The organism is Variovorax sp. MHTC-1, from assembly GCF_003984645.1.
GTDB lineage: Bacteria > Pseudomonadota > Gammaproteobacteria > Burkholderiales > Burkholderiaceae_C > Variovorax.
In genome coordinates this window covers 273834-328920 of record NZ_RWKI01000003.1, presented here as the reverse complement: position 1 = coordinate 328920, position 55087 = coordinate 273834, and the positions used below count along the sequence as shown (strand labels likewise).

General features: G+C 67.1%; 56 protein-coding genes (2 of these 56 only partly in view). 36 read left to right on the top strand and 20 right to left on the bottom strand.

What is annotated here, in order from left to right; genetic code table 11:
• Nucleotides 1-895, top strand: the 3' portion of a protein-coding gene (locus EJI01_RS07345; RefSeq protein WP_126836452.1) for a LysR family transcriptional regulator. The gene continues 11 nt to the left of window position 1, outside the view; 895 of the gene's 906 nt are visible here — the last part of the coding sequence; its start codon lies beyond the left edge, outside the window; the stop codon is at nucleotides 893-895.
• 9 nt (nucleotides 896-904) lie between these two features.
• Here EJI01_RS07345 and EJI01_RS07340 read toward each other — a convergent pair whose 3' ends face one another.
• The gene (locus EJI01_RS07340) at nucleotides 905-1828 is read right to left on the bottom strand and encodes a LysR family transcriptional regulator (protein ID WP_126836451.1); all 924 of its coding nucleotides are present in this window, start codon (nucleotides 1826-1828) and stop codon (nucleotides 905-907) included.
• A gap of 104 nt (nucleotides 1829-1932) precedes the next feature.
• Between EJI01_RS07340 and EJI01_RS07335 the strand changes: the two genes are divergently transcribed.
• Genes EJI01_RS07335 through EJI01_RS07325 form a run of 3 tightly spaced genes read left to right on the top strand, consistent with a single transcriptional unit; the run spans nucleotide 1933 to nucleotide 4140 of the window.
• On the top strand, nucleotides 1933-2823 hold the full coding sequence (locus EJI01_RS07335) for an MBL fold metallo-hydrolase (protein WP_126836450.1): 891 nt from the start codon (nucleotides 1933-1935) through the stop codon (nucleotides 2821-2823).
• Complete coding sequence (locus EJI01_RS07330) at nucleotides 2820-3476, top strand: DsbA family protein (protein WP_126836449.1); 657 nt, start codon at nucleotides 2820-2822, stop codon at nucleotides 3474-3476. The genes EJI01_RS07335 and EJI01_RS07330 overlap by 4 nt, the downstream gene beginning before the upstream one ends.
• A gap of 43 nt (nucleotides 3477-3519) precedes the next feature.
• Entirely contained in the window at nucleotides 3520-4140 is a 621-nt protein-coding gene (locus tag EJI01_RS07325) for an NAD(P)-dependent oxidoreductase (protein ID WP_126836448.1), read from the top strand.
• 153 nt (nucleotides 4141-4293) lie between these two features.
• On the opposite strand, the gene EJI01_RS07320 is transcribed toward EJI01_RS07325, so the two are convergent.
• From EJI01_RS07320 to EJI01_RS07280, 8 genes are all read right to left on the bottom strand, one after another.
• The gene (locus EJI01_RS07320; RefSeq protein WP_126836447.1) at nucleotides 4294-4998 is read right to left on the bottom strand and encodes an ABC transporter ATP-binding protein; all 705 of its coding nucleotides are present in this window, start codon (nucleotides 4996-4998) and stop codon (nucleotides 4294-4296) included.
• Nucleotides 4991-5749 carry an ABC transporter ATP-binding protein gene (locus EJI01_RS07315; RefSeq protein WP_126836446.1) on the bottom strand — a complete coding sequence of 253 codons (759 nt, stop codon included), beginning with the start codon at nucleotides 5747-5749 and terminating at the stop codon, nucleotides 4991-4993. Before EJI01_RS07315 ends, EJI01_RS07320 begins: the two co-directional genes overlap by 8 nt.
• Nucleotides 5746-6717 (bottom strand): branched-chain amino acid ABC transporter permease, encoded by a 972-nt coding sequence (locus EJI01_RS07310; RefSeq protein WP_126836445.1) that lies wholly within the window; start codon nucleotides 6715-6717, stop codon nucleotides 5746-5748. Before EJI01_RS07310 ends, EJI01_RS07315 begins: the two co-directional genes overlap by 4 nt.
• The gene (locus EJI01_RS07305) at nucleotides 6717-7589 is read right to left on the bottom strand and encodes a branched-chain amino acid ABC transporter permease (protein WP_126836444.1); all 873 of its coding nucleotides are present in this window, start codon (nucleotides 7587-7589) and stop codon (nucleotides 6717-6719) included. The genes EJI01_RS07310 and EJI01_RS07305 overlap by 1 nt, the downstream gene beginning before the upstream one ends.
• A gap of 131 nt (nucleotides 7590-7720) precedes the next feature.
• Nucleotides 7721-8893, bottom strand: a complete 1173-nt coding sequence (locus EJI01_RS07295; RefSeq protein ID WP_126836443.1) for an ABC transporter substrate-binding protein — start codon at nucleotides 8891-8893, stop codon at nucleotides 7721-7723.
• A 155-nt stretch (nucleotides 8894-9048) separates the two neighbouring features.
• Nucleotides 9049-10047, bottom strand: a complete 999-nt coding sequence (locus tag EJI01_RS07290) for a PDR/VanB family oxidoreductase (RefSeq protein ID WP_126836442.1) — start codon at nucleotides 10045-10047, stop codon at nucleotides 9049-9051.
• Nucleotides 10047-10811 (bottom strand): GntR family transcriptional regulator, encoded by a 765-nt coding sequence (locus EJI01_RS07285; protein ID WP_126836441.1) that lies wholly within the window; start codon nucleotides 10809-10811, stop codon nucleotides 10047-10049. The genes EJI01_RS07290 and EJI01_RS07285 overlap by 1 nt, the downstream gene beginning before the upstream one ends.
• Entirely contained in the window at nucleotides 10808-11917 is a 1110-nt protein-coding gene (locus EJI01_RS07280) for an aromatic ring-hydroxylating dioxygenase subunit alpha (RefSeq protein ID WP_126836440.1), read from the bottom strand. Before EJI01_RS07280 ends, EJI01_RS07285 begins: the two co-directional genes overlap by 4 nt.
• Before the next feature lie 147 nt (nucleotides 11918-12064).
• Between EJI01_RS07280 and EJI01_RS07275 the strand changes: the two genes are divergently transcribed.
• The 3 genes from EJI01_RS07275 (at nucleotide 12065) to EJI01_RS07265 (ending at nucleotide 15396) form a co-directional block, all read left to right on the top strand.
• Nucleotides 12065-13183, top strand: coding sequence for a 5-methyltetrahydropteroyltriglutamate--homocysteine S-methyltransferase (locus EJI01_RS07275; protein ID WP_126836439.1), 1119 nt, complete (start codon nucleotides 12065-12067; stop codon nucleotides 13181-13183).
• A 156-nt stretch (nucleotides 13184-13339) separates the two neighbouring features.
• Entirely contained in the window at nucleotides 13340-14020 is a 681-nt protein-coding gene (locus EJI01_RS07270) for a glutathione S-transferase family protein (RefSeq protein WP_126836438.1), read from the top strand.
• A complete protein-coding gene (locus EJI01_RS07265) occupies nucleotides 14017-15396 on the top strand; it encodes a phospholipase D-like domain-containing protein (RefSeq protein WP_260602365.1) in 1380 nt (459 codons plus the stop codon). Before EJI01_RS07270 ends, EJI01_RS07265 begins: the two co-directional genes overlap by 4 nt.
• Here the strand turns inward: EJI01_RS07265 and EJI01_RS07260 are convergent.
• Nucleotides 15393-16463: an ROK family protein gene (locus EJI01_RS07260; protein WP_126836437.1), complete on the bottom strand. Its 1071-nt coding sequence runs from the start codon at nucleotides 16461-16463 to the stop codon at nucleotides 15393-15395. The genes EJI01_RS07265 and EJI01_RS07260 overlap by 4 nt on opposite strands.
• Nucleotides 16464-16485: 22 nt before the next feature.
• The gene (locus tag EJI01_RS07255) at nucleotides 16486-17274 is read right to left on the bottom strand and encodes an alpha/beta fold hydrolase (RefSeq protein ID WP_185878851.1); all 789 of its coding nucleotides are present in this window, start codon (nucleotides 17272-17274) and stop codon (nucleotides 16486-16488) included.
• 95 nt (nucleotides 17275-17369) lie between these two features.
• Between EJI01_RS07255 and EJI01_RS07250 the strand changes: the two genes are divergently transcribed.
• Nucleotides 17370-18905: a glycine betaine ABC transporter substrate-binding protein gene (locus EJI01_RS07250; RefSeq protein WP_126836435.1), complete on the top strand. Its 1536-nt coding sequence runs from the start codon at nucleotides 17370-17372 to the stop codon at nucleotides 18903-18905.
• A 218-nt stretch (nucleotides 18906-19123) separates the two neighbouring features.
• Here the strand turns inward: EJI01_RS07250 and EJI01_RS07245 are convergent, their stop codons facing one another.
• The 4 genes from EJI01_RS07245 to EJI01_RS07230 form a co-directional block, all read right to left on the bottom strand.
• Nucleotides 19124-20560, bottom strand: coding sequence for an aldehyde dehydrogenase family protein (locus EJI01_RS07245; RefSeq protein WP_126836434.1), 1437 nt, complete (start codon nucleotides 20558-20560; stop codon nucleotides 19124-19126).
• Nucleotides 20561-20665: 105 nt separating this feature from the next.
• Nucleotides 20666-21577, bottom strand: a complete 912-nt coding sequence (gene kdgD, locus EJI01_RS07240) for a 5-dehydro-4-deoxyglucarate dehydratase (RefSeq protein WP_126836433.1) — start codon at nucleotides 21575-21577, stop codon at nucleotides 20666-20668.
• Between the two features lie 103 nt (nucleotides 21578-21680).
• On the bottom strand, nucleotides 21681-22655 hold the full coding sequence (locus tag EJI01_RS07235) for a Bug family tripartite tricarboxylate transporter substrate binding protein (RefSeq protein ID WP_126836432.1): 975 nt from the start codon (nucleotides 22653-22655) through the stop codon (nucleotides 21681-21683).
• Nucleotides 22656-22783: 128 nt separating this feature from the next.
• Entirely contained in the window at nucleotides 22784-23608 is an 825-nt protein-coding gene (locus EJI01_RS07230) for a FadR/GntR family transcriptional regulator (RefSeq protein ID WP_126836431.1), read from the bottom strand.
• Nucleotides 23609-23707: 99 nt separating this feature from the next.
• Between EJI01_RS07230 and EJI01_RS07225 the strand changes: the two genes are divergently transcribed.
• The 15 genes from EJI01_RS07225 (at nucleotide 23708) to dnaJ (ending at nucleotide 38545) form a co-directional block, all read left to right on the top strand.
• Nucleotides 23708-24502: an NAD-dependent epimerase/dehydratase family protein gene (locus EJI01_RS07225; RefSeq protein ID WP_409513935.1), complete on the top strand. Its 795-nt coding sequence runs from the start codon at nucleotides 23708-23710 to the stop codon at nucleotides 24500-24502.
• Between the two features lie 5 nt (nucleotides 24503-24507).
• The gene (locus EJI01_RS07220) at nucleotides 24508-25398 is read left to right on the top strand and encodes an SMP-30/gluconolactonase/LRE family protein (protein WP_126836429.1); all 891 of its coding nucleotides are present in this window, start codon (nucleotides 24508-24510) and stop codon (nucleotides 25396-25398) included.
• A gap of 43 nt (nucleotides 25399-25441) precedes the next feature.
• A complete protein-coding gene (locus tag EJI01_RS07215; RefSeq protein WP_126836428.1) occupies nucleotides 25442-26410 on the top strand; it encodes a TRAP transporter substrate-binding protein in 969 nt (322 codons plus the stop codon).
• Entirely contained in the window at nucleotides 26407-26946 is a 540-nt protein-coding gene (locus EJI01_RS07210; RefSeq protein ID WP_409513934.1) for a TRAP transporter small permease, read from the top strand. Before EJI01_RS07215 ends, EJI01_RS07210 begins: the two co-directional genes overlap by 4 nt.
• Nucleotides 26937-28235 (top strand): TRAP transporter large permease, encoded by a 1299-nt coding sequence (locus tag EJI01_RS07205; protein ID WP_126836427.1) that lies wholly within the window; start codon nucleotides 26937-26939, stop codon nucleotides 28233-28235. Before EJI01_RS07210 ends, EJI01_RS07205 begins: the two co-directional genes overlap by 10 nt.
• A complete protein-coding gene (garD, locus tag EJI01_RS07200; RefSeq protein WP_126836426.1) occupies nucleotides 28232-29806 on the top strand; it encodes a galactarate dehydratase in 1575 nt (524 codons plus the stop codon). The genes EJI01_RS07205 and garD overlap by 4 nt, the downstream gene beginning before the upstream one ends.
• Before the next feature lie 13 nt (nucleotides 29807-29819).
• On the top strand, nucleotides 29820-30584 hold the full coding sequence (locus tag EJI01_RS07195) for an SDR family NAD(P)-dependent oxidoreductase (RefSeq protein WP_126836425.1): 765 nt from the start codon (nucleotides 29820-29822) through the stop codon (nucleotides 30582-30584).
• A 27-nt stretch (nucleotides 30585-30611) separates the two neighbouring features.
• Nucleotides 30612-31709, top strand: coding sequence for a lactonase family protein (locus tag EJI01_RS07190; RefSeq protein ID WP_126836424.1), 1098 nt, complete (start codon nucleotides 30612-30614; stop codon nucleotides 31707-31709).
• Between the two features lie 45 nt (nucleotides 31710-31754).
• Entirely contained in the window at nucleotides 31755-32747 is a 993-nt protein-coding gene (locus tag EJI01_RS07185) for a Bug family tripartite tricarboxylate transporter substrate binding protein (protein WP_126836423.1), read from the top strand.
• A gap of 67 nt (nucleotides 32748-32814) precedes the next feature.
• Nucleotides 32815-33666 (top strand): archaetidylserine decarboxylase, encoded by an 852-nt coding sequence (gene asd, locus EJI01_RS07180; RefSeq protein WP_126836422.1) that lies wholly within the window; start codon nucleotides 32815-32817, stop codon nucleotides 33664-33666.
• A gap of 172 nt (nucleotides 33667-33838) precedes the next feature.
• A complete protein-coding gene (locus EJI01_RS07175; protein ID WP_126836421.1) occupies nucleotides 33839-34201 on the top strand; it encodes a winged helix-turn-helix transcriptional regulator in 363 nt (120 codons plus the stop codon).
• A 38-nt stretch (nucleotides 34202-34239) separates the two neighbouring features.
• Nucleotides 34240-34590, top strand: coding sequence for an FKBP-type peptidyl-prolyl cis-trans isomerase (locus EJI01_RS07170; protein ID WP_126836420.1), 351 nt, complete (start codon nucleotides 34240-34242; stop codon nucleotides 34588-34590).
• Between the two features lie 130 nt (nucleotides 34591-34720).
• A complete protein-coding gene (gene grpE / locus EJI01_RS07165; protein ID WP_126836419.1) occupies nucleotides 34721-35290 on the top strand; it encodes a nucleotide exchange factor GrpE in 570 nt (189 codons plus the stop codon).
• Between the two features lie 103 nt (nucleotides 35291-35393).
• Complete coding sequence (gene dnaK, locus EJI01_RS07160) at nucleotides 35394-37328, top strand: molecular chaperone DnaK (protein ID WP_126836418.1); 1935 nt, start codon at nucleotides 35394-35396, stop codon at nucleotides 37326-37328.
• 80 nt (nucleotides 37329-37408) lie between these two features.
• Nucleotides 37409-38545 (top strand): molecular chaperone DnaJ, encoded by a 1137-nt coding sequence (dnaJ, locus tag EJI01_RS07155; RefSeq protein ID WP_126836417.1) that lies wholly within the window; start codon nucleotides 37409-37411, stop codon nucleotides 38543-38545.
• Nucleotides 38546-38709: 164 nt separating this feature from the next.
• Here dnaJ and EJI01_RS07150 read toward each other — a convergent pair whose 3' ends face one another.
• A complete protein-coding gene (locus tag EJI01_RS07150) occupies nucleotides 38710-39381 on the bottom strand; it encodes a FadR/GntR family transcriptional regulator (protein WP_221885649.1) in 672 nt (223 codons plus the stop codon).
• Nucleotides 39382-39502: 121 nt separating this feature from the next.
• On the opposite strand from EJI01_RS07150, the gene EJI01_RS07145 reads away from it, so the two are divergent.
• The 5 genes from EJI01_RS07145 to EJI01_RS07125 all read left to right on the top strand — a co-directional run bounded on the left by EJI01_RS07145 (nucleotide 39503) and on the right by EJI01_RS07125 (nucleotide 46830).
• A complete protein-coding gene (locus tag EJI01_RS07145; protein WP_126836416.1) occupies nucleotides 39503-40372 on the top strand; it encodes a fumarylacetoacetate hydrolase family protein in 870 nt (289 codons plus the stop codon).
• Between the two features lie 32 nt (nucleotides 40373-40404).
• Nucleotides 40405-41391, top strand: a complete 987-nt coding sequence (locus EJI01_RS07140; protein WP_126836415.1) for a tripartite tricarboxylate transporter substrate binding protein — start codon at nucleotides 40405-40407, stop codon at nucleotides 41389-41391.
• A 420-nt stretch (nucleotides 41392-41811) separates the two neighbouring features.
• A complete protein-coding gene (locus EJI01_RS07135) occupies nucleotides 41812-43734 on the top strand; it encodes a PrkA family serine protein kinase (RefSeq protein WP_093103189.1) in 1923 nt (640 codons plus the stop codon).
• Between the two features lie 289 nt (nucleotides 43735-44023).
• Complete coding sequence (locus tag EJI01_RS07130; RefSeq protein WP_126836414.1) at nucleotides 44024-45316, top strand: YeaH/YhbH family protein; 1293 nt, start codon at nucleotides 44024-44026, stop codon at nucleotides 45314-45316.
• Nucleotides 45202-46830, top strand: a complete 1629-nt coding sequence (locus tag EJI01_RS07125) for a SpoVR family protein (protein WP_126836584.1) — start codon at nucleotides 45202-45204, stop codon at nucleotides 46828-46830. Before EJI01_RS07130 ends, EJI01_RS07125 begins: the two co-directional genes overlap by 115 nt.
• A 101-nt stretch (nucleotides 46831-46931) precedes the next feature.
• Here the strand turns inward: EJI01_RS07125 and EJI01_RS07120 are convergent, their stop codons facing one another.
• Nucleotides 46932-47570 (bottom strand): DNA-3-methyladenine glycosylase I, encoded by a 639-nt coding sequence (locus EJI01_RS07120; RefSeq protein WP_126836583.1) that lies wholly within the window; start codon nucleotides 47568-47570, stop codon nucleotides 46932-46934.
• Nucleotides 47571-47747: 177 nt separating this feature from the next.
• Here EJI01_RS07120 and EJI01_RS07115 point away from each other — a divergent pair, with 177 nt between their 5' ends.
• On the top strand, nucleotides 47748-48059 hold the full coding sequence (locus EJI01_RS07115; protein ID WP_185878850.1) for a DUF2845 domain-containing protein: 312 nt from the start codon (nucleotides 47748-47750) through the stop codon (nucleotides 48057-48059).
• Nucleotides 48060-48073: 14 nt separating this feature from the next.
• On the opposite strand, the gene aroQ is transcribed toward EJI01_RS07115, so the two are convergent.
• A complete protein-coding gene (gene aroQ / locus EJI01_RS07110) occupies nucleotides 48074-48529 on the bottom strand; it encodes a type II 3-dehydroquinate dehydratase (RefSeq protein ID WP_126836412.1) in 456 nt (151 codons plus the stop codon).
• 52 nt (nucleotides 48530-48581) lie between these two features.
• On the opposite strand from aroQ, the gene EJI01_RS07105 reads away from it, so the two are divergent.
• Genes EJI01_RS07105 through EJI01_RS07075 form a run of 7 tightly spaced genes read left to right on the top strand, consistent with a single transcriptional unit; the run spans nucleotide 48582 to nucleotide 54288 of the window.
• Entirely contained in the window at nucleotides 48582-49556 is a 975-nt protein-coding gene (locus tag EJI01_RS07105; protein WP_126836411.1) for an aldo/keto reductase, read from the top strand.
• 12 nt (nucleotides 49557-49568) lie between these two features.
• On the top strand, nucleotides 49569-50405 hold the full coding sequence (locus EJI01_RS07100; RefSeq protein ID WP_126836582.1) for an amidohydrolase family protein: 837 nt from the start codon (nucleotides 49569-49571) through the stop codon (nucleotides 50403-50405).
• A gap of 45 nt (nucleotides 50406-50450) precedes the next feature.
• Nucleotides 50451-51560, top strand: a complete 1110-nt coding sequence (locus tag EJI01_RS07095) for an S-(hydroxymethyl)glutathione dehydrogenase/class III alcohol dehydrogenase (RefSeq protein ID WP_126836410.1) — start codon at nucleotides 50451-50453, stop codon at nucleotides 51558-51560.
• Nucleotides 51553-52473, top strand: a complete 921-nt coding sequence (locus tag EJI01_RS07090; protein ID WP_126836409.1) for an alpha/beta fold hydrolase — start codon at nucleotides 51553-51555, stop codon at nucleotides 52471-52473. The genes EJI01_RS07095 and EJI01_RS07090 overlap by 8 nt, the downstream gene beginning before the upstream one ends.
• Nucleotides 52470-53333: an S-formylglutathione hydrolase gene (gene fghA / locus EJI01_RS07085; RefSeq protein WP_126836408.1), complete on the top strand. Its 864-nt coding sequence runs from the start codon at nucleotides 52470-52472 to the stop codon at nucleotides 53331-53333. Before EJI01_RS07090 ends, fghA begins: the two co-directional genes overlap by 4 nt.
• Nucleotides 53330-53680, top strand: a complete 351-nt coding sequence (locus EJI01_RS07080; RefSeq protein ID WP_126836407.1) for a TfoX/Sxy family protein — start codon at nucleotides 53330-53332, stop codon at nucleotides 53678-53680. Before fghA ends, EJI01_RS07080 begins: the two co-directional genes overlap by 4 nt.
• Complete coding sequence (locus EJI01_RS07075; RefSeq protein ID WP_126836406.1) at nucleotides 53677-54288, top strand: 3'-5' exonuclease; 612 nt, start codon at nucleotides 53677-53679, stop codon at nucleotides 54286-54288. The genes EJI01_RS07080 and EJI01_RS07075 overlap by 4 nt, the downstream gene beginning before the upstream one ends.
• Here the strand turns inward: EJI01_RS07075 and EJI01_RS07070 are convergent.
• Nucleotides 54252-54782, bottom strand: a complete 531-nt coding sequence (locus tag EJI01_RS07070; protein WP_260602363.1) for a gluconokinase — start codon at nucleotides 54780-54782, stop codon at nucleotides 54252-54254. The two genes, EJI01_RS07075 and EJI01_RS07070, sit on opposite strands and share 37 nt — an antisense overlap.
• 73 nt (nucleotides 54783-54855) lie before the next feature.
• A protein-coding gene (locus EJI01_RS07065; RefSeq protein ID WP_126836405.1) for a PA0069 family radical SAM protein crosses the window boundary here: on the bottom strand, nucleotides 54856-55087 show its 3' end. Its footprint extends 857 nt past the window's final position; only the last 232 of its 1089 coding nucleotides appear in the window; its start codon lies beyond the right edge, outside the window; the stop codon is at nucleotides 54856-54858.

Sequence of the window (55087 nt, the reverse complement as noted above, 5' to 3'; positions counted from 1 at the left end):
GGATCTCACCAGCCTGCGCCTCTTCGTGGCCGTCTGCGAAACCCGCAACATCGCCCGCGCCGGCGAGCAGCAGCACATCGTGGCCTCGGCGATCAGCAAGCGCCTGGCGCAGCTCGAAGACGTCGTGGGCGAAAAGCTCTTCGAGCGCCGTCGCCGCGGCGTGACGCCGACGGCGGCCGGCGAGATCCTCCTGGAACACGCGCGCGCCATGCTCGCCAGCGCCGACCGCGTGGCGCGCGACATGGCCGACTATGGCCGCGGCGTGAAGGGACAGGTGCGCGTGCTGGCCAGCATGTCCTCGATCGCCGAGTTCCTGCCTGACGACATCGCGGACTTCCTGCAGACGCCGGCGCACCGCGACATCCGCGTCGATATCGAAGAAGCCTTGAGCCGCGACCTGGTCCGCGCCCTGCGCGAAGGCTCGGCGCCGGTGGGCGTGTGCTGGGATGCGGCGGATCTCGAAGGGCTGCAGGCCTGGCCCTACCGGCGCGACCGGCTGGCCATCGTCGCGCATCCTTCGCACGCCATCGCGCGCCGTCGGCGCTGCAGCTTCGAAGAGACGCTGGCGTTCGACCACGTGGGCCTGCCCGCATCCACCGCGGTCCACATCATGCTGGCGCGGGCGGCCGCCATCATCGGCCGGCCGCTCAGCTACCGCGCGGCGGTGTCGACCTTCGATGCGGCGCTGCGCTGCGTGCGCGCGAACCTCGGCATCGCCGTGGTGCCGCGCGAGGTGATCGATCCGCTCGCGGCCAGCTTCGGCCTGCGCGTGGTGCCGCTTTCCGACGCCTGGGCCGAGCGCAGCTTCGCGATCTGCTTTCGCAGCGAGGCCAACCTGTCGCCCGCCGCCAAGCTGCTGGTTGCGCATCTGCGCGACCGTGCCCGCACGGCCTGAGCGCCGGCCTCAACGTTTCTTCTTCGGTGCCGCGGGCGGCGGCCAATGGCGCGCATCGGAGAAGCGCGCCGCGAGGAAGTCCAGCATCGCGCGCAGCGCAGCCGGCATCTGGCGGCGTGAGCTGTAGACCGCGTAGACCCCCAACGCCTGGGGCCGCCAATCGGGCAGCAGCGCGACCAGCCGGCCGCTGGTCACCAGCGGCGCCGCCGAATATTCGGGCTGCATTGCGATGCCGGCATCTTCGAGCGCGGCAGCGAGCAGCACCCGCGATTCGTTGGCGCTGAGATTGCCGCCCACCGGCAGCGCGAGCTGCCGGCCGTGCCGCTCGAATTGCCAGAGGCTCTTGCCGAAGTAGGAATGGGTGAGGCAGTTGTGCAGCGCGAGCTCCTGCGGCGAGCGCGGCGTGCCGTGCGCGGCCAGGTAGGCCGGCGTGGCGCACACCACCGAGCCGCAGCTGCCCAGGGGCCGCGCAATCAGGTTCGGGTCGAGGTCGTTGGTAATGCGGATCGCGAGGTCGATGCGTTCCTCCACCAGGTTCACCGTGCGGTCGCTGATCTGCAGGTCGACAGCCGTCTGCGGATACAGGCGCAGGAAGCTCGCCACCGCCGGGGCCAGGATGTCCTGCGCCAGCGACTGGGCGCAACTCAGGCGCAGCAGACCCTGCGGCACATCGGCCGGCGTGTCGGCCGCCACCGGCATCAGGCCGGCGAGCTCGAGCATCAGACGGCAGCGCGCAAGCGTCTGCTCGCCTGCCGGCGTGAGGCTGATGCGCCGCGTCGTGCGATGCAGCAGGCGCGCGCCGGCCCATGTTTCCATGTGCGCGAGGTAGCGCGTGACCATGGCGCGCGACATGTCGAGCGCCTCGGCCGTGGCCGTCATGCTGGCGCGCTCGGCGACGTTCACGAACACATTGGCGGCGGTGATGCGGTCCATGATCTGATCGATTTAAGCAACAAACCTTTGCATCGTAGGCGGTTTTTCGATCGGATGGAGAAACATAAGATTCGCTCCATTCCAACCCATCAGGCGCTTTCCACATGATTCGCAGAACACTCCTCGCCGCAGGCATCGCCTCGCTCGCAGCCGTCCATGCCCTGCCGGCCTTGGCCGCCGAAGCTGCCCTGCAGCTCGAGGTCTACAACCCGGGCGACAAGGCCATCTTCCCGGTCTCCTCGGAAATCGTGAGCGGCCGCAACGAGGCCGTGCTGATCGACGCGCAGTTCCAGCGCAACGACGCCGAAGCCCTGGTGCAGAAGATCAAGGCCGGCGGCAAGAAGCTCAGCACCGTCTACATCAGCCACAGCGACCCCGACTTCTACTTCGGCCTCGACGTGATCAAGGCCGCCTTCCCCGACGCGAAGATCGTGGCCACGCCGCAAACGGTGGCGGCCATCAAGGCCTCGATGGACGGCAAGCTCGCCTACTGGACGCCGATCCTCAAGGACAACGCGCCCAAGGCGCTGGTGCTGCCCGAGCCGCTGGAGGGCGACACCATCCTGCTCGAAGGCCGCAAGCTCGAAGTGAAGGGCCTCCAGGGTGCGACCCCGGCGCGCAGCTATGTTTGGATTCCTTCGCTCAAGACCGTGGCCGGCGGCGTGCCTGTGTTCAACAACACCCATGTGTGGATGGCCGACACGCAGACGCCGGCCTCGCGCGAGGCCTGGCGCAAGACGCTCGACAGCATCGCTGCGCTGAAGCCAGCGACCGTGGTGCCGGGCCACTACCTGGGCCAGGCGCCGAAGGGGCTGCAGGCCGTGAAGTTCACCGCCGGCTACCTCGAGAGCTTCGAGCGCGAAGCCGCGAAGGCCAAGGACTCGGCAGAGCTCATCGCCGCCATGAAGAAGCACTACCCGAGCCTGGGCCAGCTGTCCTCGCTCGAGCTGAGCGCCAAGGTGATCAAGGGCGAAATGAAGTGGCCGGCGCAATGAATGGCCCTGTCCTGCACTACGTGTTCGACCCGCTGTGCGGCTGGTGCTACGCGGCCGCGCCGCTGGTCCAGGCGGCACGCACGGTGCCGGGTCTCGCGATCGCGCTGCACGGCGGCGGCATGATGACCGGAGCCAACCGCCGGCCGATCACGCCCCAGTGGCGCGACTACGTGATGCCGCACGACCGGCGCATCGCGCAGCTCACGGGCCAGCCCTTCGGCGAGGCCTACTTCGAAGGCCTGCTGCGCGACACCACTGCAGCGATGGATTCCGAACCGCCGACCACCGCGATCCTCGCGGCCGAAGCGCTCGGCGGCCGCGGGCTCGATCTGCTCCAGCGCCTGCAACGCGCCCACTACGTCGAGGGGCGCCGCATCGCCGACACGGCGGTGCTGCATGAACTCGCGATCGACATCGGGCTCGACGGCGACGCGTTCGCTGCCCTGTTCGCACAGCAGGCGGGCGAAGCCACCCGGCAACACATCGCCGACAGCCGTGCGCTGTTGGCACGCGTTGGCGGCGGCGGCTTTCCGACCTTCGCGCTGGCGCGCGGCGACGGCCGCCTCGAACGCATTGAAGCCGGCGCGTGGCTGGGCCGGCCCGAGGCCTGGCAGCAGCAGCTGCTGATGCAGATGGCGCAGCAAGCCGCCTGAGCGTCCTACTTTTTTCTTTTTTCGTTCAACCAGGAGTCCTCTCATGAGCAAAAACATCGCGATCCTCGGCATCACCGGCCGCGCCGGCTCGCGCATCGCCACCGAACTGCTGCAGCGCGGCTGCACCGTGACCGGCATCGCGCGCAACACCGCGAAGGCCGAAGCCAAGCCCGGCCTCACCCTCCAGCAGGTCGACGCCACGCAGCTGGACGCGCTCGTGCCGCTGCTGCGCGGCCATGACGCCGTGATCAGCTCGACCCACTTCGCAGGCGGCATCGACGCCGCCACGGCCATCGCCGCCGCGAAGAAGGCCGGCGTGCCGCGCCTGCTGGTGGTCGGTGGCGCCGGCAGCCTCGAGGTCGCGCCGGGGAAGGCCCTGGTCGACACGCCCGAATTCCCCGCTGCCTACAAGACGGAAGCACTGGCCGGCCGCGCGTTCCTCGAAACGCTGCGCGCCGAGAAGGAGCTTGACTGGACCTTCATCTCGCCCTCCGCGCTCTTCGAGCCCGGCGAGCGCACCGGCGCCTACCGGGTCGGCGCCGACCAGCTGCTGGCCGATGCCAACGGCAAGAGCCGGATCTCGATGGAGGACTACGCGATCGCGATGGCCGACGAGATCGAAAAGCCGGCGCACTCGCGCCGGCGCTTCACTATCGGGTATTGACTCTCCCCCAGGCTTGCTCGCTTCGCGTAGCCTCCACCCCCTTTCAGGGGGCGCCGCCCTGCGGCCCGGCGAAGCCGGATCCGCGGCGGCTCCCGGTGGGAGCGCGCCGCTAAGCCTCCAGTGTTGTCTTCGTGACCCGCATGTGAAGTCCGCTCAGCGCGCGACGCCGAGCAGCCGCTCCAACACCTCGGGCTGCGCGCGCAGCGCGGCCGCGCGATCGGCATGCACCACTGTGCCATGGTCGAGCACCACCGCATCGTCGGAGATCGAGAGGATCGCCTGCGGATGCTGCTCGACGATGATCGCTGCGAGCCCTTCGTCCTGCGTGAGGCGGCGGATCGCGCGCAGCAGCTCCTCGACGATGATCGGCGCCAGGCCTTCCAGCGGCTCGTCGAGCAGCAGCAGCCGCGGGTTGACCACCAGCGCGCGCCCCACCGCCAGCATCTGCTGTTCGCCGCCCGACAGCTGCGTGCCGAGGTTGCCTTTGCGCTCGGCCAGGCGCGGGAACATCTCGTAGACGCGCTGCGGATTCCATTTGCCGGGCCGCTCCACTGCCGTCAGGTTCTCGTGCACCGTGAGCGACTTGAAGATGTTGCGCTCCTGCGGCACCCAGCCGATGCCGGCCGCGGCGCGCTGGTGCGGCGAAAGCTTGTGCAGCGCCACGCCGCCGAGCGCGATGCTGCCGCCATGCTGGCGCGTCGCGCCGGCCAGCGTGTTGATCAGCGTGGTCTTGCCGGTGCCGTTGCGGCCCAGCAGCGCCAGGGTCTGACCTTCGCCGAGGGTGAGTGCGATGTCGTGCAGCACCACGGCCTCGCCGTAGCCGGCGCTGAGCTTCTCGATGCGAAGAAGTTCAGACATGCACGGCTCCTTGGCCGAGGTACACCTCTTTCACCTTCGGATCGTTCGCGATCGTGTCGGGGTCGCCCTCCGTCAGCAAGGCGCCGTTGACCAGCACCGTCATGCGGTCGGCGAAGCTGAACACCAGGTCCATGTCGTGCTCGATGAGCAGCACCGACACGTCGGCCGGCAGGGCCGCCACGGTCTGCAGCAGCTCCTCGCGCTCGCCGGCCGGCACGCCGGCCACCGGCTCGTCGAGCAACAGCACGCGCGGCTCGCAGGCCAGCGCGATCGCGATCTCGAGCAGGCGTCGCTTGCCGTAGGCGAGCTGCCGCGTCTGCTGCTGCGCGACATCGGCGAGATGAAATTGCTCGAGCAGTTGCGCAGCGCGTTCCGTCACCCTGGACGTCGAGCCCAGCGGCCGCCACCACTGCGCGGCCAGCCCAGCCTGCTGCGAGATCACGAGCGCCAGCGTCTCCAGCGGCGTCATCGAATCGAAGAGCTGGTTGATCTGGAAGGTGCGCACCATGCCGCGCGCGACGCGGCGGTGCGGCGCGAGGCGCGTGATGTCTTCGCCCTCCAGCACGATGCGGCCCGCCGTCGGCGTGAGCACGCCCGTCAGGAGGTTGATCAGCGTGGTCTTGCCGGCACCGTTGGGGCCGATCAGCGCGTGGCGCGCGCCGCGCTTCAGGTTGAGCGTGACGTTGTCGGTCGCCGTGATGCCGCCGAAGCGCATCACGAGGCCGGTGGCAGAGAGGACGATGTCGTTCATGGCTTGGCGCTCCGGCGCACGCCGAACCAGGTCCACGGCTTCAGCAGCCGGTCGCGCCCCACCAGCACCAGGAGCACCAGGAGCAGGCCGATCCAGAACATCCAGTACTGCGGCGTCACCGCGGAAAGCCAGTTCTGCAGCAGCTTGAACACGATCGCGCCCGCCACGCCGCCGTAGAGCCAGCCGACGCCGCCGATCACCAGCATCAAGAGCACATCGGCCGAGCGGTCGAAGGCCAGCACGTCGAGCGAGGCGAAGCCGGTGGTCTGCGCCAGCAGCGCCCCCGAGGCGCCGGCGACCGCGGCGGCCACGGTGTAGATCACCGCGATGCGCGAGATGACCGGGATGCCGATTGCCATTGCCCGCAGCCGGTTGTCGCGAATGGCCTTCAGCGTGGCGCCGAAGGGCGAGTGCACGATTCGCCGCATCAGCAGGAAGAGGACGAGCATCACGGCCAGCGAATACCAGGCGGCCGTGCGGCCGTACAGATCGAACTCGAACAGGCCCAGCACCGGCCCCATCACCACGCCCTGCAGACCGTCGGCGCCGCCGGTCAGCCAGTCGAGCTTGTTGGCGAGCTCGAGCAGGAGCAGCGCCGTGCCGAGCGTGACCATGAGCCGCGTGAGATCGCTGCCGCGCAGGATCGTGATGCTCGCCAGCGCGCCCAGCACCGCGCAAAGCAGCACCGCGACCACCAGGCCCGCGGTCGGATCGGGCATCACCAGCTTGGCGAACAGCGCGGCCGTGTAGGCGCCGAAGCCGAAGAAGGCCGCATGACCCAGCGACACGATGCCGGTGTAGCCGAGGATCAGGTCGAGCGACATCGCGAACAGCGCGACGATCGCGATCTCGTTGATCAAGAGCGCATGCGAGGGAAAGAATCCCGGCAGCAGGAAGGCCAGGCCCCAAGCCGCGAACTCCCACGGCCGCCAGCGCGTCTTGTGCAGGAGGGATTTCTGGAAATCCATCACTTCCCTCCCCTGCGCGTGAACAGGCCCTGCGGCCGCCACATCAGGATGAGGATCATCAGCAGGTAGACCGTGAAGGCGCCCATTTTCGGAATGAAGTACTTGCCCGCCACGTCGGCAATGCCGAGCAGCAGCGCGGCCAGCAAGGGGCCGGTGATCGACGAGGTGCCGCCGACCGAGACCACGATCAGGAAATAGATCATGTACTTGAGCGGGAAGGTCGGGTCCATGCCGAGGATCTCGGCGCCGAGCGCGCCGCCCAGCCCCGCCAGCCCCGAGCCGACCGCGAAGGTCAGGAGGAACACCACGTTGACGTTGATGCCCAGCCCGGCCGCCACGCGCGGATCGTCCACCGCAGCGCGCAGCCGGCTGCCGAAGCGCGTCTTCGACAGGATGAGCTGCAGCACCACCGTGAGCACCGCGCATACCGCGATGATGAAGAGCCGGTAGTGGCCCATGCCCAGCACCCAGGGATCCTCGCCGACCTCGGTGCGACCGCGCAGCCACTCGGGCAGATGGATGTTCTGCTGCGAGGAGCCGACGAAGTAGTCGATGGCGGCGACCGCCATGAAGGCGAGGCCGATCGAGAACAGCACCTGGTCCAGGTGCGGCTTGCCGTACATCGGCCTGTAGAGCGTGCGTTCGAGCAGCGCGCCGGCCAGCGCGACCACGATGAAGGCGAGCGGCAGGCAGGCCAGGAAAGGCAGGCCCAGCTTCTGCATCGCGAACACCGTGAGATAGCCGCCGGCCATCGCGAAGGCGCCATGCGCGAGGTTGATGAAGTTCATCAGGCCCAACGTCACGGCCAGGCCGACCGCGAGCACGAACAGCAGCATGCCGTAGGCGATGCCGTCGAAGAGGATGGTGAGCATGCTTGGGTGAGGGGCTCTATGGCTCTATTCCAGGAACACCGCGGAACCGGCTTTGCCGGGCCGCTGGTGTTGCCCCCGGCGAGGGGGTTGGCGCAGCGACACGAAGTGCGCGAAGCCTGGGGGTGAGCTAATTATTTGGCCTTGCCCGGGTCTTTGACTGCCTTGATCGCGTCGAACTCCACGTTGTAGAGCTGCCCGTCCTTCTTCTCGACCTTGCGCAGGTACACGTCCTGCACGATGTCGCGCGTCTGCGGGTCGATCAGCACCGGGCCGCGCGGGCTCTCGAAGTTCTGGCCCTTCATCGCAGCCAGCAGCGCGTCGCCGCCGCCCTGCCCCTTGGTGGTCTTGAGCGCTTCGTAGATCACGTGCATGCCGTCGTAGCCGCCCATCGCCATGAAGTTGGGGCGCATGTTCTTGTTGGCCTTCTGGAAGGCCTCGACGAACTTCTTGTTGAGCGCCGACGGATGCGCGGCCGAGTAGTGGTGCGTGGTGACCACGCCCAGCGCGCCGTCGCCCATGTCGTTGAGCTGGTCGTCGTCGGTCACGTCGCCGGTGGCGATCATCTTGATGCCGGCCTTGTCCATGCCGCGCTCGATGAACTGCTTCATCACGGCCGCGCCGGCGCCCGAGGGCACGAAGACGAACAGCGCATCCGGCTTGGCGTCGCGCACCTTCTGCAGGAAGGGCGCGAAGTCGGGGTTGCGCAGCGGCACGCGCAGCGAATCGAGCACCTTGCCGCCATTGAGCTGGAAGCGCTCCTTGAAGTACTTCTCGGCATCGTTGCCCGGGCCGTAGTCGGTGACCAGCGTGACGACCGACTTGATGCCGTTCTTCGGCGCCCAGTCGCCCATCGCAACCGAGACCTGCGGCAGCGTGAAGCTGGTGCGCACGATGTAGGGCGAGGCCTCGGTGATGCTCGAGGTGGCCGCAGCCATCACCACCATCGGGGTCTTCGACTGCGTAGCGATCGGCGCGGTCGCCATGGCCGATGGCGTGATGCCGAAGCCGGCCAGCACATCGACCTTGTCGTTCACCACCAGCTCCTGCGCGAGGCGCTTGGTCACGTCGGGCAGGCTGGTGTCGTCCTTGACGATGAGCTCGATCTTCTTGCCCGCCACGGTATCGCCGTTCTGCGCCATGTAGAGCCGGGCCGCGGCCTCGATCTGGCGGCCGGTGGTGGCCTGCTGGCCGGTCATCGGAAGCACCAGGCCGATCTTGAAGGCGTTGCCCTGCGCCTGGGCCAGCGGCATGGCCAGCGCGACGGCCGCGAGGCTCGCGGCCTGGATGAGTTGGCGACGTTGCATGGAGTCTCCTATTTCGATGGATGCAGAACGGGGTTATTGTGAACAAACGAAACCGGGCTCGCGCCGAGGCAAACACCTAGCGCCCGGGGCAGAGTGCGCCTTTCTGCGCGATCTGCAAACGAGCCGCGCGATGATCGCGCAAGCGAGGGGCCGGCCTATGAGCTGTCGGGCCGCCACGCGGAATCGATGGTGATGCGGCCCACCGCACGCGAGACGCAGGCGCAGATGCGCCGGCCCTCGGCCTTCTCGTGCTCGCTCAGGAACACGTCGCGGTGGTCGATCTCGCCTTCGACCGCGAGCACATCCATCGCGCACAGCCCGCATTCGCCGCGCCGGCAATCCCAGAGGGTCTGCACGCCGGCGGCTTCGAGCGCCTCGAGCAGGGTGCCGTCGGCCGGCACGGTGATCGCCAGGTCGTGGCGCGGAATGCGCACCTCGAAGGCCTGCGCCGCCAGCCGGCCGCTGCTGCCAAAGGTCTCGAAGCGCAGGTCGGCCGGCGCGCGGCCGGCCGCCGCCCAGGCGCGCTTGACCGCTTCGAGCATCGGCACCGGCCCGCAGGTGTAGAGCTGGCCGCCGGGCGGCAGGGCCGCGATCTCGGCGGCGAAGTCGATCGGCGCGCTGCCGGTGTGGGCCTGCACGTCGGGGCCCAACGCTTCCTGCAGCGCGGGCAGGTAGGCCAGTTCGTCCGCGCTGCGCGCGCCGTAGAGCATCCGCACGCGCACGCCGTTGCGCTCGGCCAATCCACCCAGGCGCTGCGCCATGAAGACCAGGGGCGTGATGCCGATGCCGCCGGCCACCAGCAGATAGCCCGGCGCCGTGGTGTCGAGGCCGAAGTGGCTCTGCGGCTCGGCGACCAGCAGGCGGTCGCCGTTCGCCAGCCGCCACATCGCGAGCGAGCCGCCGCGGCCGTCGTCCAGGCGCTTGACCGCGATGCGCCAGGCGCGGCCGTCGGGTGCGCCGATCACGGAGTAGGAGCGGGTTTGCATCCGGCCGGCGCCCGCGGTGCCGACCAGCACTTGGACTTGCAAATGCGCGCCCGGCTCGTGCGTGGCCGCGATGCCCGACTCGGGCGTGATCTCGAACTCGCGCACGGTCGGCGTCAGGTCGCGCAAGGCGGTGATGCGCGCCGGCATCCAGTGGGTATCGCTTTTCATCAGGCTCTGCGGCGAATCAATTGCACACCGGGCAAGGAATGGTTCTGCGCGCCGTGCAGCGCCTCGCGCAGGTTGCGCTGCGCGAGCCGGCTGTGCTCGCGCATCAGCGCCTCGGCGCGCGAGCCTTCGCGGTTCTCGATCGCATCCAGCACCTGGCCGTGCTGGTCCTGCGCGATCACCAGCATGTCGCGCGCGGCCGGCGAATTGGCCTGCACCACCACGAAGCCCGAGGGCGAAGCGAAAGGCAGGTTGATCACGCGCTCCAGCTGCTGCGCGATCAGCGGGCTGCCCGCCATCTCGGACAGGAACCGGTGGAACTGCTCGTTGAAACTCACATAGCGCGAGAAGGCCGCATCGTCGAGCGCGGGCTCGCGCAGCAGCTCATCGATGCGCTTCAGGCAGGCGCGCGCCTCGCGCAGCACCACCGGCGCCGCACCGCGCTCGGCCGCGAGCCGCGCCGACAGGCCTTCGAGCGTGCCGCGCAGCTCGATGGCGTCGGACACGTCGCGCTCGGAAAAAGTGCGCACCGCATAGCCGCCGTTGGGCAGGGCTTCGAGCAGGCCTTCCTGTTCGAGCCGCATGAGCGCGCTGCGCACCGGCGTGCGCGAGACGCCCAGCAGTTCGGAGATCGCCACCTCGGCGATGCGCGCGCCGCCCGGGAGTTCGCCGGCCAGCACCATTTCCCGCAACCGGAGCTGCGCCTTCACCGCCTGCGAGCTGCCGGCTTCGACAGGCTCTGCCGCTGCGACCGTCGCGCCGCTCACGTGCGCTCCGCCACGGCCTCGGGCCGAATCGGGATGGTCGCCGTTCGCGGCCTTTCCCTGGCGATCAGCTGATCGATGAGCCGTCGCGCCCACATCGCACCGGCATCGATGTTGAGGTTGTAGAAGCTGTAGCCGGGCCGCTCGTCGATGGCGCGCTGCTGGGCCTCGAGCACCAGCTCGTCCTCGCGGAAGATGCCGGCCACGCCTTCGCGCAACTCGTGCGTGAGGCGCTGTTCCCCGATGCAGTAGTTGCGGGCGAAGGCCCAGAAATAGAGGCAGCTCTTGTCGGTCTCGGGCGTGATGGTGTTGAGCACGTAGCCGTTGACGCCTTGGCTGCGATCGCCGGGCGCACCGTCGCGCGGCACCGCGCCGCTGCCCGCCGGCGCCACGCCGACGTCGATGTTGACGGTGCAGGGGCCCTCGAAGCGAATGATCTGCCAGCGATCGACCTTGCCTTGGTAGCCACGGGCATGCCGGATCTGCGCGGCCCAGAAGGGCGGCGCATCGATGTTCTCCATCCAGCGGGTGACGGTGGCCGAGCGGTCGCCGTGGGTCGCGACGAAAGGCGCCTCCGCCACCGCGCGGTTGCCGATCGAGGAGCCGTGCACGAAGGTCTCGTGCGTGAGGTCCATCAGGTTGTCGACCACCAGCCGGTAGTCGCAGGCCACGCGGATCATCTTGCCGTCGCCAGCCCAGGCCGGGTCGTCGTTCCAGTGCATGTCGGGCACCAGCGCAGGGTCTGCCTTGGCCGGATCGCCGGGCCAGATCCAGACGAAACGATGCTTCTCCACCGCCGGGAAGGAGCGCACGCAGGCCGACGGATTCAGCGTCTCCTGGCTCGGCATGTGGGTGCATCGGCCCTGGCTGTTGTACACCAGGCCGTGGTAGCCGCAGACCACTTCATCGCCCTCGAGGCGACCCATCGACAGCGGCAGCAGCCGGTGCCAGCAGGCATCTTCCAGCGCCGCGACCTGGCCGTCGGTGCGCCGGTACAGCACCAGTTTCTGGTTGCAGACGGTGCGCGCCAACAGCGCATGCCTGAGCTCGACGTCGTAGGCGGCTGCGTACCAGGCGTTGAGCGGAAAGGGGCTGGGTGAGGTGCTCATGGGATACGCAATGTATACATGTACCCCTGAATTGCCAACACTTTCTCGCTAAAACAAGGGTTAGTACCGACATCGCTGTATCCATTGCGGTCCATCAGCAAGAGATTACGATCGACCGTACTTTTACTGATTTCGACGGAGCACCCCATGTCCCAGCACGCCCGCCTGCCTGCCCACTATGACCACGTCGGCAGCTTCCTGCGCCCCAAATACCTGCTCGAAGCCCGCGAGCAAAAAGCCAAGGGCGAGATCACGCCCGAACAGCTTCGCAAGGTCGAAGACAAGGCCATCACCGAGATCGTGAAGTTCCAGGAGGACATCGGCCTCAAGAGCATCACCGATGGCGAATTCCGCCGCACCTATTTCCATATCGACTTCCTCGAGCAGCTCGGCGGGGTGAAGACCGACATCCCGGTCACCATCAGGAAGCCCGACGGCACCGAGGAGCTGGCGCCGCCGGTGATGCGCGTCATCGACAAAGTGACGCACGCGAAGTGCATCCAGCTCGCGGACTTCGAGTATTTGAAGAGCCAGGTGTCGGCCGGCAACACGCCCAAGGTGACGATCCCCTCGCCGACCATGCTGCACTTCCGCGGCGGCCGCGCCGGCATCAGCAAGGAGGCTTATCCCGAGCTCGACCCGGCGTTCTACGACGACGTGGCCAGGGCCTACGGCGACGAGCTGCGCTCGCTGGCCGCAGCGGGCTGCACCTACGTCCAGATGGATGACACCAACCTCGCCTACCTCTGCGACGAGAAGATGCGCGAAGCCGCCCGCCAGCGCGGCGACGACCCGAACGAGCTGCCGCACCGCTACGCCGCCTTCATCAACAAGGTAGTGGCGCAAAAGCCCGCCGGCATGACGCTCGCGATGCACCTGTGCCGCGGCAACTTCAAGAGCACGCACGCGGCAGCCGGCAACTACGAGCCGGTGGCCGAGGCGCTGCTCAAGGAGATGGACCTCGACGCCTACTTCCTCGAATACGACGACGCGCGTTCGGGCGACTTCCGGCCGCTGCGCTTCCTGCCCAAGGGCAAGACCGTGGTGCTGGGCCTGGTGACCACCAAGTTCGGCGAGATGGAAGACAAGGACGAGCTCAAGGAGCGCATCGAGGCGGCCGCCAAGTACGTGCCGCTGGAGCAGCTCGCGCTGTCGCCGCAATGCGGCTTCTCGAGCACGGTGCACGGCAACAACATCGCCGTCGAGGCGCAGCGCGCCAAGCTGCGACTGGTGGTGGAGACAGCGCAGGAAGTCTGGGGAGGCTAGGTTCACCCCCAGGCTCCCCCACTTCGTGTGGTCCGCCAACCCCCTCTCCGGGGGCAACACCAGCGGCCCGGCAAAGCCGGTTCCGCGGTATTTCCCGAAGGGACCTGGCTGCGCCGCCGGTTTGATTCGGGGTCCGGGTGAAGTAGGCTTCGGCCCATGAAGCTTTTCACCGGCCCCCTCAGCATGTTCGGCGCCAAGGCGCAGATCGCGGCGCTCGAAAAAGGTATCGCGATCGAAGCCGTCATGGTGCCTTTCGACCGCGACGACAACTACGAGCCCAAGCACCCCGAGGTGCTGCGCATCAACCCCAAGCGGCAGGTGCCGGTCTTGATCGACGGCGAGGTCGAGATCTTCGACTCGACGCAGATCTTCGAATACCTCGAAGACCGGGTGCCCGATCCGCCGCTGTGGCCGCGCGGCGTGGCCGAGCGGGCGCGGGCGCGCCAGCTCGAGCACATGTCGGACGAGGTGTTCTTCCCGCACGTGATCAAGCTCATGGGCCTGCAGCACGACATGCAAGGCGAAGCCGCAGTAGCGGCCTGCGCCGCCTGCGCCCGTTTCCATGTGCAGATGGAACATCGGCTGGTGCATGGCGACTTCCTCGCCGGCCCCTATTCGTTCGCCGACATCGCCTTCTACATGGCGCAGGTGTTCGCCGACCGCAAGGGCGCCGGCATGACCGATGCCACGCCGCGCCTTCTGGCCTGGCGCGAACGCGTCGGCGCCCGCCCCGCGGTGCGCGAAGTGGTCGGCCCGATGATGAGGTTCCTGGCCTCGGAGGGACGCCCGGTGCCCTCGTCCCTCCAGTCGCACCTGGGACAGGCCGCGAGCGCGTGAACCGCATCGACGACCTGCTCGACTGGCTGCCCTCGCCGTCGCAGCATTTGCTGGTCGTCACCTTCGCGCTGCTCGTCTACGTGCTGACGACGCGCGCGAGGCGCGAGCAGCGCGCGCCCAGCACCGCCATTTCATGGGTGATGGGTCTCGTGCTGCTGCCCTACTTCATCCTGCCGATCTATCTGCTGTTCGGTCAGCGCAAGCTGCGGCCGGCGGGCTCGCCGCGGCCGCGGCGCTCGGTACCCGCCGGGCACTGGGCCGCCGACCTGGTCGAAAGCTTCGGCCTCGCGGCGCCCGGACCCTGCGCGGTGCGTTTCCATGCCGACGGCGGCACCGCGCGCGATGCGCTTTGGGAAGTGATCGAAGGCGCGCGCACGCGCATCGACGTCTGCACCTTCATCATCGGCGACGACGCGCTCGGGCACGAGGCGATCAACCGGCTCTCGCGGCGCGCGCGCGAAGGCATCAAGGTGCGGGTGCTGCTCGACGGCTTCGGCGCCTTGTCGCTCCCGCGCAGCCACTTCGACACGCTGCGCGACGCAGGCGCCGAGGTGGCCGTGTTCCGCCCGATCTTCAGCCTGCGCCGCGCGGGCCCGCGCAACCTGCGCAACCACCGCAAACTCACGATCGCCGACGACGGCTGGCTCTGGTCGGGCGGTCGCAACATGGCGGGCGAATACTTCCTCGGCAACCACGACTACCCGCTGGGCTGGCGCGACCTATCTTTCGATTTGAAGGGCAGCGTGGCCACCGCGGCGGCGCGCCAGTTCGACCACGACTGGGCCTCGGTGCGCGGGCGCAAGCCGCGCGCCATCACGGCGGCGGTGGCGCCGCCGGACGGCAGCCTGGCGCAGTTCCTGCCGAGCGGCCCCGACCAGACCGAAGACACGGCGCACGCGCTCCTGATCGACGCCTGCTTCCGCGCCGAGCACCGCGTGCTCGCGATCACGCCTTACTTCGTGCCCGGCGACGGCCTGCGGGATGCGCTGCGCCTGGCCGCGCGGCGCGGCGTGCAGGTCACGATCGCGATTCCCCAGCAGTCCAACCACCGGCTCGCCGATTTCGTGCGCGCCCGCGCCATGCGCGATCTCGCGCGTGCCGGCGTGATCTTCCGCATGCTGCCTTTCATGGCGCACGCCAAGGCGGTGGTGGTCGACGAGGAGCTCGCGCTGTGCGGCTCGATCAACCTCGACATGCGCAGCCTGCTCCTGAACCACGAGGCGGCGGTGGTGTTCTACGACCGCAACGAGATCGACTGGCTCGCGCAATGGATCGAGACCACCGCCTCGGCCGGCGAGACCTACCGCGCGCGCCGTCCGGGCATCGTGCGCGACGTGGCCGAAGGACTGCTGCTGACCATCGCGTTCCAGCTCTAGCTTTTGTTGGTGTAGCTGGCGTTGCCCAGTCCGGTGCCGATGGTCAGCACCGCCCAGCGCTTCACGTCGCGCATGAAGGGCAGTTCGCTCAGGCCCTGCACCACGGCATCGTTGTGCATCAGGATCAGGACGGCCTCGCCGCCGATCGTCGCGATCCGCTTGCTCAGTTCGGTCGGCAGATGGAAGTGTTCGCTCTCCCAGTCGCCGGGCAGGTTCTGCGCGCCGCGCGATATCGAGCCATCCTTGCGGATCAGGCCCGGGCAGCCGATGCCGATGAAGGGCGCGAGGCGGATGCCCTTCTTCGTGGCGTAGCGCATCTGGTCGTTGAGCATCTCCACCAGGCGCTCGACCAGCACCTTGCGCGCCGGGCCGTCATCCGCATGGCGCCACTTTTCGCGCCGCAGCACCTTCGCCTTCGACAGGTCCTTCGCGCGCCTGCGGCGCAGCTTGACGATGCCGCAGCGCACGTTGGTGCCGCCGATGTCGATCGCGACGATCGCGTCACGGCCTTTCAGCAGCGGCGGCGGTGCCAGGTGCACCCAGCCGAGCAGTCCGCCGTCGTCGGTCTCGTGGCCGATGCGGGCCAGCTGCACGTCGATGCCCATGTCCTGGAGGATGGCCGCCGCCTGCAGCACCGCGCGCTCGCCGACCTCGCTCTCCGGAAAGCCGCCGCCGATCACGATGCGCTCCACGCCCTGCCATGACGGTTGGCGCAGGAAGCGTTCGATGACCCACGCCAGTTCCTCGGCGAACTCCTCGATGGCGCCATGAACCACGTCGGTGGCCTCGGAGCTCTGCCGTGTCTTCAGCGCGGCGTCCAGCGTGCTCTTGGACAGGTCCTTCGAATGCTTGGCGCCCAGCGGGTCCCTGCCCTTCTTCCGGCGGCGCCGGCGCCAGCGCTCCAGCAGTTCCCTGAAGGCCGTCTGGCTGGCCTGGTCGCCAATGAAGCCGTCCTTGTCGCGCAACTGGAGGCTGTAGCCCTCGACCAGCACCGTGGGCAGTTCTCGTGCGCCGTGGATCTCGGGCGGGGGAAGCGAAGCCTTTTTCTTTCTCTTTTGCGATGCCATTGCGTCTTTCGAAGATGCGAACTCAATCGGCGGTGGTTTCGAGGATCAGGCGCGCAGTTTCCTCCGGCGCGTCCCAGTGCGGAAAGTGGCCGCAGCGCTCGAACCAATGCAGGCGCGCGTCGGGAAAGGCCTGTTGGGCACGCACCGCCTGCCGCGGAAAACAGAGGCGATCGAGGCGGCCCCAGCCGATCACGAGCGGCTTGGTCAAGCTGCCAGGGGCGATGCCTTGCGGCGGCGAAGCGCGCACCAGGTCGTTGAGCACCCCGTCGAACCACGGCGCGGTCGCATAGCCGCGCATTTCCTCCAGCACCAGCGATGGCGCCAGCGCATCCGGCCTGGCCGAAAACGGCGCCAGCAGCAACGCACGCAGTCTTGCCTGCGTCGCGATCAGCGGCATCGCGAATTGCAGCGCACGAACCATTCGCACCGACAGCCAGAACGAGGTGTGGAAGACATGACGCTCCCAGCCCGCCCAGAAGCCGCCCGGGTCCAGCGAAACCACCGAGCCCACGACGCCGCCGCGGCGGGCCAGCTCGAGCACCAGGCGAGCGCCCATCGAACTGCCGACAGCGTCGGTGCCGACCAGGTCGTGTTCCTGCAGGAACTGCGTGATCGCATTGGACAAAGTCTTCAAGGAGACTTCTCCCGCGAGCGGCGGGCTCTTGCCGAAACCGGGCAAATCGATCGCGACCACCGAGCGCTTGGCAGCCAGCGGCTCCATGATGGTCTGCCACGAGCGCCAGCTGCTGCCAAGCCCATGAACGAGCAGCAGCGGCTTTCCTTCACCGCGTCGGACGTAGTTGATCAGCACCGATTCAGCTTGCGTTCGTCTGGTGCAGCGCAGCATCAGTCCCGCGCACGACCTGCTGTAGGAGACCGGCCTATCACGCCGATACACTGCGCTCGATGCATCCCTCGCGCCGCGCGTGGCTGACCGCCTTCTCTTGCCTGGGCCTGCTGCTCTGGGTGGCCGCGTCCTCGCAAGCGCAGGACGGGAGCCTGCGCATCGGCTCCAAGCGCTTCACCGAGTCGTACATCCTGGCGGAGGTGCTGGCGCAGACCGCGTCGCCCCATACGCCGAGCCCGCCGGTGGTTCGGCAGGGCCTCGGCAACACCGCCATCGTCTACGAAGCCCTGCGCTCGGGCGGCATCGACCTCTACGCCGAATACACCGGCACCATCGGGCTGGAGATCCTCAAGAACCCGCAGCCGATGACGCGCGAAGCCATGAACGCCGCGCTCGCGCCGCTCGGGCTCGGTGCCGCCATCCCGTTGGGCTTCAACGACGGCTATGCGCTCGCGATGCGCGCGGCCGATGCGGACCGGCTCGGCGTGCGCAGCCTGAGCGATCTGGCGCGCCATCCCGAACTCCGGTTCGGGCTCTCGAACGAATTCATCGGCCGCGCCGACGGCTGGCAGGGCCTGGCCGCGCGCTACGGCTTCGCCCAGAAGCCGACCGGCCTGGACCACGGCCTGGCCTACGACGCGATCGCGGCGAAGCAGATCGACGTGATCGACATCTACACCACCGACGCCAAGATCGACCACCTCGGCCTGCGCGTGCTGGACGACGACCGCCGCTATTTCCCGCGCTACGACGCGCTGCTCCTCTACCGGCTGGACGTGCCCACGCGCTTTCCGCAGGCCTGGGCCGCGCTGCAGAAGCTCGAAGGCCGCATCGACGAGCGCGCCATGATCGCGATGAACGCGCGCGCCGAGCTGCAGGGCGTGGCTTTCGACGTCATCGCGCGCGACTTCCTGGCGCAGGGCAAGCGCAGCGCGCCGGCGGGCGTCGAGAGCGTCGCCCGGGGCTTTGCCGCCAAGCTCTTCGGCCCCGACCTGGGCCGGCTTGCACGGCAGCACCTGCTGCTGGTGGCGGTCTCGGTCGGGCTTGCGATCCTGATCGCGGTGCCCTTGGGCATCCTCGTGTTTCCCCACCTGCGTTTGCGTGCCGTGGTGCTGGGCCTGACAGGCTTGCTGCAGACCGTGCCGTCGCTCGCGATGCTGGCGGTGCTGATCTCGCTGATCGGCGCCATCGGCACCCTGCCGGCGCTGGTCGCGCTCACGCTTTATTCGCTGCTGCCGATCATGCGCAACACGGTGACCGGGCTGGCCGAGGTGCCTGTGGGCTTGCGGCAGGCGGGCACGGCGCTGGGGATGACCGGCGGGCAAAGCCTGCGGCTGGTGCTGTTGCCGCTGTCGCTGCCGACGCTCCTGGCCGGTGTGCGGACGGCGACGACGATCGCGATCGGCACGGCGACCATTGCGGCGTTCATAGGCGCGGGCGGCTTCGGGGAACGGATCGTAACGGGCCTTGCGCTCAACGACCGCGAACTGCTGGTGGCGGGTGCGGTGCCGGCGGCGGTACTGGCGCTGTTGAGCGAAGGGGTGTTCGAGCTGATCGAGTACTGGCTGCGCAGAGGGCAACGGCAGGCTTCTTGAGGGGCCTTGCCTGTTGCTCCCTCCCCTCTGGGGGAGGGTTGGGGTGGGGGCCCTGGGCCTTTGATTCGGTTGCATGCTTTGCTGAGGCCGGAGCCGGGAATTCGCCCCGGCGGGCGAGACCCGGCTCCAGGCCTCAAACCAAACACAGCACTCAAATCAAAGGCCCAAGAGCCCCCACTCCAGCCCTCCCCCAGAGGGGGAGGGAGCAAGACAAACGCTCAAGCCAGCGTGTAGGCTGTCTTCACCACCGTGAAGAACTCCTGTGCATAGCGCCCCTGCTCGCGCGGCCCATAGCTCGACCCCTTGCGCCCGCCGAAGGGCACGTGATAGTCCACTCCGGCGGTCGGCAGGTTCACCATCACCATGCCCGCCTGGCTGTGGCGCTTGAAGTGCGTCGCGTACTTCAGGCTCGTGGTCGCGATGCCTGCCGACAAGCCAAACTCGGTGTCGTTGGCGGTGGCCAGCGCCTCCTCGTAGTTCTTCACCCGGATCACGCTGGCCACCGGCCCGAAGATCTCTTCCTTGTTGATGCGCATGCTCGCCACCGACTCGCTGAACAGCGCCGGCGACATGTAGTAGCCCTCGGTGTCCAGCTTCAGCCGCTCGCCGCCCGCGGCCAGCGTGGCGCCCTCGCCCTGGCCGATCTCGATGTAGTTCAGGTCCTGCTGCAGCTGGCTCTCGCTGGAGACCGGGCCGATGTCGGTGCCCGCAGCCAGCGCATCGCCGACCTTGATCTTCGCCATGCGCGCCTTCATCGCCTCGATGAACTTCGGGTAGATGCCATCGGTCACGATCAGCCGGCTCGACGCGGTGCAGCGCTGGCCGGTGGAATAGAAGGCGCTCTGCACGCTGAGCTCGACGGCCTGCTCGAGGTTGGCATCGTCCAGCACCACCTGCGGGTTCTTGCCGCCCATCTCGAGCTGCACCTTCTTGTGCCTGGTCGCGCACTGCACCGCGATGTTGCGGCCGACGCCGACCGAGCCGGTGAAGCTGATGGCGTGGATGCCGGGATGGTCGACCAGGGCGTTGCCGATCACGCTGCCGCGGCCCATCACGAGGTTGAACACGCCGGGCGGAATGCCCGAACGGCTGATGATCTCGGCCAGCGCCCAGGCGCAGCCGGGCACAAGGTCGGCGGGCTTGAGCACCACGCAGTTGCCGAAGGCGAGCGCCGGCGCGATCTTCCAGGCGGGAATCGCAATCGGGAAGTTCCACGGCGTGATGAGCCCGACCACGCCGACAGACTCGCGCGTGATCTCGACGCCGATGCCGGGGCGCACCGAGGGGATGACTTCGCCCGACAGGCGCAGGCATTCGCCGGCGAAGAACTTGAAGATATGGCCGGCGCGCGTGGCCTCGCCGATGCCTTCGGGCTTGGTCTTGCCCTCCTCGCGCGCGAGCAGGGTGCCCAGTTCTTCCTTTCGCGCCAGGATCTCGTTGCCGATCTTGTCCAGCGCATCGCTGCGCGCCTGGATGCTGCCGGTGGACCAGGCCGGGAAGGCGGCGGTGGCCGCCGCAACGGCCGCATCGACCTGGGCGGCATCGCCCTGCGCGTACTGGCCGAGCACGTCGCCCAGGTTGCTCGGATTGGTGTTCGGGCTGTAGCCGGCGCCGGCGCGCCATTCGCCGTTGATCAGGTTGTCGAAGTTCTGCATGGCAGTTCCTTGAAGGTCGGTCGGAAAAAAAGAAAAGGCCGCCAGAGCGGCCCCGCGCATTTGGGGAACTCTACGCTCACTGCAACGAGCGCACTCGGAGACAGCCTATTGCGGACCGAGCTCGTCGATCAGCGCTGCCAGCGCGTCGTACTCCTCGAGCTTGAGCTCGGTGAGCGGCGTGCGCACCGGGCCGGCGTCGTGTCCCACGATCCTGGCGCCGGCCTTCACGATGCTCACCGCATAGCCGTGCCCCTGGTTGCGGATCTCCAGGTAGGGCATGAAGAACTGCTTGAGCAGGCGATGCTGCGTGGCCATGTCGTCGTCGGCCACCGCCTTGTAGAAGTCCATCGCGGTCTTCGGGATGAAATTGAACACGGCCGAGGAATACACCGGCGTGCCCAGCGCCTTGTACGCCGCCGCATAGACCTCGGCCGTCGGCAGGCCGCCCAGGTAGGCGAAGCGGTCGCCCATGCGCAGGTGGATGGAGCTCATGAGCTCGATGTCGCCGATGCCGTCCTTGAAGCCCACCAGGTTCGGGCAGCGCTCGGCCAGCTTCTCGAGCGTGGCGGGGTAGAGCTTGCTCTGGCCGCGGTTGTAGACGATGACTCCGAACTTCACGCTTTTGCAAACGGCTTCGACATGCGCGGCCAGCCCTTCCTGGCCGGCTTCGGTCAGGTAGTGCGGCAGGAGCAGGATGCCGTGGGCGCCGGCCTTCTCGGCCGCCTGCGCGCACTGGATCGCGAAGCGCGTCGGGCCGCCGGCGCCCGCGATGATCGGCACCTTGCCGCGGCAGGTGTCGACCGCGGTGCGGATGATCTCGGGATATTCGTCTGCGGTCAGCGAGAAGAACTCGCCGGTGCCGCCGGCCGCGAACAGCGCGCTCGCGCCATAGGGCGCCAGCCATTCGAGGCGCTCGATGTAGCCCTTCTTGTGGAAGTTGCCCTCGGCGTCGAAGTCGGTCAGCGGGAAAGACAGCAGGCCGGAGCCCATGATGGATTTGAGTTCTTGCGGATTCATGCGATTGAAGTGAAGAGAAAAAGGATGAGCCCCCGCCTCCGTTCGCCCTGAGCTTGTCGAAGGGCTTCGACGAGCTCAGCCTGAACGGGCTGGGATGGTTGCTCTAGTCCAGCTTGATCTGCGCGGCCTCGACCACCTTGGCCCAGCGCGCGCGTTCCTTGTTGAAGAACTGCTCCTGTTCCGTCGACGCCATGGTCACGACCTCGGCGCCCTGCCCGGCCAGGCGCGAGCGGATGTCGGGCGAGCGGATGATCGAAACCAGTTCCTTGTTGAGGCGCTGGATCACCGCCTCGGGCGTGCCGCGCGGGGCCAGCATGCCTTGCCAGGTACCGGAGTCGAAGCCGGGCACGCCCTGCTCGGCGATGGTCGGCACGTCGCCGATCAGCGGCATGCGCGTGGATTTGGAGACACCCAGGATCTTGAGCTTGCCGCTCTGCACATGGGGCAGCGTCGCGAGCATGCCGTTCATCAGCACCTGGGTCTGGCCGCCCACCGTGTCCTGGATGGCCTGCACGCCGCCCTTGTAGGGCACGTACTGCCAGCGCGCACCGCTGGCGCGTTCGAGCGCCACGCCGGCGAGGTGCGGCGCGCTGCCGGTGGCGGTGACGGCGAAGTTCAGGTCGGACTTCTTCGACAGCGCGACCAGTTCCTTGAGGTTGCTCGCCGGCACCGACGGATGCACGACCAGCAGGTGCGGCGAGTAGGCCAGCATGGTCACGCCGCGCAGGTCCTTCGACGGATCGAAAGGCAGCTTGGTGTAGACCGACGGGCTGATCGCGAGCGCGCCGACATCGCACAAGAGGAGCGTATAGCCGTCGGGCGATGCCTTGGACACCAGGTCGGCGCCGAGATTGCCGTTGGCGCCGGCACGATTCTCGACGATCACCGATTGCTTGAGCGCTTCCGACAGCGGCTGGCTGATCGAGCGCGCAATGATGTCGGAGGAACCGCCGGGCGGGTACGGCACCACGATGCGGATGGGTTTGGAGGGCCAGGCGTCGGCCGCGTGGGCGCCGCCTGCGGCCAGCAGCCCGGTGCCGAGGGCGCCGAGCACGAGATCGCGTCGATTCATGGTCATGTCTTGTGTCTCCTGAGGATGGGAAGGGGGATCGCCGGCTGACACGCACGGCGCGCAGCCGAGCGTTGTTGTTATCAGTCATCGTACAACTAGTCGGGCGCGATGTCCAGTCTCGCGGGCCAGCTTGTTCAGGCCGAGGGCGGGGGGCCGGCCGGATCGGCCGGCGGCGCGGCTTCGGCGGCGGCGCTCTTGGCCGCTTCCTGCGCGATGCGCAGCCGCTCGCGGCTGTTGGTGAGGTGGACGCGCATGGCAGCGCGCGCCGATTCGGGATCGCGCCGCGCGATGGCGGCATAGATCTCTTCATGCTCGCGGTTCACGCGGCTCAGGTATTCGCCGCGGCGGTCGTGGTTGCGGATGGCGGTGATGCGCGTGCGCGGAATGATCGTGGTGCCCAGGTGGCTCATGATGTCCGCGAAGTACGGGTTGCCGGTAGCCTGCGCGATCTGCAGATGAAAGCGGAAGTCGGGTGCCACCGTGTCCCCCGCCACCGCCACGTTGCGCTCGAAATCGTCGAGCGCCTCGCGCATCGCAGCCAGCTGCTCGTCGGTGCGGCGCGTGGCGGCCAGGCCGGCGGATTCGGTCTCCAGGCTGATGCGCAGCTCGAGCACCGCGAGCACGTCGACCGAGGTTGCGATGTCCGAGGGATCGAGGCGGAACATGCCGGCGGCCTTGGGCTGCAGCACGAAGGTGCCGATGCCGTGATGCGTCTCCACCAGCCCGCCGGCCTGCAGCTTGGAGAGCGCCTCGCGCACTACCGTGCGGCTCACGCCGTAGGCCTGCATGATGGCCGACTCGGTCGGCAGCTTGTCGCCCGGCTTCAGCTGCTGGCTGCGGATCTTCTCGCCCAGATCGTCGACCAGGCCGTGGGCCAAACCGCGCCCGCGGCGGCGCGGGCTGCCCGTGAAGGTGCCGGCTTCGGCGCTAGCGGTTGACCCCGTTGACAGGTTCGACATGCGATGATGATAATCGTCATCTCGTTGTACGACAACCGATAACTTACCACCAGAGACAAACAAGAGATGAGTGAGATTTCCAGAGCCAATCCGCCCCGCATGGCCCGCCTGCTCCTGACGGGAGCCGCCGGCGGCCTGGGCAAGGTGCTGCGCGAACGGCTGCGCCCTTATGCGGATGTGCTGCGCGTCTCCGACATCGCGGCGCTCGCGCCAGCCGAGGGCAAGCACGAGGAAGTCGTGCCCTGCGATCTGGCCGACAAGGCTGCGGTCGACGCGCTGGTCGCCGGCTGCGACGCGATCGTGCACCTGGGCGGCGTCTCGGTCGAGCGCCCTTTCGAGGAAATCCTCGAAGCCAACATCAAGGGCATCTTCCATCTCTATGAAGGCGCACGCCGGCACGGCGTGAAGCGCGTGGTCTTCGCGAGCTCGAACCATGTGATCGGCTTCTACAAGCAGAGCGAGGCGATCGACGCCCACGCGGCGCGCCGGCCCGACGGCTACTACGGCCTGTCCAAATCCTTCGGCGAGGACGTCGCGCAGTTCTACTTCGACCGCTATGGCATCGAGACCGTGAGCATTCGCATCGGCTCCTCTTTCCCCGAGCCGGCCAACCGCCGAATGATGAGCACCTGGCTCAGCTACCGCGACCTGACGACGCTGGTCGAGAAATCGCTCTTCACGCCCTCCGTCGGCCATACCGTGGTCTACGGCGTGTCGGCCAACCGCGATGTCTGGTGGGACAACAGCGCGGCCGCGCACCTGGGCTTCGAGCCGCAGGACAGTTCCGAAGTCTTCCGCGCGAAGATCGAAGCGCAGCCGCCCGTCGCGCCGACCGACCCGAACGCCATCTACCAGGGCGGCGCGTTCACGGCCCAGGGACCCTTCGGAGATTGAGCGCCATGCGCAGCAAGGCCGAGCTCGTGGTCGATGCACGCTGCGGCACGGGCGAGAGTCCCGTGTGGTCGGCGGCCGACGAGGCACTCTATTGGGTCGACATTCCTGGCCGCGCGTTGCACCGCTGGTCCGCGGCCGGCCACACGCAATGGGCCGGCGAGGAGATGCCGGCCTGCATCGCGCCCCGCGCCGATGTGCCGGGCGCCTGGATCGCAGGCATGGAAAGCGGCCTGTTCTCGATCACGCCGCAGGACGACGGCACGCTCGCCGCGACGCGGCTCGCGCAGGTGGCGCACGCCCTGCCCGGCATGCGCTTCAACGACGGCCGCTGCGACCGCCAGGGCCGCTTCTGGGCCGGCACCATGCTGATGGACATGGCGGCCGGCGCGCGCGTCGGGCGCCTCTACCGCTACGACAAAGGCGCCGCAGCGCCCACCGTGCAGCTCGACGACCTGATCGTGCCCAACGGCCTCGGCTTCAGCCCCGACGGCCGCACGATGTACCTCTCGGACTCGCACCCGAGCGTGCAGACCGTCTGGGCCTTCGACTACGACACCGCCAGCGGCACGCCCACGAACCGCCGCGTCTTCGTCGACATGAAGCCGCTGCCCGGCCGGCCCGACGGCGCCGCGGTCGATGCCGACGGCTGCTACTGGATCTGCGGCAACGACGCCGGCCTGGTGCATCGCTTCACGCCCGAAGGCAGGCTCGACCGCTCGCTCGAAGTACCGGTCAAGAAGCCCGCGATGTGCGCCTTCGGCGGCCCGAAGCTCGACACGCTGTTCGTGACCTCGATCCGCCCGGGCGGCGACCTCTCCGACCAGCCGCTCGCCGGCGGCCTGTTCGCGCTGCGCCCCGGCACCCAAGGCATCACGGAGCCCGCGTTCGGCAGCTGACGACGTTCCAATTTCCATAAACCACCACCGAAGAGGAAGACAAATGAAATTCAACCGCACCCTGATCGCCCTGGCCGCCGCCGCCTTGGGCATGGCCGCGCACGCCGTCGAATTCCGTTCGGCCGACGTGCACAACAGCGACGACTATCCGACCGTGGCCGCGGTCAAGCACATGAGCGAGCTGCTCGAGAAGCGCAGCAACGGCAAGTACAAGATCAAGGTCTTCAACAAGGGCGCGCTCGGGACCGAAAAGGAAACCATCGACCAGGTGAAGATCGGCGCGCTGGAGATGACCCGCGTCAACATCAGCCCGCTGAACTCGATCTGCGCGAAGACGCTGGTGCCGACCATGCCTTTCCTGTTCGACTCGATCGCCCATATGCGCAAGTCGCTCGACGGCCCGGCCGGCGAGGAGATCCTGAAGAGCTGCGAACCCGAAGGCCTCGTCGGCCTCGCCTTCTACGACAGCGGCGCGCGCTCGATCTATGCCAAGAAGCCGGTGAAGTCGCTTGCCGACGCCAAGGGCATGAAGATCCGCGTGCAGCAGTCCGACCTGTGGGTGTCGCTGATCAACGCCATGGGCGCCAACGCCACGCCGGTGCCGATCGGCGAGGTCTACACCGGCCTCAAGACCGGGCTGATCGATGCCGCGGAGAACAACATCCCGTCCTATGACGGCTTCAAGCACTACGAGGCCGTCAAGTTCTACTCGCGCACCGAGCATTCGATGGCGCCCGAGATGCTGGTGATGTCCAAGGCCGTCTACGACAAGCTGCCGAAGGCCGAGCAGGACATGTTCCGCGCCGCGGCCAAGGAATCGGTCGCGTTCCAGCGCAAGAAGTGGGACGAGCAGGAGGCCAAGTCGCTCGAGGTGGTCACCAAGGGCGGCGCCACCATCGTGTCCGACGTCGACAAGGCCTCGTTCCGCGCGGCGATGGCACCGGTGTACGCCAAGTTCATCTCGACGCCGGACCTGCAGCGCCTGGTCAAGGCGATCCAGGACAACAAGTGATCGACGGGCTGGCCGAACCCGAAAGCCTGCGCCCGACCTCGCGCCACGCGTACTCACGCGTGTGCGCGCTGCTCTCCAAGGCCAGCCTGATGCTGGCGGTGGTGCTGCTGATCGCCATCATCGTGTGCGTGCAGTACCAGGTGGTCGGGCGCTACCTTTTCAACGACACGCCGGTGTGGGCCGAGGGCCTCGCGCTGCAGCTGGTGCTGTACGTGACCGCGCTCAGCGTGGCGGTCGGCGTGCGCGATGCGGGCCACATCGGCCTGGAGTCGCTGGTCACGCTGCTGCCGGAGTCGATGCGCCTCAAGGTCGAGATCCTGATCCATGCGCTGGTGGCGCTGTTCGGCGCCATCATGGTTTCCAGCGGCTGGCTCTGGACCCGGCTCAAGTGGAGCGACATCAAGCCCATGCTGGGCATTCCGGTGGGCATGGATTACCTGGCGCTCGTGATCGCGGGCCTGTTGATCGTTCTTTTTTCGGTTGAACATATCGTGGCATTGCTGCGTGACGAGGAAGTGGTGCCGGCGTGGAATTGACCGTTCTGTCTCTTAGTTTTGTCGCGCTGCTGGTTCTCGGCGTGCCGGTCGCGTTCTCGATCGGCCTCGCCTCGATCGCCACCGTGGTGTATGCCGGCCTGCCGGTGGCGGTGGTGTTCCAGAAGATGGTCGGCGGGATGCAGATCTTCTCGTTCCTCGCCATCCCCTTCTTCGTTTTCGCCGGCGAGCTGATGCTCTACGGCGGCATCGCGCAGCGCATCGTGCGCTTTGCCAACAGCCTGATCGGCCATGTGCGCGGCGGGCTCGGCATGAGCAACGTGATCGGCTGCACGCTGTTCGGCGGCGTCGCAGGCTCGCCGGTGGCCGACGTGTCGGCCATGGGCTCGGTCATGATCCCGCTGATGAAGCGCGAGGGCTACGACGCGGACTATGCGGTCAACGTCACCACGCATGCGGCGCTGGTCGGCGCGCTGATGCCGACCTCGCACAACCTCATCATCTTCACGCTGGCTACCACCGGCCTCGCCTCGGTCAGCGTGCTGAGCCTGATCCTGGCGGGCCTGATCCCGGCGCTGCTCCTGACGCTGTGCAATCTGGCGGCCGCCTACTACGTGGCGATCAAGCGCGGCTACCCGATCCGTGGCGCCTTCCCCGGCTGGGGCGAGGTGCTGGCGGCCTTCATCGGCGCGCTGCCCGGGCTGCTGATTGTCGCGATCATCCTCGTGGGCATCCTGTCGGGGGTGTTCACAGCCACCGAGTCGGCGGCCACCGCCGTGCTGTGGGCACTGGGCGTCACGGTGCTGGTGTACCGCTCGCTCAGCTGGAAGGATTTTCTGAAAGCCTGCGCCAAGGCCTGCAAGACCACCGGCGTGGTGCTGCTCTTGATCGGCATCTCCTCGGCCTTCGGCTACTTCATGGCGCTCTACGAGGTGCCGCAGAAAACCGGCGAGCTGATGACCTCCGTCTCGGACAGCCCCTGGGTCATCTTCCTGATGATCAACGTGCTGCTGTTCGTGCTCGGCACCTTCCTCGACATGGCCGCCACGATCCTGATCTGCACGCCGATCTTCCTGCCGATCGCGATGCAGTTCGGGATGAGCCCGGTGCAGTTCGGCATCGTCATGCTGATCAACTGCGCGCTCGGCCTGAACACGCCGCCGGTCGGCACCACGCAGTTCATCGGCTGCGCGATCGGAGGGGTTTCGGTCGGCCAGGTGATGCGATCGATCTGGCCCTTCTACGGCGCGCTGGTGGTATGCCTGATGCTGGTGACCTACGTGCCGGCCTTCTCCCTGTGGCTGCCCGAGCTCTTCTCCGCACCGAAATGAGCAACCCTCTCTACATCACCATGCACGAGCGCGACAACGTCGCGATCGTGGCCAACGACGGCGGGCTGCCGGCCGGCACCGTGTTTCCCTCGGGCCTGACGCTGCGCGAGAAGGTGCCGCAGGCGCACAAGGTGGCGCTGGTCGACATTCCCGAAGGCGGCGAGGTGCGGCGCTACGACGTCGTGATCGGCTATGCGCTGAAGCCGATCGCTGCCGGCAGCTGGGTGCACGAGCGGCTCCTGAAGATGCCCGCCGCGCGCGAGCTCGAAGGCCTGCCGATCGCCACCGTCAGGCCGCCGCCGCAGACGCCGCTCGAGGGCTACACCTTCGAGGGCTATCGCAACCCGGACGGCTCGGTCGGCACGCGCAACATCCTGGCCATTACCCAGACCGTGCAGTGCGTGGCCGGCGTCACCGAGTTCGCCGTGCAGCGCATCAAGGCCGAGCTGCTGCCCAAGTTTCCGAACGTCGACGACGTGGTGGCCCTGGAGCACGGCTACGGCTGCGGCGTTGCGATCGACGCGCCCGACGCGATCATCCCGATCCGCACGCTGCGCAACATCAGCCTCAATCCGAATTTCGGCGGCGAGGTGATGGTCGTGAGCCTGGGCTGCGAGAAGCTGCAGCCCGAGCGCCTGATGCCGCCCGGCACCATCCCGCTCATCGACGAGCGCAATGTGGCCGATGTCGGCGAGAACGCCGACAGCAGGCTCGACGTGGTGTGCCTGCAGGACGAGGCACACATCGGCTTCATGTCGATGGTCGATTCGATCCTGCGCCAGGCCGAAGAGCATCTCGAACGCCTCGACGCGCGCCGGCGCGAAACCGTGCCGGCCAGTGAGCTGACGGTCGGCGTGCAGTGCGGCGGCAGCGATGCCTTCTCGGGCGTCACCGCCAACCCGGCCGTCGGCTTCTGCACCGATCTGCTGGTGCGCGCCGGCGCCACCGTGATGTTCTCGGAAGTGACCGAGGTGCGCGACGGCATCGACCAGCTCACCTCGCGCGCGACCACCCCCGAGGTGGCCGAGGCCATGATCCGCGAGATGGCCTGGTACGACGCCTACCTCGACAAGGGCCGCGTCGACCGCAGCGCCAACACCACGCCCGGCAACAAGAAGGGCGGGCTCTCCAACATCGTCGAGAAGGCAATGGGCTCGATCGTGAAGTCGGGAAGCTCGCCGATCTCCGGCGTGGTCCCGCCGGGCGAGAAGGCACGGCAGAAGGGCCTGCTCTATGCAGCGACGCCGGCTTCCGACTTCATCTGCGGCACGCTGCAGCTCGCCGCCGGGATCAACCTGCACGTGTTCACCACCGGCCGCGGCACGCCCTACGGGCTGGCGGAGGTGCCGGTGATCAAGGTCGCCACGCGAAGCGATCTCGCGCGCCGCTGGCACGACCTGATGGACGTCAACGCCGGCCGCATCGCCGACGGCGAAGCCACGATCGAAGACGTGGGCTGGGAGCTGTTCCGGCTGATGCTCGACGTGGCCAGCGGCCGCAAGAAGACGTGGGCCGAACACTGGAAGCTGCACAACGCGCTGGTGCTGTTCAACCCGGCGCCCGTCACCTGACAAGGAGAAACGCATGGAAGACCTCAAAGGCAAGACCGCCCTCGTCACCGGCGCCAGCACCGGCATCGGGGCTGCCGTCGCGAGGGCCTACGCGGCGCGCGGCGTTCGCGTGGCGGTGCACTACAACCGCTCGGCCGGCCCGGCGAAGGAAGTGGTCGATGCGATCACCGCCGCCGGCGGCGAAGCCTTCGCGCTGCAGGGCGACGTGCGCGACGCCGAAGCGATCCGCCGCGTCGTGCGCGAAACCGCCGCGCGCTGGGGCGGCATCGACATCCTCGTCAACAACGCAGGCAGCCTGGTCAAGCGGGTGCCGATCGCCGAGTTCGACGATGCGCTCTTCGACGATGTGCTGCATATCAATGCGCGGTCGGTGCTCGCCTTCTGCCGCGAAGTGGTACCGCTCATGCGCACGCAGGGCCGCGGCGGCAGCATCATCAATGTCTCGTCGGTCGCGGCGCGCCACGGCGGCGGGCCGGGCGCCTACCTGTATGCCGGCGCGAAAGGCTTCGTCAGCACCGCGACACGCGGCCTCGCGAAGGAACTCGCGCCCGACAGCATCCGGGTCAACGCGGTTGCGCCGGGCGTGATCCAGACGCCCTTCCACGACCAGTTCTCGACGCCGCAGATGCTCGAGGCCTTCAGGGCCACGATCCCGATGGCCCGCATCGGCGAGCCCGACGACTGCGTGGGCGCCTTCCTCTATCTCGCATCGGAACAGCTTTCGAGCTACGTGACGGGCCAGATCCTCGAGGTGAACGGCGGCCAGTACATGCCCTGACCGGCTGAACTCCCAAGGAAAAAGAACATGCATCCAGCCATCACTTCGCGCGCGCTGCGCCGCCTCGCCCTGCTGCTCGCGCCCGGACTCGCCGGGATCGGCGGCAGCGTTTCGGCCGCCACCTGGGTCTATGTGTCCAATGCGGACAGCCAGGAAATCTCCGTTCTCGAGCTCGACCGCGCCCAGGGCACGCTGAAGCCGGTGGAATCGGTGAACGTCGGCGGCGCGGTAATGCCGATGGCGGTGAGCCCCGACAAGCGCTTCCTGTACGCCGCACTTCGCTCGCAGCCTTTTCGCGTCGCGAGTTTCGCGATCGATGGCGCCAGCGGCAAGCTGAAGAAACTGGGCGAGGCGCCGCTGGCCGACAGCATGGCCAACATCGACACCGACGCCACGGGGCGCTGGCTGTTCGCGGCCTCCTACCCGGGGCACAAGATCACGGTCAACAGCATCGACAAGACGGGCAACGTCGGCCCGATCCAGCAGCTGCTTCCAACGGCACCCAACGCACACGCGATCCATGCCGATGCCGGCAACCGCTTCGTGCTGGCGACCAGCCTGGGCGGCGACAACGTTTCGAGCTGGCGCTTCGACGCTCAGACCGGGGCCTTGTCGCCCAACGACCCGCCGCTGACGACCAGCACGGCGAAGTCGGGACCGCGCCACTTCGTCTGGGACAAGGCGCAGCGCAACGTGTACCTGCTGAACGAGCTCGACGCCGGCCTGCATGTGTACGCATGGGACGCCGCCCGGGGCACGCTGCAGCTCCAGCAGAGCACCACCGTGCTGCCCGCGGGCTTCACCGGCAAGCCCTGGGCCGCCGATCTTCATCTCACGCCCGACGGCCGCTATCTCTACGCATCGGAGCGCACGTCCAGCACGCTGTCGGGCTTCAAGGTCGACGCCTCGACCGGCCGGCTGCAGGCGCTGGGCCAGACGCCGACCGAGAAGACGCCGCGCGGCTTCGCCATCGATCCGAGCGGCCGTTTTCTGGTCGCCGTCGGCCAGGAGTCCCACAGCGCCTCGGTGCACCCGATCGACGCTGCGAGCGGCGCCCTCGGCACGCCCCAGCGACTGCCGCTGGGCAAGAACCCGAACTGGGTCGAGATCGTCGAGCTGCCGTGAGCTCGCGCTGAGTTTTTTTATTTGAACGCCAAGGAGACACCTTTTATGCAACGCCGCACCCTCATCCATACCGCGCTCGCCTCGCTCGCCGCAGGACTGCCGGCCCTGCCCGCCTTCGCGCAGGGCTCGTGGCCCACCGGCAAGGCCATCACCTATCTCGTGCCCTTCCCTGCAGGTGGCACCACCGACACGCTCGGCCGCCTGATCAGCCAGAAGCTCGGGCCGGCACTGGGCACCAGCGTCGTGATCGACAACAAGGGCGGCGCCGGCGGCAGCGTGGGCTCGGAGATCGCGTCGCGCGCCGCACCCGACGGCTACACGATGCTGGGCGGCACCATCAGCTCGCATGCGATCAATGTGAGCCTCTATCCGAAGATCGGCTACGACCCGCAGAAGTCCTTTGCGCCGGTGACGCTGATCGGCACCAACCCGGTGGTGCTGGTGGTCAACCAGGCGAGCCCTTACAAGACGCTGAAGGACGTGCTCGAGGCCAGCAAGACCAAGTCGGGCGGGCTCTCGTCCGCTTCGGCCGGCACCGGCACCTCGCAGCACCTGACGCTGGAGCTGCTGTCCTACAAGTCGGGCGTCAAGTTCACGCACGTGCCCTACAAGGGCAGCGGCCCCGCGATCCAGGACGTGATCGGCGGCCAGGTCGACATGATGTTCGACACCACGGTGGTCGCCGGGCCGCACATCCAGAGCGGCAAGCTGCGCGCGATCGCCGTCAGCTCGGCCAAGCGGCTGGCCTCGATGCCGGACGTGCCGACGGTGGCGGAGTCGGGCCTGCCGAGCCTGAAGGACTTCGAGGTGCTGTCCTGGCAGGCGATCTTCGTGCCGGCCGGGACTCCTGCGCCGGTGATCGATCGCCTGCACACCGAGATCCGCAAGATCCTGGCGCAGCCAGAGATGCAGGACAAGCTCAAGGGTTTCGGCATGCAGCCGGCCGACATGACGACTGCTCAGATCGCCGCCTTCCAGAAGTCCGAGGTCGAAAAATGGGCGCAGGTCATCAAGGCCGCGGGAATCAAGGCGGAGTAACCGTCGTCCCACTGGCGACAGGCGGGGCGCTCGATAGAATCGCCTTCCCTTTTTCGGAAGCCCCTTCTTGTCCCACCGCCTCTCCGTCCTGCCGCAGTACCTCTTTCCCAAACAGGCACTGACTTCGTTTGCCGGCTGGGTGGCCGGCAAGGAGCGCGGTGCGGTCACGACCTGGATCATCCGGCGCTTCGTCGCCAAGTACGGCGTCGACATGGGCGAGGCGCTCGATAGCGACATCGCGAGCTATCCGAGCTTCAACGAGTTCTTCACCCGGGCCCTGAAGCCCGGCGCGCGCCCGATCGCGAAGGCCGACCTGGTGTCGCCGGTCGACGGCGCGATCAGCCAGTTCGGCCCGATCGAAGGCGAACAGATCTTCCAGGCCAAGGGCCACCGCTACAGCATCACCGCGCTGGTCGGCGGCGATGCGGCGCTGGCGGCGCAGTTCGCGCACGGCAGCTTCGCCACGCTCTACCTGAGCCCGAAGGACTACCACCGCATCCACATGCCCTGCGACGGGCGCCTCTCGCGCATGATCTACGTGCCGGGCGAGCTGTTCTCGGTCAATCCGGCCACGGCGCGCGGCGTGCCCGGCCTCTTCGCGCGCAACGAGCGCGTGGTGTGCGTCTTCGAATCGGCGCGCGGCCCCTTCGTGCTGGTGCTGGTCGGCGCCACCATCGTCGGCAGCATGGCGACCGTGTGGCATGGCGTGGTCAACCCGCCGCGCGGCGGCGAAGTGCGCGAATGGAACTACGCCGATCGGCAGATCGTGCTCGAGCAAGGCGAGGAGATGGGCCGTTTCCTGCTCGGGTCCACGGTGGTGATGTTGTTCCCTCCGCCACCCCTCGCCTTCAACCCGACGTGGTCGCCGGCAGGCTCGATCCGGCTCGGCGAACTCATGGCCAACTATTCGAGCTCTTGAAGGAGCCGCCTCTGCGACCCGCAGCCGGTCTCACTGCACAGCTATAAAACTTGTAGCAAGCTGCCTTCTGGGATATAGTCGCCGGCCCGATCCGAGTGGTCCAGCACCCAACATAAAAAAACGCGCAGCGCCACGGTGATGTGCAGCCGCCGCCCCGAGGAGATGTTGTTCGATGAGTAGCAAGGAAAACGCGGCTGTCAGCCAATTGCTTGCGATGCTGGAGGCCCGCTACGCACTGCGCGTGCTCTGGGCACTGCGCGACGGCCATGCCCAGACCTTCCGCCTGCTGCAGGACAGCGTCGGCAACATCACGCCCAATACGCTCAATACCCGCATCAAGGAGTTGCGCGAAGCAGGCATCGTGAACCACGGCAGCGAGGGCTACAGCCTCACGTTGAGCGGGCAGGACCTGCTCAAGCGCCTGTCCGACCTGCAGGCCTTTGCCGTGAAGTGGCAGGTGAACCAGGTCAAGAAAGCGGCGCCCGCCGCGCCCGCGCCCCTCAAGCAGCTCGGGCCGAATCCGACGCCTCGTTAAACTGCAGGGCTTTTTTCTTCATCCCCAAGGAGCATTCCATGCCCACCACTCCCTCCGGCCTGCAATACGAAGACACCACCGTCGGTGGCGGCGCCGAAGCCAAGGCCGGCCAGCACGTGCATGTGCACTACACCGGCTGGCTCTACAACGACGGCGTCCAGGGCGCCAAATTCGACTCCAGCCGCGATCGCAACGACCCCTTCGCCTTCTCGCTGGGGGCCGGCCAGGTCATCAAGGGCTGGGACGAAGGCGTCGCCGGCATGAAGATCGGCGGCCAGCGCACGCTGATCATCCCGCCCGCACTCGGCTACGGCGCACGCGGCGCCGGCGGCGTGATCCCGCCGAACGCGACCCTGAAGTTCGACGTCGAGCTGCTCGACGCCCACTGAGCGGGCGGCACCGCCGCCCCGAGCGAAATGCGCCTGGATGGGCGCATTTTTTTGCCTTGAAAACCCCGAGCCCAGCCCCATCTGGCCCGCTATTGTTTTGTTTTCCGGCGTGGCCGCCGGCTTTTTGAGCATGTCAGACCCGCAAAACCCCCAATCGAATCCCGATAACTTCCTGCAGGGCGAGCCCAGCCCGGAAGAGCTGGAAGCCGCGCAAGCCGCCAACGAGGCCGACGCCCTGGCGGCCGCCGCGGCCGAGATCGCTGCGCTGCAAGCCAAGAACGCCGAACTGAACGACCAGTACCTGCGCGCGCAGGCCGATGTGCAGAACGCACGCCGCCGTGCCGACGAGGAGGTCAGCAAGGGCCGCAAGTTCGCGATCGAATCGTTTGCCGAAAGCCTGCTGCCGGTGCTCGACAGCCTCGAGGCCGGCCTGGCCCACAAGGACGCCACGCCGGAGCAGATCAGCGAAGGCGCCGAAGCCACGCTGCGCCAGCTCAAGAGCGCGCTGGAGCGCAACAAGGTGATCGAAATCGCGCCGGCGGCCGGCGCCAAGTTCGACCCGCACCAGCACCAGGCGATTTCGGTGGTGCCGGCCGAAGGCCAGGAAGCCAACACCATCGTGAGCGTGCTGCAGAAGGGCTACACGATCGCCGAGCGCGTGCTGCGCCCGGCGCTGGTGACGGTCAGCGCGCCCAGCTGAATTCCACGGAAACCCACAGGAAATCCCCGCTTCGTCCCTTGAATCGAGCTGGGTTATCCACAAGTTCACAACAACATATTTTTCGCGTTCAGGAGCAAACAACATGGCCAGAATCATCGGCATCGACCTCGGCACCACCAACTCGTGCGTGTCGATCATGGAAGGCAACACCACCCGCGTGATCGAGAACTCGGAAGGCGCGCGCACCACGCCCTCGATCGTCGCCTACCAGGAAGACGGCGAAGTGCTGGTCGGCGCTTCGGCCAAGCGCCAGGCCGTCACCAACCCTCAGAACACGATCTACGCCGTCAAGCGCCTGATCGGCCGCAAGTTCGAGGAAAAGGAAGTCCAGAAGGACATCGACCTGATGCCCTACACCATCGTCAAGGCCGACAACGGCGACGCCTGGGTCGAAGTGCGCGGCAAAAAGCTCGCGCCGCCGCAGGTCAGCGCCGAGATCCTGCGCAAGATGAAGAAAACCGCCGAAGACTATCTCGGCGAAGCCGTCACCGAGGCCGTGATCACGGTTCCGGCCTACTTCAACGACAGCCAGCGCCAGGCCACCAAGGATGCCGGCCGCATCGCCGGCCTGGACGTCAAGCGCATCATCAACGAGCCGACCGCGGCCGCGCTGGCCTTCGGCCTCGACAAGCAGGACCGCGCCGACCGCAAGATCGCCGTGTACGACCTGGGCGGCGGTACCTTCGACATCTCGATCATCGAGATCGCCGACGTCGACGGCGAAAAGCAATTCGAAGTGCTGTCGACCAACGGCGACACCTTCCTCGGCGGCGAGGACTTCGACCAGCGCGTGATCGACTACATCATCGGCGAGTTCAAGAAGGACCAGGGCGTCGACCTCAGCAAGGACGTGCTCGCGCTGCAGCGCCTGAAGGAAGCCGCCGAGAAGGCCAAGATCGAACTCTCGAACAGCGCCCAGACCGACGTCAACCTGCCCTACATCACGGCCGACGCCTCGGGTCCGAAGCACCTGAACATCAAGCTCACGCGCGCCAAGCTCGAAAGCCTGGTCGACGAGCTGATCGAACGCACCATCGCGCCCTGCCGCACCGCCATCAAGGACGCCGGCGTGTCGGTGAACGACATCCATGACGTGATCCTGGTCGGCGGCATGACCCGCATGCCCAAGGTGCAGGAGAAGGTGAAGGAATTCTTCGGCAAGGAGCCGCGCAAGGACGTGAACCCCGACGAGGCCGTGGCCGTCGGCGCCGCGATCCAGGGCCAGGTGCTCTCGGGCGACCGCAAGGACGTGCTCTTGCTCGACGTGACCCCGCTGTCGCTCGGCATCGAGACCATGGGCGGCGTGATGACCAAGATGATCACGAAGAACACCACGATCCCGACCAAGTTCGCGCAGACCTTCTCGACCGCGGAAGACAACCAGCCGGCGGTGACGATCAAGGTGTTCCAGGGCGAGCGCGAGATCGCCGCGGGCAACAAGCTGCTCGGCGAGTTCAACCTCGAAGGCATTCCGCCGGCCGCGCGCGGCACGCCGCAGATCGAGGTGAGCTTCGACATCGACGCCAACGGCATCCTGCACGTCGGCGCCAAGGACAAGGGCACCGGCAAGGAAAACAAGATCACCATCAAGGCGAACTCGGGCCTCTCCGAAGACGAGATCCAGAAGATGGTGAAGGATGCCGAGCTCAACGCCGCCGAGGACAAGAAGAAGGTCGAGCTCGCCCAGGCCCGCAACCAGGGCGAGGCGATGGCGCACAGCGTGAAGAAGTCGCTCGGCGAGCACGGCGCGAGCCTGGATGCAGGCGAAAAGGAAAAGATCGAAGCCGCAATCAAGGAGCTGGAAGAAGTCCTGAAGGGCGACGACAAGGCAGCGATCGAGGAAAAGACCAACACGCTGATGACGGCCAGCCAGAAGCTCGGCGAGAAGATGTACGCCGACGCCCAGGCGGCCGCCGGAGCCGCGGGCGGCGCGGCGGGCGCTGGCCCGGAAGCTGCAAGCGCTCCGGCCGACGACAACGTGGTCGACGCCGAGGTCAAGGAAGTCAAGAAGGGCTGATACGAAGGCCCCGGCAAGGCTGGATCTCCTGACAGGGCGGTCCGGCCTTTTTCCGTTTTCGCTCCCCCAGCCCACCGACCATGGCCACCAAACGCGACTACTACGAAACCCTCGGCGTCCCGAAGAACGCGAGCGAGGAAGAAATCAAGAAGGCTTATCGCAAGCTCGCGATGAAGCACCACCCCGACCGCAACCATGGCGACACCGGCAAGGAAGCCGAAGCCAAGTTCAAGGAGGTGAAGGAAGCCTACGAGATGCTGTCGGATGCGCAGAAGCGCGCCGCCTACGACCAGTACGGCCATGCCGGCGTCGACCCTAACATGCGCGGCGGCCCGGGCGCGGAAGGCTTCGGCGGCTTCGCGGAAGCCTTCGGCGACATCTTCGGCGACGTGTTCGGCGGCCGCGCCGGCGGTCGTGCGGGCGGACGCCAGGTGTTCCGCGGCAGCGACCTGAGCTATGCGATGGAAGTGACGCTCGAGGAGGCGGCCGACGGCAAGGAAGCGCAGATCCGCATTCCGAGCTGGGACGATTGCGGCACCTGCAAGGGCACGGGCGCCAAGCCCGGCACCAAGCCCATCACCTGCACCACCTGCCACGGCCAGGGCGCGGTACAGATGCGCCAGGGTTTCTTCAGCGTGCAGCAGACCTGCCCGACCTGCCACGGTACCGGCAAGATCATTCCCGAGCCCTGCACCACCTGCCACGGCCAGGGCAAGATCAAGAACAACAAGACGCTCGAGGTCAAGATCCCGGCCGGCATCGACGACGGCATGCGCATCCGCAGCACCGGCAACGGCGAGCCCGGCACCAACGGCGGACCGCCCGGCGACCTCTATATAGAGATCCGGCTCAAGAAGCACGAGCTGTTCGAGCGCGACGGCGACGACCTGCATTGCGTGGTGCCGGTCAGCATCACCACCGCCGCGCTGGGCGGCGAGATCAACGTGCCCACGCTCAGGGGCGCGGCCGCGATCGACATCCCCGACGGCACCCAGAGCGGCAAGCAGTTCCGCCTGCGCGGCAAGGGCATCAAGGGCGTGCGCTCCACCTACCCGGGCGACCTCTACTGCCACATCCGCGTGGAGACGCCGGTCAAGCTCACCGAGCACCAGCGCAAGCTGCTGAAAGAGCTCGACGAATCGCTCAAGAAGGGCGGCGACAAGCACAGCCCCACGGACAAGGGCTGGTTCGACAAGGCAAAGGAATTTTTCAGCTGAGTAGGCTCCGGCTCCGCCACTTCGTGTGGTCCGCCAGCCCCCTCACCGGGGGCAACACCGGCGGCCCGGCAAAGCCGGTTCCGCGGTGTTTCCCGAACGGGCCTGGCTTCGCCGGCCAGCCGCCAGCTCACGCGACCATTTGGGCTTGATTGGTCGCCGCCAACTCAGTATCCCAGCAGATTGCGCCGCACGTGCGTCAGATGCTGCAGGCAGAGCTGCACGGCGCGCGCGCTGTCGCGGTCCTTGAGCGCGGCGACCAGTTCGCGATGCTCGCGCTGGTAGTCCAGCCTGCGCTCCGGCGTAGCGCTGCGGCGCTTGAGCATGCCCCACTCCCCCTGCGCGCGCACCTCGTTCATGCGCTGGAACACGGCCGCGATGAAGGCGTTGTGCGCGGCGCCGGCGATGGCCTCGTGCAGCCTGCCGTCCCAGAGTTCGAACTCCTCGAGGCTCGCCGCCGCCTCGCCCCGGTCGCAGCACTCTTCCATCCGGGCGAAATCGGCGGCCGTGGCATTGCCGACGACCATGGCGATGACGGCGGGCTCGAGCACCAGGCGCGCGCTCATCAGTTCGGCAGGACTGGTCGCGAGCGGCGACTCGCCATGGCTGAGTTCCGCCAGCGCCTGCGCGACCTCCTCGCTGACGTAGGTCCCGCTGCCCACCGTCTGGGTGATCAGCCCGCGGCTCTTCAGGTCTGCCAGCACCCGGCGCACCGTCCCGCGGCTGAGCCCGAACTGACCGCTCAGTTCGCGCTCGGTCGGCAGGCGGTGGCCGGCTCGCCAGGTACGCGATTTCAGGTTCTCGAGAATGGCTTCCCGCAGGGTCAGGGCGCTGTACACGGTCGCGAGGATGGGTAGATGGAATGGAAGAAGCGCACCGATCGTATCAACCGCGACGCGGGGGCTCTATTGTGCGTTTGGTACTCGATTGGTAGCATTTGGTCTCAACAAGGAGATCATTTTGCGCATAGCGACCTACCAATATCAAGGCCGACGCCAGGTCGGCCTGGTCTCGGAAGACGGCGCGACCGTCAGTCCGCTCCAACTCGGCGATGCCCAGGTGCAGCGCGGCGCACTGTCCCTGATCGAAGATCGGGCTTCCGGTGCAGCCCTGCCCCCCACAGGTGCGGCGCTTGCCCTCAGTGAAGTGAGGCTCGAGGCTCCCCTGCCCCTGCCGCGCCGCAACATCTTCTGCGTCGGCCGCAACTACCACGCGCATGCCAAGGAACTGTCGGCCTCGGTCTTCAGGAACAACACGGCCAAAGCCGATGCCTGGCCGATCGTGTTCACCAAGGTGCCGGAATGCGTGATCGGGCCAGAGGACGAGGTCCGGCTGCCGGGCGAGTCGGTTTCGGCGCAGATCGACTACGAGGCCGAGCTCGCCGTGGTCATCGGCAAGGGCGGCCGCAACATCGCGCGCGGCGAGGCCTTGTCGCACGTGTTCGGTTACACCATCGTCAACGATGTCACCGCGCGCGACGTGCAGATGCGCCACCAGCAATGGGATCTAGGCAAGTCCTTCGACACCTTCTGTCCGATGGGCCCCTGGATTGTGAGCGCCGACGCGCTCGACGGCACGCAGACGCGCGTGCGCTGCTGGGTCAACGGCGAGCTGCGCCAGGACGCGCAGACAGCCGACTTCATCTTCGACATTCCGTCGCTGATCGAGGCTTGTTCGCGCGGCATCACCCTGTATCCCGGCGATGTGATCGCCACCGGCACGCCGGCCGGCGTCGGCATGGGCATGTCGCCGCCGCAGTACCTGAAGGCGGGCGACACGGTCCGCATCGAGATCGACGGCCTCGGCACGCTGGAAAACCGCTTCGTCTGAAAGCGCATTCCAAGACAAATGGAGACAAGCTCATGCATGTATATCCGCACGCGCTGCTGCGCGCCGTATTCCTCGCGGCCGCCTGCTGCGCCACGGTCACGGCGGCGGTCGCGCAAACGGGCTGGCCAGACAAGCCGATCACGATGGTCGTTCCGTTCCCGCCGGGCGGCGTTGCAGACACGGTCGCACGGCCCGTGGCCGAGGCCTTGTCGCGCGAGCTGAAACAATCCGTGATCGTCGAGAACAAGGCCGGCGCGGGCGGCGCGGTAGGCATCGGCTTCGCGGCCCGCGCACCGGCCGACGGCTACACCGTGCTGCTGAGCCTGTCCTCGATCTCCATCCTGCCGGAGGCCGACGCCATTCTCGAGCGCAAGCCCGCCTACCAGATGAACCAGTTCAAGCCGATCGCGCGCTTCACCGCCGATCCCACGGTCCTGGTCGTGCGCGCGGACGCGCCGTGGAAAACGCTGGCGGAGTTCATCGCCGACGCGCGCACCAAGCCCGGCGCTTACAACTACGGCAGCTCCGGCAACTACGGCACGATGCATGTGCCGATGGAGATGCTGAAGAGCGCCGCCGGTTTCCGCATGACCCACATCCCCTACACCGGCGCGGGGCCGGCGGTGGTCGCGCTGCTCGCGGGGCAGGTCGATGCGCTCGCGAGCGGGCCGTCGACCGTGGTCCAGCAGATCAAGGCCGGCAAGCTGCGCGCGCTCGCGCACTGGGGCGAGCGCCCGCTGGTTGCGCTGCCCGAGGTACCGAGCCTCGAGCAGTCGGGGTTCAAGGTGAAGTTCGCGCAGTGGTCGGGGCTTTTCGTTCCCGCCGCGACGCCGGACGAGATCGTGAGGCGGCTGCGCGCGGCGTCGGCGAAGGCGGCAACAGACCCGGCAGTGGTGCAGGTCATCGAGAAGGCGGGCAGTCCCATCGCCTACCTCGACGCGCCCGAGTTCCAGTCGTACTGGAGTGCCGATGCCGCCATGATGACCGAGGCCGTCCGGAAGATCGGCAAGGTCGAGTAGCGGCTGGCAGTTTTTCCTCGCGGCCGTTCGAGCAACCGGCCTACTACTGATGCGTTCGTGTCGCGCGTAGCCTATAACCAAAGGTAGGACGTTGTGTCCCGACTGTGTTTCAAGGCATGAGAAAGAACGTGCGTGCACGATGGACGAAGAGCCTGCGCCGGCCGACTTCGTGCGTCACACATTTTTCGATCGTTCTGACTATTGCTTCCGGTTCCGCGTTGGAACTTTTAAACAACGCGCCAATTCTTATTTGAAAAGCAATTTGCTCGACGCGCTCTTTGTTCTATGCTTTGACCAAGTTCCTGCTTGAGGAGTGAATCCGAAGCGTGCACACCATACCTGGCACCATTCCTGCGAACGATGCAACGTGTGCAGCACGGAAACTCCGGGCAGCGCCCCGCTGACTCGATGGAGGTGTCTATGGATGTCGTCAGTAACTTCGCCGCCCGCTACGAGCGGACCCGCGAAGAGGTCCTGTCCCTGCAGGAATATCTGGAGATCTGCAAGCGCGAGCCCGGGGCTTACGCCACGGCCGCCGAGCGCATGCTGCAGGCGATCGGGGAACCCGAACTCGTCGACACGCGCAACGACCCGCGTCTGTCACGCATCTTCGCCAACAAGGTCATCAAGATCTACCCTGCGTTCAGGGAGTTCTATGGCATGGAAGATGCAATCGAGCAGGTGGTTTCGTACTTCCGGCACGCCGCACAGGGCCTGGAAGAGAAGAAACAGATCCTCTACCTGCTCGGCCCCGTCGGCGGGGGCAAGAGCTCGATCGCGGAGCGCTTGAAGCAACTGATGGAGCAGGTGCCCTTCTATTCGATCAAGGGATCGCCGGTCAACGAGTCGCCGCTCGGTCTCTTCGACGCCGCGGAAGACGGCGAGATCCTCGAGAAGGAGTACGGCATTCCGCGCCGCTACCTCCAGCGCATCCTGTCGCCCTGGGCCGTGAAGCGGCTCGAGGAGTACGGCGGCGACATCCGTCAGTTCCAGATCGTCAAGCGTTACCCATCGGTGCTGCGGCAGATCGCCGTGGCCAAGACCGAGCCGGGCGACGAGAACAACCAGGACATCTCCTCGCTGGTCGGCAAGATCGACATCCGCAAGCTCGAGACCTTTGCGCAGGATGACCCCGACGCCTACGCCTACTCCGGCGGCCTGTGCCTGGCCAACCAGGGCCTGCTGGAATTCGTCGAGATGTTCAAGGCACCCATCAAGGTGCTGCATCCGCTGCTGACCGCCACGCAGGAAGGCAACTTCAAGGGCACCGAAGGCTTCGGCGCCATTCCGTTCGACGGCATCGTGCTGGCCCACAGCAACGAAAGCGAATGGAAGGCCTTCCGCAACAACAAGAACAACGAGGCTTTCCTCGACCGCATCTACATCGTCAAGGTGCCGTACTGCCTGCGCGTCTCCGAAGAGATCAAGATCTACGAGAAGCTGGTGCGCAACTCCTCGCTCTCGCTGGCGCCCTGCGCTCCCGGAACGATGCGCATGATGGCCCAGTTCTCGGTGCTGACGCGGCTCAAGGAGCCGGAGAACTCGAGCATCTTCAGCAAGATGCAGGTCTACGACGGCGACAACCTCAAGGACACCGACCCGAAGGCCAAGTCGATCCAGGAGTACCGCGACTACGCTGGCGTCGACGAGGGCATGAGCGGCGTGTCGACACGCTTCGCTTTCAAGATCATCTCCAAGGTCTTCAACTTCGACAGCAGCGAGGTCGCCGCCAATCCGGTGCACCTCATGTACGTGCTCGAGCAGCAGATCGAGCGCGAGCAGTTCGCGCCCGAGACCGAGCAGAAGTACCTTTCCTACATCAAGGAGCTGATGGCGCCGCGCTATGCGGAGTTCATCGGCAAGGAGATCCAGACCGCCTATCTCGAGAGCTACTCAGAGTACGGCCAGAACATCTTCGACCGCTACGTCACCTACGCCGACTACTGGATCCAGGACCAGGAGTACCGCGACCAGGACACCGGCGAAGTCTTCGACCGCGGCTCGCTCAATGCCGAGCTCGAGAAGATCGAAAAGCCCGCGGGCATCAGCAATCCCAAGGACTTCCGCAACGAGATCGTCAACTTCGTGCTGCGCGCGCGCGCCGGCAACGCGGGCAAGAACCCCTTGTGGACCAGCTACGAGAAGCTGCGCACGGTGATCGAGAAGAAGATGTTCTCCAACACCGAGGAGCTTCTGCCCGTCATCAGCTTCAATGCCAAGAGCAGCGCCGACGAGCTGAAGAAGCACGAGGATTTCGTCAATCGCATGGTGCAGAAGGGCTACACCGCCAAGCAGGTCCGCCTGTTGTGCGAGTGGTATCTGCGCGTTCGCAAGAGCTCATGATGAGCGGGGGCCTGTTATCACATGAATCACCCACGCGTGGGGCCCCAGAGAGGGCCCAATCTAGGCGCCAAGCGGAACTGGGTTGCACACCCAGTGAGCATTGGCAACGACGAGTGGGCCCTCTCTGGGGCCCCACCCGAAGGGCCGGGGCGGCAAGGGGCGCATGGCGTCGTTGCGGTCCTTGCCCAGGCGGCCGGCATGGGCTGCGGCCCGCGCCTAGCCCTGCACCCCTTGCCGCCCCGGCGCGGGGGTGATTCATGTGTTAACAGGCCCTGAAGGAGTTCCTGCCGTGGCCATGCTGCAGCAGATCATCGACCGCCGTCTGTCGGGGAAGAACAAGTCCATCGGCAACCGCGAGCGTTTCCTGCGGCGCTATCGCGAGCAAATCGGCGAAGCCGTGCGGCGCGCCGTCAGCGGCCGCAGCATTCGCGATCTCGAGCAGGGCGAGGACATCACCTTGCCCAAGCGCGATGTCTCCGAACCGGTGTTCGGCCATGGCCAGGGCGGCGACCGCGAGTACGTACATCCGGGCAATCGCGAGTACGTCAAGGGCGACCGCATCGAGCGGCCGCAGCAGGGCGGCGGCGGCGCGGGCAGCGGCTCGCAGGCCGGCGATGGCGAAGGCGGCGAAGACGACTTCGTCTTCCGCCTCACCAAGGAAGAGTTCATGCGGGTCTTCTTCGAAGACCTCGCCCTGCCCCACCTGATCCGTACCCAACTGGCCGAGGTGCCGGAATGGAAGAGCCACCGCGCCGGCTTCACCAGCGACGGCATGCCCACCAACCTGCACGTCGTGCGCTCCATGCGCGGCGCGCTGGCGCGGCGCATCGCGCTCGGCGGCGCCCCGCGGCGCGAGCTCCGCGAACTCGAGGCGCACCTGCTGCATCTCAAGCGCAGCCCGCGCGTGGCGGATGCGCTGGTGCAGCGCGAGATCCGCGAAACCGAGGCCCAGCTCGAGGAGCTTCGCGCCAAGGCCAAGCACATACCCTACCTGGATCCGATCGACCTGCGCTACCGCAACCGCGTCAGGGTGCCGGTGCCCTCGGCCAAGGCGGTGATGTTCTGTTTGATGGACGTGTCGGGATCGATGGACGAGGCGCGCAAGGACATGTCCAAGCGCTTCTTCATGCTGCTGTACCTGTTCCTGACCCGGCATTACGAGAAGATCGAACTGGTCTTCATCCGCCACCACACCCAGGCCAGCGAGGTGAGCGAAGAGGAGTTCTTCCATGCCACCGAGACCGGCGGTACCGTGGTTTCCAGCGCGCTGACGTTGATGCACGAGATCATCCGTGCGCGTTTTCCGAGCAGCGAATGGAACATCTACGGGGCGCAGGCCAGCGACGGCGACAATTGGCACCAGGACAGCGGCCGCTGCCGCGAGCTGCTGACCGACCATCTGCTGCCGCTGGTGCGCTACTACGCCTACGTGCAGGTCGCAGATGCCGAGCAGAACATGTGGGAGGAATACAGCCAGCTGGTCGGCTCCCACAAGAATTTCGCGATGCGCAAGGTCGCCGACGCGCAGGACATCTACCCGGTGTTCCGCGACCTGTTCAAGAAAGAGGGTGTGCCGGCGTGAACGCAAGGAAACGAGAGCCCCTGCCCAGCCCCTCGGACTGGACCTTCGAACTGATCGAGCGCTATCACGGCGAGATCGCGCGCGTGGCGCGCGGCTACAAGCTCGACACCTACGCCAACCAGCTCGAGATCATCACGGCCGAGCAGATGATGGATGCCTACGCCTCGGTGGGCATGCCGGTCATCTACCGCCACTGGTCCTACGGCAAGCAGTTCATCGCCACCGAGAAGAACTACCGCCGCGGCCACATGGGCCTGGCCTACGAGATCGTCATCAATTCCGACCCCTGTATCGCCTACCTGATGGAAGAGAACACCATGGCCATGCAGGCCCTGGTGATCGCCCATGCCGCCTACGGCCACAACAGCTTCTTCAAGGGCAACTACCTCTTCAAGATGTGGACGGACGCCTCGTCCATCATCGACTACCTGGTCTACGCGAGGAACTACATCAGCGAATGCGAAGAGCGCCACGGCGTGGCCGCCGTCGAAGACCTGCTCGACTCCTGCCATGCGCTGATGAACCATGGCGTGGACCGCTACCGCCGCCCGCAGAAGCTGTCGCTGAACCAGGAACAGGCACGCCGCGAGGAGCGCGAGCACCATCTCCAGCAGCAGGTCAACGACCTCTGGCGTACCCTCCCGCGCAAGAGCGGGCGCAGCGCAGAAGACGAGGAGGCCTCCAAGCGCTTTCCGTCCGAACCGCAGGAGAACCTGCTCTACTTCATCGAGAAAAATGCACCATTGTTGGACCCTTGGCAACGTGAAGTGGTGCGTATCGTGCGCAAAATTGGGCAGTACTTCTATCCGCAGCGCCAGACCCAGGTCATGAACGAGGGCTGGGCCACCTTCTGGCACTACACCTTGCTCAATACGCTCTACGACGAAGGCCTTTTGGCCGACGGTTTCATGATGGAGTGGCTTCAGTCGCACACCAACGTGGTGTTCCAGCCGCCGGTCGGCCACCGCGCCTACAGCGGCATCAATCCCTATGCGCTGGGGTTTGCGATGTACACCGACCTGCGGCGCATCTGCGAAAACCCGACCGAGGAAGACAAGCGCTGGTTCCCCGACATGGCCGGCTCGCCGTGGCTGACTTCGCTGGATTACGCGATGCGCAATTTCAAGGACGAGAGTTTCGTCGGCCAGTTCCTCTCGCCCAAGCTGATGCGCGACTTTCGCTTTTTCGCGATCCGCGACAAGGAGGACGACCCCGAGCTCGAGGTATCGGCCATTCACGACGACAGCGGCTACCGCCAGCTGCGCGAATCGCTGTCGCGCCAGTACGACCTCAACCACCGCGAGCCGAACATCCAGGTCTGGAGCGTCAACCTGCGCGGCGACCGCGCGCTCACGCTGCGCCACACCCAGCACAACGACCGCCCGTTGCACGACGATGCACAGGAGGTGCTCAAGCACGTCGCCCGCCTGTGGGGCTTCGACGTGCATCTCGAGAGCGTCGACAGCCAGGGCCGAGTGAACCACCGCAAGGTGGCCGGGCCGCAGGCGACCTAGTAGCGGCGTTGCCCGCGCTTGCAAGGCGCAAGCCTTGCGGCGCACGGGCGCCTTGCATCCAGCCCCTTGGCTGGGCAACGCGATCCCCGCAAATACAGGCCCTAGCGCGGCAGGCGAAGCTTCGCGCGTGCCGCCAGCGCGAGTTCACGCGCGTGACAATCCTCGACATGGTCGTTGACCAAGCCCATGGCCTGCATGAAGGCGTAGACCGTCGTCGGGCCGACGAAGCTCCAGCCTCTCTTCTTCAGGTCCTTCGACATCGCCACCGATTCGGGCGAAGTGCTCATGGTCTGCAGGGCGGCATGCGTGATGCGGGGCGGCCGCGATGCGAGGTCAGGTTCGAAGCCCCACGCGTAGGCCGCCAGCGAACCGAATTCCTCACGCAGCTCCAGTACGCGCTGCGCATTGTTGATGGTCGACTCGATCTTGCCGCGATGCCGCACGATGCCTGCATCGCCGAGCAGCCGTTCCACATCCTTGGGGCCGAAGCGCGCGACGCGCTCGGCATCGAAGTCGGCAAAGGCGCGCCGGAAGGCTTCGCGCTTGTTGAGGATGGTGAGCCAACTCAGCCCGGCCTGGAATCCTTCGAGGCACAGCTTCTCGAACAGGCGTCGATCGTCCGTGACGGGGAAGCCCCATTCCTTGTCGTGGTAGTGCTGGTAAGCCGGCGTGGATTCGCACCAGCGGCAGCGCAGCGTGCCGTCGGCGCCGGCGAACAGTCCGGGGCGCTCCGCGCTCATGCGCGCAGTGCCGGCAGGGATGACGGGCTGGTCCGAACTGATCTCCATGGCATCTCCGGGAAGGGGAGCGATACGATATCGTATGACTGGCGCCGCCGGCTATCATCGTCCCTCCGGAGACCCGCAATGCCAATAAAAACTCTTGCACGCGTCTTCTCGGTCGCCGCCACGCTGTACATGAGCGTGCCCGCGAGCGCCCAGACGCTCAATTGCAATCGCGATTTCGCGCAGATGGGCGACTCGAAGTTCGCGATCCTGCAGAAATGCGGTGAGCCGATTTTCAAGGACAGCTTCTGCAAGAAGCCCGACGCGAGCACGCAGCCGTTGGTCGCGCCGACCGCCGGAGGAGGCAACGTGATCATCAATCAAAACGCATGCGAGCCGGTCGAAGAGTGGACCTACAAACCGGGGTCCGGTCAGTTCGTCACACTATTGCTGTTCGAGAACGGCGCCCTCAAGCGCATCCGCTACGGCAGCCGGATTCCCTGAACTTCGCCGCGGGGCTACGCCGAGTCGCTCACGCGCACCAGCGCTTCGATCGCGAGCGGATAGCCCTTGACGCCGAAGCCGACGATGATGCCGCGTGCCGCCGGCGAGATGTAGGAGCGATGGCGGAACTCCTCGCGCGCATGCACGTTGGAGATGTGCAGTTCGACCAGCGGCACGCTCGCGCCCTTGATCGCATCGTGCAGCGCAATCGAGGTGTGGGTGTAAGCGCCCGGGTTCATCACGACGCCGAGCATGCGGCCGGCGGCAACCTCCCGGCCCGCCTCGTGGATCCAGTCGATCAGCTGGCCTTCGTGATTCGATTGGCGGCACTCGATCTCGACGCCGAGCTTCGCGCCCGCCTCCTGGCACATGCGCTCGACATCGGCCAGGGTTTCGTGGCCGTACTGCGCGGGCTCGCGCGTTCCGAGCAGGTTGAGATTGGGGCCATTGAGAACGAGGATCTTTTTCATGGCCCGTTTGTAGCAGGTGTTCGCCAGGGCAGCTACCGCCGAGAATGCCGGCATGAACGACAGCCTGCTCGAGCGACTCGCCGGTCCGCTGCGCCTGGGACTGGGTGGCGCACCGCTGGGCAATCTCTATGCGCCACTCGACGACGAGAGCGCCGGGCGCACCATCGAGGAGGCCTGGCGCCAGGGCCTGCGCTACTTCGACACCGCCCCGCTCTACGGCCACGGACTCAGCGAACTGCGCCTGGGCCGCGTGCTCGGGAAGAAGCCGCGCGACAGCTTCGTGCTCTCGACCAAGGTCGGCCGCCTGCTGCGTCCCGACCCGGCCGCGCCGGAGGAGCGCGACGGCTATGTGCAAGGCCTCCCGTTCGCGCCGCACTTCGACTACAGCTTCGACGGCGCGATGCGATCGATCGAAGAAAGCCTTGAGCGTTTGGGTCTGGCGCGCATCGACATCGCCTTCATCCACGACATCGACCGCCACACTCATGGCGAGCGGCAGCCCCAACGCTTCAGCGAAGCGATGGACGGCGCCTATCGCGCGCTGGACCGCCTGCGCACCGAGGGCGTCCTCGGCGCGATCGGCATCGGCGTGAACGAGTGGGAGGCGTGCCGCGATGCGCTGGCCGCGGGCGACTTCGATTGCATGATGCTGGCCGGCCGCTACACCCTGCTCGACGTCTCCGCCACACGCGAACTGGTTCCGCTGTGCGTCGCGCGAAGGGTCCGCCTGATCCTTGCCGGCGTCTTCAACTCCGGCATCCTCGCGAGCGGCGCCACGTCGAACGCGCACTTCGACTACGGGCCTGCGCCACCGGCCGTGCGCGAGCGGGTCGAGCGCCTCGCCGGCATCTGCGCAGGCTTCGGCGTTGCGCTGCCGGCCGCGGCGCTGCAGTTCGCGCTGGCCTGCCCCTGCGCGGCCGCCGTGGTGGTCGGTGCGCGCAGCCCTGCGGAGATCGCGCAGAGCGTGGCGCACAGCCGGGCGCCCATTCCCGCGGCACTGTGGGACGCGCTGGCCAGGGGACACTGAGCCATGGCGGCGATCCGCATCGACGCCCATCAGCACTACTGGTCGCTCGCGCACCAGGACTATGGCTGGCTTCAGGACACGCCCGCGCTGCACGCGATCCATCGCGACTTCTCGCCCGAGGACCTCGCACCGCTGCTGGAGCGCGCGGGCATCGACGGCACGGTGCTGGTCCAGGCCGCGCCGAGCGAATCGGAAACCTGGCGGCTGCTGGCTCTGGCCGCACATCCCGCCAGCCGGGTGCGCGCGGTCGTCGGCTGGACCGATCTGGCCGCGGCCGACGCGCCGCAGCACATCCGCAGGCTCGCGCAGCAGCCGCTGCTGAAGGGCTTGCGTCCGATGCTGCAGGACATCGCCGATCCGGACTGGATTCTCGGCACGCGGTTGCGGCCTGCCATCGAGACGATGATCGAACTCGACCTCGGCCTGGACCTCCTGATCAAGCCGCAGCAACTCGACGCCGCACTGGCTTTCGCACTCCAACACCCCGATTTGCGCATGGTCGTCGACCATGGCGCCAAGCCCGACATCGCGGGTCGAGCCTTCGAGCCCTGGGCCGCGCAGATGGCACGTTTCGGCAAGGAGACGCAGGTGCACTGCAAGCTCTCGGGCCTCGCCACGGAGGCCGGGCCGGGCTGGGATGCCGACGCATTGCGTCCTTATGTCGATCACCTGCTGGCCTGCTTCGGCCCCTCGCGCCTGATGTGGGGAAGCGACTGGCCCGTGCTCGAGCTGGCAGGCGACTACTTGCAATGGCAAGCCGTTTCCAGGGAATTGCTCAAAGCCCTCCCACCGTCCGAACAAGAGCAGGTATGGGGCACGAACGCGGCCGGCTTCTATGGCATAAAGTGACGCGCGGGGACCGTCCTCCGCGCTTCTCCACTTCCTGCCCTCTCCATGAAAACCAAAGCCGCCGTCGCCTGGAAATCCGCCGCTCCTCTTTCGATCGAAACCGTCGACCTCGAAGGCCCGAAGTTCGGCGAGGTGCTGGTCGAGATCAAGGCCACCGGCATCTGCCATACCGACTACTACACGCTCTCGGGCGCCGATCCCGAAGGCATCTTTCCGGCCATCCTCGGCCATGAAGGCGCGGGCATCGTGGTCGACGTCGGCCCCGGCGTCACGACGCTCAAGAAAGGCGACCACGTCATCCCGCTCTACACGCCCGAATGCCGCCAGTGCAAGTTCTGCCTTTCGCGCAAGACCAACCTGTGCCAGCTGATCCGCGGCACCCAGGGCAAGGGCCTGATGCCCGACGCCACCAGCCGCTTCAGCCTGGACGGCAAGCCCATCTTCCACTACATGGGCACCTCGACCTTCAGCAACTACACGGTGGCGCCCGAGATCTCGCTGGCCAAGATCCGCGAGGACGCGCCCTTCGACAAGGTCTGCTACATCGGCTGCGGCGTGACCACAGGCATCGGCGCGGTGATCTTCACCGCCAAGGTGGAAGCCGGCGCCAACGTGGTGGTATTCGGCCTCGGCGGCATCGGTCTCAACGTGATCCAGGGCGCGAAGATGGTGGGCGCCGACAAGATCATCGGCGTCGACCTGAACCCGGCGCGCGAAGCCATGGCGCGGAAGTTCGGCATGACGCACTTCATCAACCCGAAGAACACCGAGAACGTGGTCGACGCCATCGTGCAGTTGACCGACGGTGGCGCCGACTACAGCTTCGAGTGCATCGGCAACACGAAGGTGATGCGTCAGGCGCTCGAGTGCACGCACAAGGGCTGGGGCCGCAGCATCATCATCGGCGTGGCCGAGGCCGGTGCCGAGATCAGCACGCGTCCCTTCCAGCTCGTCACCGGCCGCAAGTGGGAAGGCTCGGCCTTCGGCGGGGCGCGCGGGCGCACCGACGTGCCGAAGATCGTCGACTGGTACATGGAGAACAAGATCAACATCGACGACCTGATCACCCACACGATGCCGCTGGAAGACATCAACAAGGGCTTCGAGTTGATGAAGCGCGGCGAGTCGATCCGAGGCGTGGTGCTCTATGAATGAAAACGCTCTGGGCAGCCTGCGCCGCGTGCAGGCCGGCGTACTCAAGGTCGCCTTCCACGAAAGCGGTCCGGCCGATGGTCCGCCCGTGCTGCTGCTGCACGGCTTTCCCTACGACGTGCAGTCCTACGTCGAGGTGGCGCCGCAGCTCGCGGCCGAAGGCTGCCGCGTCGTCGTGCCCTACCTGCGCGGCTTCGGCCCGACCCAGTTCACAGACGCCGGTACGCCGCGCTCGGGCGAGCAGGCCGCGATCGGCGCCGACGTGCGGGATCTGCTCGATGCGCTGGCCATCCCGCGCGCGGTGCTCGCCGGCTACGACTGGGGCGGAACCGCGGCCTGCGTGGCCGCGGCGCTGTGGCCCGAGCGCTGCACCGGCCTGATCTCGGTCAACAGCTACAAGATCCACAACATCGCGGCTGCAAAGCAGCCCATTGCGCCGGAGAACGAGGCCCGGTACTGGTACCAGTACTACTTCCACGCCGAACGCGGCCGAACCGGCCTGACGCAGAACCGGCGCGCGTTGTGCAAGCTGCTGTGGCGTATGTGGTCGCCAATCTGGCAGTTCGACGACGCCACCTACGAGCGCAGCGCGGCGGCCTTCGACAACCCCGACTTCGTCGACATCGTGATCCACTCCTACCGCCATCGCCATGGGCTGGTGCCCGGCGATCCGGCGTACGCGGCTTTCCAAGCCCGGCTCGCGGAGCAGCCGGACATCAGCGTGCCGAGCATCACCTTCGACGGCACGGACGACGGCGTGATGCCGGTCGGCGGCACGGCCGACCACGGCCATCATTTCATCGGCCGGCACGAGCACCGCGTCGTGCAGGGCGCGGGCCACAACCTGCCGCAGGAAAAACCGCAGGCCTTCGTCGATGCCGTGCGCGATCTCGTGCATGGCAACATCGGCGGATGACCGACAGCCTGAAGACCCTCTCCGAACACCGCTGCTTCGGCGGCATGCAAAGCTTTCACGAGCACGCCTCGCGCGAAATCGGCCTGCCGATGCGCTTCTCGGTGTTCCTGCCGAGCGAGGCGCAACAAGGCCCGGTGCCGGCCCTCATGTACCTCGCAGGCCTCACCTGCAACGAGGAAACCTTCATGGCCAAGGCCGGCGCGCAGCGCCTGGCGGCCGAGCTGGGCCTGGCGCTGATCGCACCCGACACCAGCCCGCGCGGCTCCGCCGTCGAGAGCCTTCCCGGGGCGAGCGCAAGCTGGGACTTCGGCATAGCCGCCGGCTTCTACCTCGACGCCACCGAAGCGCCGTGGGCCCAGCACTGGCGCATGGAAAGCTACCTGGTCCACGAGCTGCTGCCGCTGCTCGCGCAAGCCCTGCCCATCGACGGCCGCCGCATCGGCCTCTTCGGCCACTCGATGGGCGGCCACGGCGCGCTCACGCTGGCGCTGCGGCATCCGGGGCGCTTCAAGTCGCTCTCGGCCCTCGCGCCGATCTGCGCGCCGACGCAGTGCCCGTGGGGCGAGAAGGCCTTCGGCGGCTACCTCGGCGCCGACCGCAGCGCCTGGCTCGCGCACGACGCCTGCGCACTAATGCAGTCGCAGACGGCGCCGCCCTATCCGGCCGGCATTCTGGTCGACCAGGGACTGGCCGACAAATTCCTCGCCGAGCAATTGCATCCGCACCTGTTCGAGGCCGCCTGTCGCGCGGCGGGACAGCCGCTCACGCTGCGCCGCCATGCCGGCTACGACCATGGCTACTACTTCATCCAGAGCTTCATGGCGGACCACCTGCGCCACCATGCCGGGGCATTGGCTTGAGCGAGTTCGTTCGGAGCCTGCACGAGGTCTTCGAGCGCTTCGGCCGCATCGAAGCCAGGCGCATGTTCGGCGGCCACGGCATCTACCACGAGGGGCGCATGTTCGGACTGGTGGCGCGCGACACGCTCTACCTCAAGACAGACCCGCAAAGCGCCGCGCATTTCGACCGGCTGCGATTGCCGGCATTCGAGTACACGAGGCAGGGTAAGACCATGCAGATGTCCTACCGGGAAGCACCGGCCGAGGTCTTCGACGACCGCGACGAAGCCGCGCTGTGGGCCCGGCGCGCCTGGGAAGCCGCCTTGCGATCCGGCACCGCGCCAAAGAAACGATCGAAAGCATCATGACCGGAATGCCACCCCCGCTGCCCGAACGCGAGCAGATCGCGCTGCTCGAGGTCTTCGAAGGCCTCGGCCTGCAGCAGATCCACGTGGTCGACACGCCGCAGAAGGCCGAGCAAGCAATGGCAGCGCTGCTGGCCAGCGGCGTGGTCGGCTTCGATACCGAATCCAAGCCGACCTTCGCGAAATTCGAGGTCTCGGGCGGCCCGCACGTGCTGCAGTTCGCGACGCGCGATGCGGCGTGGCTGTTCCAGCTGCATCGCAGCGAATTCCACGATGTCCTGGCCAACCTGCTGGCGTCGATCGAACTGGTCAAGGTCGGCTTCGGCCTCTCCTCCGACCTGAGCCTGATCCGGCAGCGCTTCGGCGTCGAGCCGCAGGCGGTGTTCGACATCGACACCGAGTTCCGCCGCCGCGGCTACCGCAAATCGGTCGGCGTGAAGACGGCCGTGGCGCTAGTGTTCGACCGCCGCTTCGTGAAGTCGCGCAAGGCCACCACCTCGAACTGGGCGCACAAGCAGCTGAGCGATGCGCAGCTGCGCTACGCAGCCAACGATGCCTATGCGGCGATCCGCGTTTACGAGGCGATGGGGCTCACGCCGCCGGCGCGCTGATCCTGCTGCAGCCAGGCCCGGACCTGCTCCAAGAGCCGGTCCATCGGCGCCGACGCCTCGACGGCCAGCACGCCCGGCTCCCCGATGGGCGATTCGAGGGTCGCGAACTGGTTGGCCACCAGGCTGGGCGGGAACATGTGCTCGGCAGCGCGCGCCGCGACGCGGCGTTCGGCCTCCTCGCGCGACAGCTCCATGAACACGAAGCGCAGCCCCGGCGCCGCGGCCCGGAGCCGCTCGCGGTAGTCGCGCTTGAGCGCCGAGCAGGTCAGCACCGCGCCTGCGTGGTGGCCGGCAAGCTCGCGGCCCAGCGCCGCCAGCCATCCGATGCGGTCGGCATCGGTGAGCGCGATGCCGGCGCGCATCTTGCTCACGTTTGCGGGCGGGTGGAAATCGTCGCCTTCGATCAGCGGCAGCGCCAACTCGCGGGCCAGCGCGGCGCCCAGGCTGGACTTGCCGCAGCCCGAAACGCCCATCACCACGAGCCGGCAGGGCATGTCTATGGATTGAGGAAAGTAAAGCTGCTGCATCGGACCTATTGTCTCGCCGTCTCTACGACCGACGCCGATGCTAGAACAGACTGCCCTGTCCCGCTGCGCCGGGTGGCCGGAACGCGCTTAGATCGAGCGCGATGCGCTCGCGGTTGAAGCCGAGGCGCTTCGCCGCCTTCTCGAAGCGCTGGCGGATCAGGTCGGCCCACAGGCCGGTGCCGGTCATGCGGGTGCCGAAGTCGGCGTCGTAGTCCTTGCCGCCGCGCATCTCGTGGATGCGCGCCATGATGCGGCCCGCGCGCTGCGGGTAG

What these genes read in the sequence shown, in the direction of transcription:
- EJI01_RS07340 (WP_126836451.1), bottom strand. Translation starts at nt 1,828, where the DNA reads ATGGACCGCATCACCGCCGCCAATGTGTTCGTGAACGTCGCCGAGCGC.
- EJI01_RS07335 (WP_126836450.1), top strand. Translation starts at nt 1,933, where the DNA reads ATGATTCGCAGAACACTCCTCGCCGCAGGCATCGCCTCGCTCGCAGCC.
- EJI01_RS07330 (WP_126836449.1), top strand. Translation starts at nt 2,820, where the DNA reads ATGAATGGCCCTGTCCTGCACTACGTGTTCGACCCGCTGTGCGGCTGG.
- EJI01_RS07325 (WP_126836448.1), top strand. Translation starts at nt 3,520, where the DNA reads ATGAGCAAAAACATCGCGATCCTCGGCATCACCGGCCGCGCCGGCTCG.
- EJI01_RS07320 (WP_126836447.1), bottom strand. Translation starts at nt 4,998, where the DNA reads ATGTCTGAACTTCTTCGCATCGAGAAGCTCAGCGCCGGCTACGGCGAG.
- EJI01_RS07315 (WP_126836446.1), bottom strand. Translation starts at nt 5,749, where the DNA reads ATGAACGACATCGTCCTCTCTGCCACCGGCCTCGTGATGCGCTTCGGC.
- EJI01_RS07310 (WP_126836445.1), bottom strand. Translation starts at nt 6,717, where the DNA reads ATGGATTTCCAGAAATCCCTCCTGCACAAGACGCGCTGGCGGCCGTGG.
- EJI01_RS07305 (WP_126836444.1), bottom strand. Translation starts at nt 7,589, where the DNA reads ATGCTCACCATCCTCTTCGACGGCATCGCCTACGGCATGCTGCTGTTC.
- EJI01_RS07295 (WP_126836443.1), bottom strand. Translation starts at nt 8,893, where the DNA reads ATGCAACGTCGCCAACTCATCCAGGCCGCGAGCCTCGCGGCCGTCGCG.
- EJI01_RS07290 (WP_126836442.1), bottom strand. Translation starts at nt 10,047, where the DNA reads ATGAAAAGCGATACCCACTGGATGCCGGCGCGCATCACCGCCTTGCGC.
- EJI01_RS07280 (WP_126836440.1), bottom strand. Translation starts at nt 11,917, where the DNA reads ATGAGCACCTCACCCAGCCCCTTTCCGCTCAACGCCTGGTACGCAGCC.
- EJI01_RS07275 (WP_126836439.1), top strand. Translation starts at nt 12,065, where the DNA reads ATGTCCCAGCACGCCCGCCTGCCTGCCCACTATGACCACGTCGGCAGC.
- EJI01_RS07270 (WP_126836438.1), top strand. Translation starts at nt 13,340, where the DNA reads ATGAAGCTTTTCACCGGCCCCCTCAGCATGTTCGGCGCCAAGGCGCAG.
- EJI01_RS07260 (WP_126836437.1), bottom strand. Translation starts at nt 16,463, where the DNA reads ATGGCATCGCAAAAGAGAAAGAAAAAGGCTTCGCTTCCCCCGCCCGAG.
- EJI01_RS07250 (WP_126836435.1), top strand. Translation starts at nt 17,370, where the DNA reads ATGCATCCCTCGCGCCGCGCGTGGCTGACCGCCTTCTCTTGCCTGGGC.
- EJI01_RS07245 (WP_126836434.1), bottom strand. Translation starts at nt 20,560, where the DNA reads ATGCAGAACTTCGACAACCTGATCAACGGCGAATGGCGCGCCGGCGCC.
- kdgD (WP_126836433.1), bottom strand. Translation starts at nt 21,577, where the DNA reads ATGAATCCGCAAGAACTCAAATCCATCATGGGCTCCGGCCTGCTGTCT.
- EJI01_RS07235 (WP_126836432.1), bottom strand. Translation starts at nt 22,655, where the DNA reads ATGACCATGAATCGACGCGATCTCGTGCTCGGCGCCCTCGGCACCGGG.
- EJI01_RS07230 (WP_126836431.1), bottom strand. Translation starts at nt 23,608, where the DNA reads ATGTCGAACCTGTCAACGGGGTCAACCGCTAGCGCCGAAGCCGGCACC.
- EJI01_RS07225 (WP_409513935.1), top strand. Translation starts at nt 23,708, where the DNA reads ATGGCCCGCCTGCTCCTGACGGGAGCCGCCGGCGGCCTGGGCAAGGTG.
- EJI01_RS07220 (WP_126836429.1), top strand. Translation starts at nt 24,508, where the DNA reads ATGCGCAGCAAGGCCGAGCTCGTGGTCGATGCACGCTGCGGCACGGGC.
- EJI01_RS07215 (WP_126836428.1), top strand. Translation starts at nt 25,442, where the DNA reads ATGAAATTCAACCGCACCCTGATCGCCCTGGCCGCCGCCGCCTTGGGC.
- garD (WP_126836426.1), top strand. Translation starts at nt 28,232, where the DNA reads ATGAGCAACCCTCTCTACATCACCATGCACGAGCGCGACAACGTCGCG.
- EJI01_RS07195 (WP_126836425.1), top strand. Translation starts at nt 29,820, where the DNA reads ATGGAAGACCTCAAAGGCAAGACCGCCCTCGTCACCGGCGCCAGCACC.
- EJI01_RS07190 (WP_126836424.1), top strand. Translation starts at nt 30,612, where the DNA reads ATGCATCCAGCCATCACTTCGCGCGCGCTGCGCCGCCTCGCCCTGCTG.
- EJI01_RS07185 (WP_126836423.1), top strand. Translation starts at nt 31,755, where the DNA reads ATGCAACGCCGCACCCTCATCCATACCGCGCTCGCCTCGCTCGCCGCA.
- EJI01_RS07175 (WP_126836421.1), top strand. Translation starts at nt 33,839, where the DNA reads ATGAGTAGCAAGGAAAACGCGGCTGTCAGCCAATTGCTTGCGATGCTG.
- EJI01_RS07170 (WP_126836420.1), top strand. Translation starts at nt 34,240, where the DNA reads ATGCCCACCACTCCCTCCGGCCTGCAATACGAAGACACCACCGTCGGT.
- grpE (WP_126836419.1), top strand. Translation starts at nt 34,721, where the DNA reads ATGTCAGACCCGCAAAACCCCCAATCGAATCCCGATAACTTCCTGCAG.
- dnaK (WP_126836418.1), top strand. Translation starts at nt 35,394, where the DNA reads ATGGCCAGAATCATCGGCATCGACCTCGGCACCACCAACTCGTGCGTG.
- dnaJ (WP_126836417.1), top strand. Translation starts at nt 37,409, where the DNA reads ATGGCCACCAAACGCGACTACTACGAAACCCTCGGCGTCCCGAAGAAC.
- EJI01_RS07140 (WP_126836415.1), top strand. Translation starts at nt 40,405, where the DNA reads ATGCATGTATATCCGCACGCGCTGCTGCGCGCCGTATTCCTCGCGGCC.
- EJI01_RS07135 (WP_093103189.1), top strand. Translation starts at nt 41,812, where the DNA reads ATGGATGTCGTCAGTAACTTCGCCGCCCGCTACGAGCGGACCCGCGAA.
- EJI01_RS07120 (WP_126836583.1), bottom strand. Translation starts at nt 47,570, where the DNA reads ATGAGCGCGGAGCGCCCCGGACTGTTCGCCGGCGCCGACGGCACGCTG.
- EJI01_RS07115 (WP_185878850.1), top strand. Translation starts at nt 47,748, where the DNA reads ATGAGCGTGCCCGCGAGCGCCCAGACGCTCAATTGCAATCGCGATTTC.
- aroQ (WP_126836412.1), bottom strand. Translation starts at nt 48,529, where the DNA reads ATGAAAAAGATCCTCGTTCTCAATGGCCCCAATCTCAACCTGCTCGGA.
- EJI01_RS07105 (WP_126836411.1), top strand. Translation starts at nt 48,582, where the DNA reads ATGAACGACAGCCTGCTCGAGCGACTCGCCGGTCCGCTGCGCCTGGGA.
- EJI01_RS07095 (WP_126836410.1), top strand. Translation starts at nt 50,451, where the DNA reads ATGAAAACCAAAGCCGCCGTCGCCTGGAAATCCGCCGCTCCTCTTTCG.
- EJI01_RS07090 (WP_126836409.1), top strand. Translation starts at nt 51,553, where the DNA reads ATGAATGAAAACGCTCTGGGCAGCCTGCGCCGCGTGCAGGCCGGCGTA.
- fghA (WP_126836408.1), top strand. Translation starts at nt 52,470, where the DNA reads ATGACCGACAGCCTGAAGACCCTCTCCGAACACCGCTGCTTCGGCGGC.
- EJI01_RS07075 (WP_126836406.1), top strand. Translation starts at nt 53,677, where the DNA reads ATGACCGGAATGCCACCCCCGCTGCCCGAACGCGAGCAGATCGCGCTG.
- EJI01_RS07070 (WP_260602363.1), bottom strand. Translation starts at nt 54,782, where the DNA reads ATGCCCTGCCGGCTCGTGGTGATGGGCGTTTCGGGCTGCGGCAAGTCC.